The organism is Pseudomonas sp. S49, from assembly GCF_009866785.1.
GTDB lineage: Bacteria > Pseudomonadota > Gammaproteobacteria > Pseudomonadales > Pseudomonadaceae > Aquipseudomonas.
In genome coordinates, this window is the sequence record NZ_CP019432.1 from 1 (window position 1) to 56,691 (window position 56,691).

Annotated in this window: 53 protein-coding genes (1 of these 53 only partly in view); 32 read left to right on the forward strand and 21 right to left on the reverse strand. The window is 59.3% G+C overall.

Annotation, left to right across the window (positions count from 1 at the left end; genetic code table 11):
* The 5 genes from dnaA to dinD all read left to right on the forward strand — a co-directional run bounded on the left by dnaA (nt 1) and on the right by dinD (nt 7,227).
* Entirely contained in the window at nt 1-1,527 is a 1,527-nt protein-coding gene (gene dnaA, locus PspS49_RS00005; RefSeq protein WP_127925272.1) for a chromosomal replication initiator protein DnaA, read from the forward strand.
* 39 nt (nt 1,528-1,566) lie between these two features.
* Nucleotides 1,567-2,670, forward strand: a complete 1,104-nt coding sequence (gene dnaN / locus PspS49_RS00010) for a DNA polymerase III subunit beta (protein ID WP_007911887.1) — start codon at nt 1,567-1,569, stop codon at nt 2,668-2,670.
* Nucleotides 2,671-2,684: 14 nt separating this feature from the next.
* Entirely contained in the window at nt 2,685-3,788 is a 1,104-nt protein-coding gene (gene recF / locus PspS49_RS00015) for a DNA replication/repair protein RecF (protein WP_150749918.1), read from the forward strand.
* 5 nt (nt 3,789-3,793) lie between these two features.
* Nucleotides 3,794-6,211, forward strand: coding sequence for a DNA topoisomerase (ATP-hydrolyzing) subunit B (gene gyrB, locus PspS49_RS00020; RefSeq protein ID WP_007911885.1), 2,418 nt, complete (start codon nt 3,794-3,796; stop codon nt 6,209-6,211).
* Nucleotides 6,212-6,414: 203 nt separating this feature from the next.
* On the forward strand, nt 6,415-7,227 hold the full coding sequence (gene dinD / locus PspS49_RS00025) for a DNA damage-inducible protein D (RefSeq protein ID WP_238786311.1): 813 nt from the start codon (nt 6,415-6,417) through the stop codon (nt 7,225-7,227).
* A gap of 37 nt (nt 7,228-7,264) precedes the next feature.
* On the opposite strand, the gene PspS49_RS00030 is transcribed toward dinD, so the two are convergent.
* Nucleotides 7,265-7,984, reverse strand: coding sequence for a response regulator transcription factor (locus tag PspS49_RS00030; RefSeq protein WP_127925274.1), 720 nt, complete (start codon nt 7,982-7,984; stop codon nt 7,265-7,267).
* Between the two features lie 169 nt (nt 7,985-8,153).
* On the opposite strand from PspS49_RS00030, the gene PspS49_RS00035 reads away from it, so the two are divergent.
* Nucleotides 8,154-9,686 (forward strand): ATP-binding protein, encoded by a 1,533-nt coding sequence (locus tag PspS49_RS00035; RefSeq protein ID WP_127925275.1) that lies wholly within the window; start codon nt 8,154-8,156, stop codon nt 9,684-9,686.
* Between the two features lie 168 nt (nt 9,687-9,854).
* On the opposite strand, the gene PspS49_RS00040 is transcribed toward PspS49_RS00035, so the two are convergent.
* The 4 genes from PspS49_RS00040 to glyQ all read right to left on the reverse strand — a co-directional run bounded on the left by PspS49_RS00040 (nt 9,855) and on the right by glyQ (nt 14,266).
* Nucleotides 9,855-10,634: a lysophospholipid acyltransferase family protein gene (locus PspS49_RS00040; protein ID WP_127925276.1), complete on the reverse strand. Its 780-nt coding sequence runs from the start codon at nt 10,632-10,634 to the stop codon at nt 9,855-9,857.
* Between the two features lie 83 nt (nt 10,635-10,717).
* Nucleotides 10,718-11,257 (reverse strand): D-glycero-beta-D-manno-heptose 1,7-bisphosphate 7-phosphatase, encoded by a 540-nt coding sequence (gene gmhB / locus PspS49_RS00045; RefSeq protein ID WP_174245032.1) that lies wholly within the window; start codon nt 11,255-11,257, stop codon nt 10,718-10,720.
* Between the two features lie 4 nt (nt 11,258-11,261).
* Entirely contained in the window at nt 11,262-13,316 is a 2,055-nt protein-coding gene (gene glyS, locus PspS49_RS00050) for a glycine--tRNA ligase subunit beta (protein ID WP_122596850.1), read from the reverse strand.
* Nucleotides 13,313-14,266 carry a glycine--tRNA ligase subunit alpha gene (glyQ, locus tag PspS49_RS00055; protein WP_025112261.1) on the reverse strand — a complete coding sequence of 318 codons (954 nt, stop codon included), beginning with the start codon at nt 14,264-14,266 and terminating at the stop codon, nt 13,313-13,315. Before glyQ ends, glyS begins: the two co-directional genes overlap by 4 nt.
* 81 nt (nt 14,267-14,347) lie before the next feature.
* Here glyQ and PspS49_RS00060 point away from each other — a divergent pair, with 81 nt between their 5' ends.
* From PspS49_RS00060 to PspS49_RS00070, 3 genes are all read left to right on the forward strand, one after another.
* Nucleotides 14,348-14,905, forward strand: a complete 558-nt coding sequence (locus PspS49_RS00060) for a DNA-3-methyladenine glycosylase I (protein WP_129386960.1) — start codon at nt 14,348-14,350, stop codon at nt 14,903-14,905.
* A gap of 40 nt (nt 14,906-14,945) precedes the next feature.
* Nucleotides 14,946-15,833 (forward strand): lysophospholipid acyltransferase, encoded by an 888-nt coding sequence (locus tag PspS49_RS00065; RefSeq protein WP_008084359.1) that lies wholly within the window; start codon nt 14,946-14,948, stop codon nt 15,831-15,833.
* A gap of 106 nt (nt 15,834-15,939) precedes the next feature.
* Nucleotides 15,940-16,179, forward strand: coding sequence for a PilZ domain-containing protein (locus PspS49_RS00070; protein ID WP_034152199.1), 240 nt, complete (start codon nt 15,940-15,942; stop codon nt 16,177-16,179).
* 1 nt (nt 16,180) lies between these two features.
* On the opposite strand, the gene PspS49_RS00075 is transcribed toward PspS49_RS00070, so the two are convergent.
* The 5 genes from PspS49_RS00075 to def all read right to left on the reverse strand — a co-directional run bounded on the left by PspS49_RS00075 (nt 16,181) and on the right by def (nt 20,864).
* Entirely contained in the window at nt 16,181-16,495 is a 315-nt protein-coding gene (locus tag PspS49_RS00075; RefSeq protein WP_127925278.1) for a tetratricopeptide repeat protein, read from the reverse strand.
* Between the two features lie 139 nt (nt 16,496-16,634).
* Nucleotides 16,635-18,011 carry a Trk system potassium transporter TrkA gene (gene trkA, locus PspS49_RS00080; protein WP_034152201.1) on the reverse strand — a complete coding sequence of 459 codons (1,377 nt, stop codon included), beginning with the start codon at nt 18,009-18,011 and terminating at the stop codon, nt 16,635-16,637.
* A 22-nt stretch (nt 18,012-18,033) separates the two neighbouring features.
* Nucleotides 18,034-19,344 (reverse strand): 16S rRNA (cytosine(967)-C(5))-methyltransferase RsmB, encoded by a 1,311-nt coding sequence (rsmB, locus tag PspS49_RS00085; protein ID WP_150749923.1) that lies wholly within the window; start codon nt 19,342-19,344, stop codon nt 18,034-18,036.
* Nucleotides 19,341-20,300, reverse strand: coding sequence for a methionyl-tRNA formyltransferase (gene fmt / locus PspS49_RS00090; protein WP_160037634.1), 960 nt, complete (start codon nt 20,298-20,300; stop codon nt 19,341-19,343). Before fmt ends, rsmB begins: the two co-directional genes overlap by 4 nt.
* A 57-nt stretch (nt 20,301-20,357) precedes the next feature.
* Entirely contained in the window at nt 20,358-20,864 is a 507-nt protein-coding gene (gene def, locus PspS49_RS00095) for a peptide deformylase (protein ID WP_007911858.1), read from the reverse strand.
* Nucleotides 20,865-21,024: 160 nt separating this feature from the next.
* Here def and PspS49_RS00100 point away from each other — a divergent pair, with 160 nt between their 5' ends.
* The 8 genes from PspS49_RS00100 to PspS49_RS00135 all read left to right on the forward strand — a co-directional run bounded on the left by PspS49_RS00100 (nt 21,025) and on the right by PspS49_RS00135 (nt 29,186).
* Complete coding sequence (locus PspS49_RS00100) at nt 21,025-22,050, forward strand: LysM domain-containing protein (protein ID WP_160037636.1); 1,026 nt, start codon at nt 21,025-21,027, stop codon at nt 22,048-22,050.
* An 80-nt stretch (nt 22,051-22,130) separates the two neighbouring features.
* A complete protein-coding gene (gene dprA, locus PspS49_RS00105) occupies nt 22,131-23,231 on the forward strand; it encodes a DNA-processing protein DprA (RefSeq protein ID WP_160037638.1) in 1,101 nt (366 codons plus the stop codon).
* A 55-nt stretch (nt 23,232-23,286) separates the two neighbouring features.
* Nucleotides 23,287-23,844: an L-threonylcarbamoyladenylate synthase gene (locus PspS49_RS00110; protein ID WP_127925283.1), complete on the forward strand. Its 558-nt coding sequence runs from the start codon at nt 23,287-23,289 to the stop codon at nt 23,842-23,844.
* Nucleotides 23,845-24,112: 268 nt separating this feature from the next.
* Nucleotides 24,113-24,781 carry a hypothetical protein gene (locus PspS49_RS00115; protein ID WP_160037640.1) on the forward strand — a complete coding sequence of 223 codons (669 nt, stop codon included), beginning with the start codon at nt 24,113-24,115 and terminating at the stop codon, nt 24,779-24,781.
* Nucleotides 24,759-25,493 carry an iron-containing redox enzyme family protein gene (locus PspS49_RS00120; protein ID WP_160037642.1) on the forward strand — a complete coding sequence of 245 codons (735 nt, stop codon included), beginning with the start codon at nt 24,759-24,761 and terminating at the stop codon, nt 25,491-25,493. The genes PspS49_RS00115 and PspS49_RS00120 overlap by 23 nt, the downstream gene beginning before the upstream one ends.
* A gap of 42 nt (nt 25,494-25,535) precedes the next feature.
* Entirely contained in the window at nt 25,536-26,630 is a 1,095-nt protein-coding gene (locus PspS49_RS00125) for a DUF3419 family protein (RefSeq protein WP_150749928.1), read from the forward strand.
* Nucleotides 26,627-27,895, forward strand: coding sequence for an aminotransferase class I/II-fold pyridoxal phosphate-dependent enzyme (locus tag PspS49_RS00130; protein WP_160037644.1), 1,269 nt, complete (start codon nt 26,627-26,629; stop codon nt 27,893-27,895). The genes PspS49_RS00125 and PspS49_RS00130 overlap by 4 nt, the downstream gene beginning before the upstream one ends.
* Nucleotides 27,885-29,186, forward strand: a complete 1,302-nt coding sequence (locus PspS49_RS00135) for an AMP-binding protein (RefSeq protein ID WP_238786312.1) — start codon at nt 27,885-27,887, stop codon at nt 29,184-29,186. The genes PspS49_RS00130 and PspS49_RS00135 overlap by 11 nt, the downstream gene beginning before the upstream one ends.
* 55 nt (nt 29,187-29,241) lie before the next feature.
* On the opposite strand, the gene PspS49_RS00140 is transcribed toward PspS49_RS00135, so the two are convergent.
* On the reverse strand, nt 29,242-30,219 hold the full coding sequence (locus PspS49_RS00140) for an NADPH:quinone reductase (RefSeq protein ID WP_160037646.1): 978 nt from the start codon (nt 30,217-30,219) through the stop codon (nt 29,242-29,244).
* A gap of 149 nt (nt 30,220-30,368) precedes the next feature.
* On the opposite strand from PspS49_RS00140, the gene hemF reads away from it, so the two are divergent.
* Together hemF and aroE are read left to right on the forward strand one after the other, a co-directional pair.
* The gene (hemF, locus tag PspS49_RS00145; protein WP_127925289.1) at nt 30,369-31,283 is read left to right on the forward strand and encodes an oxygen-dependent coproporphyrinogen oxidase; all 915 of its coding nucleotides are present in this window, start codon (nt 30,369-30,371) and stop codon (nt 31,281-31,283) included.
* Between the two features lie 9 nt (nt 31,284-31,292).
* The gene (gene aroE, locus PspS49_RS00150; protein ID WP_160037648.1) at nt 31,293-32,114 is read left to right on the forward strand and encodes a shikimate dehydrogenase; all 822 of its coding nucleotides are present in this window, start codon (nt 31,293-31,295) and stop codon (nt 32,112-32,114) included.
* A 90-nt stretch (nt 32,115-32,204) separates the two neighbouring features.
* Here the strand turns inward: aroE and PspS49_RS00155 are convergent, their stop codons facing one another.
* The 3 genes from PspS49_RS00155 to betC all read right to left on the reverse strand — a co-directional run bounded on the left by PspS49_RS00155 (nt 32,205) and on the right by betC (nt 36,481).
* Complete coding sequence (locus tag PspS49_RS00155) at nt 32,205-33,773, reverse strand: SulP family inorganic anion transporter (protein ID WP_150749932.1); 1,569 nt, start codon at nt 33,771-33,773, stop codon at nt 32,205-32,207.
* A gap of 256 nt (nt 33,774-34,029) precedes the next feature.
* Nucleotides 34,030-34,950: a choline ABC transporter substrate-binding protein gene (gene choX, locus PspS49_RS00160; protein WP_160037650.1), complete on the reverse strand. Its 921-nt coding sequence runs from the start codon at nt 34,948-34,950 to the stop codon at nt 34,030-34,032.
* Between the two features lie 16 nt (nt 34,951-34,966).
* Entirely contained in the window at nt 34,967-36,481 is a 1,515-nt protein-coding gene (betC, locus tag PspS49_RS00165; protein WP_160037652.1) for a choline-sulfatase, read from the reverse strand.
* Between the two features lie 114 nt (nt 36,482-36,595).
* Between betC and PspS49_RS00170 the strand changes: the two genes are divergently transcribed.
* Nucleotides 36,596-37,546: a LysR family transcriptional regulator gene (locus PspS49_RS00170; protein WP_160037654.1), complete on the forward strand. Its 951-nt coding sequence runs from the start codon at nt 36,596-36,598 to the stop codon at nt 37,544-37,546.
* Nucleotides 37,547-37,550: 4 nt separating this feature from the next.
* Here PspS49_RS00170 and PspS49_RS00175 read toward each other — a convergent pair whose 3' ends face one another.
* A complete protein-coding gene (locus tag PspS49_RS00175; protein WP_127925294.1) occupies nt 37,551-38,213 on the reverse strand; it encodes an NAD(P)H-binding protein in 663 nt (220 codons plus the stop codon).
* Between the two features lie 83 nt (nt 38,214-38,296).
* Here PspS49_RS00175 and PspS49_RS00180 point away from each other — a divergent pair, with 83 nt between their 5' ends.
* Nucleotides 38,297-38,623 (forward strand): DOPA 4,5-dioxygenase family protein, encoded by a 327-nt coding sequence (locus PspS49_RS00180; RefSeq protein ID WP_160037656.1) that lies wholly within the window; start codon nt 38,297-38,299, stop codon nt 38,621-38,623.
* Between the two features lie 15 nt (nt 38,624-38,638).
* Here the strand turns inward: PspS49_RS00180 and PspS49_RS00185 are convergent, their stop codons facing one another.
* Nucleotides 38,639-39,040, reverse strand: coding sequence for a GFA family protein (locus PspS49_RS00185; protein ID WP_127925296.1), 402 nt, complete (start codon nt 39,038-39,040; stop codon nt 38,639-38,641).
* Between the two features lie 322 nt (nt 39,041-39,362).
* Between PspS49_RS00185 and PspS49_RS00190 the strand changes: the two genes are divergently transcribed.
* The 9 genes from PspS49_RS00190 to PspS49_RS00230 all read left to right on the forward strand — a co-directional run bounded on the left by PspS49_RS00190 (nt 39,363) and on the right by PspS49_RS00230 (nt 49,845).
* On the forward strand, nt 39,363-40,670 hold the full coding sequence (locus PspS49_RS00190; protein WP_095049556.1) for a CitMHS family transporter: 1,308 nt from the start codon (nt 39,363-39,365) through the stop codon (nt 40,668-40,670).
* An 85-nt stretch (nt 40,671-40,755) separates the two neighbouring features.
* Nucleotides 40,756-41,523 (forward strand): TerC family protein, encoded by a 768-nt coding sequence (locus PspS49_RS00195; RefSeq protein ID WP_095119663.1) that lies wholly within the window; start codon nt 40,756-40,758, stop codon nt 41,521-41,523.
* 304 nt (nt 41,524-41,827) lie between these two features.
* Entirely contained in the window at nt 41,828-43,486 is a 1,659-nt protein-coding gene (locus tag PspS49_RS00200; RefSeq protein ID WP_150749937.1) for a Na/Pi cotransporter family protein, read from the forward strand.
* 181 nt (nt 43,487-43,667) lie between these two features.
* A complete protein-coding gene (locus tag PspS49_RS00205) occupies nt 43,668-45,059 on the forward strand; it encodes an insulinase family protein (protein ID WP_150776548.1) in 1,392 nt (463 codons plus the stop codon).
* A gap of 191 nt (nt 45,060-45,250) precedes the next feature.
* Nucleotides 45,251-46,279 carry a DUF5924 family protein gene (locus tag PspS49_RS00210; RefSeq protein ID WP_127925300.1) on the forward strand — a complete coding sequence of 343 codons (1,029 nt, stop codon included), beginning with the start codon at nt 45,251-45,253 and terminating at the stop codon, nt 46,277-46,279.
* A gap of 54 nt (nt 46,280-46,333) precedes the next feature.
* Complete coding sequence (locus PspS49_RS00215; protein ID WP_127925301.1) at nt 46,334-47,482, forward strand: ABC transporter permease; 1,149 nt, start codon at nt 46,334-46,336, stop codon at nt 47,480-47,482.
* Nucleotides 47,479-48,282, forward strand: coding sequence for an ABC transporter ATP-binding protein (locus tag PspS49_RS00220; RefSeq protein WP_007911797.1), 804 nt, complete (start codon nt 47,479-47,481; stop codon nt 48,280-48,282). Before PspS49_RS00215 ends, PspS49_RS00220 begins: the two co-directional genes overlap by 4 nt.
* Before the next feature lies 1 nt (nt 48,283).
* The gene (locus tag PspS49_RS00225; protein WP_127925302.1) at nt 48,284-49,222 is read left to right on the forward strand and encodes an MlaD family protein; all 939 of its coding nucleotides are present in this window, start codon (nt 48,284-48,286) and stop codon (nt 49,220-49,222) included.
* On the forward strand, nt 49,219-49,845 hold the full coding sequence (locus tag PspS49_RS00230) for an ABC-type transport auxiliary lipoprotein family protein (RefSeq protein WP_150749939.1): 627 nt from the start codon (nt 49,219-49,221) through the stop codon (nt 49,843-49,845). Before PspS49_RS00225 ends, PspS49_RS00230 begins: the two co-directional genes overlap by 4 nt.
* Nucleotides 49,846-49,962: 117 nt before the next feature.
* On the opposite strand, the gene PspS49_RS00235 is transcribed toward PspS49_RS00230, so the two are convergent.
* The 5 genes from PspS49_RS00235 to PspS49_RS00255 form a co-directional block, all read right to left on the reverse strand.
* Nucleotides 49,963-51,192 (reverse strand): spore maturation protein, encoded by a 1,230-nt coding sequence (locus PspS49_RS00235; protein ID WP_007911793.1) that lies wholly within the window; start codon nt 51,190-51,192, stop codon nt 49,963-49,965.
* Nucleotides 51,193-51,390: 198 nt separating this feature from the next.
* Nucleotides 51,391-52,722 (reverse strand): glutamate/aspartate:proton symporter GltP, encoded by a 1,332-nt coding sequence (gene gltP, locus PspS49_RS00240; protein WP_007911792.1) that lies wholly within the window; start codon nt 52,720-52,722, stop codon nt 51,391-51,393.
* Between the two features lie 702 nt (nt 52,723-53,424).
* Nucleotides 53,425-53,889 (reverse strand): inhibitor of vertebrate lysozyme family protein, encoded by a 465-nt coding sequence (locus PspS49_RS00245; protein ID WP_150749941.1) that lies wholly within the window; start codon nt 53,887-53,889, stop codon nt 53,425-53,427.
* A gap of 2 nt (nt 53,890-53,891) precedes the next feature.
* The gene (locus tag PspS49_RS00250) at nt 53,892-54,056 is read right to left on the reverse strand and encodes a DUF1328 domain-containing protein (RefSeq protein WP_003177151.1); all 165 of its coding nucleotides are present in this window, start codon (nt 54,054-54,056) and stop codon (nt 53,892-53,894) included.
* A gap of 73 nt (nt 54,057-54,129) precedes the next feature.
* Nucleotides 54,130-54,414, reverse strand: coding sequence for a hypothetical protein (locus PspS49_RS00255; RefSeq protein WP_127925304.1), 285 nt, complete (start codon nt 54,412-54,414; stop codon nt 54,130-54,132).
* Between the two features lie 427 nt (nt 54,415-54,841).
* Here PspS49_RS00255 and algB point away from each other — a divergent pair, with 427 nt between their 5' ends.
* A complete protein-coding gene (algB, locus tag PspS49_RS00260) occupies nt 54,842-56,188 on the forward strand; it encodes a sigma-54-dependent response regulator transcription factor AlgB (RefSeq protein ID WP_025112294.1) in 1,347 nt (448 codons plus the stop codon).
* 10 nt (nt 56,189-56,198) lie between these two features.
* Nucleotides 56,199-56,691, forward strand: partial view of an ATP-binding protein gene (locus tag PspS49_RS00265; RefSeq protein WP_137218428.1) — the beginning only. Its footprint extends 1,298 nt past the window's final position; the window shows 493 of its 1,791 coding nt (coding positions 1-493); it begins with the start codon at nt 56,199-56,201; its stop codon lies off the right edge, out of view.

Here is a 56,691-nt window from a genome sequence, read left to right on the forward strand (position 1 = left end):
GTGTCAGTGGAACTTTGGCAGCAGTGCGTGGAGCTTTTGCGCGAGGAGCTGCCTGCCCAACAATTCAACACCTGGATCCGTCCACTACAGGTCGAAGCCGAAGGCGACGAGTTGCGCGTCTACGCACCGAACCGCTTTGTGCTGGACTGGGTCAACGAAAAGTACCTGGGCCGCGTCCTTGAACTGCTGGATGAGCATGGCAACGGCATGGCGCCGGCGCTTTCCTTATTAATAGGCAGCAAACGCAGTTCGGCACCGCGTGCGGCACCGAATGCACCGCTGGCTGCCGCGCAGGTTTCCCAGGCCCAGGCAAATGCCGCGTCTGTGAGCGCGCCGGCACCTACGCAAGCGCCAGCACCGGCGGCCAAGCGCTCGACACAAAAAAGCCCCGAAGTCAGTGACGAGCCGTCTCGCGACAGTTTCGACCCGATGTCCGGTGCGGCCTCGCAGCAGGCCCCGGTTCGCGCCGAACAGCGCACCGTGCAGGTCGAAGGTGCGCTCAAGCACACCAGTTACCTGAACCGCACCTTCACCTTCGAAAACTTCGTCGAAGGTAAATCCAACCAGCTCGCTCGCGCAGCAGCCTGGCAAGTGGCGGACAACCCCAAGCACGGCTACAACCCGCTGTTCCTTTATGGTGGCGTCGGCCTGGGTAAAACCCACTTGATGCACGCGGTGGGTAACCACCTATTAAAGAAGAACCCGAATGCCAAGGTCGTGTACCTGCATTCCGAGCGTTTCGTCGCCGACATGGTCAAGGCGCTGCAACTGAACGCGATCAACGAGTTCAAGCGTTTCTACCGTTCGGTGGACGCTTTGCTGATCGACGACATTCAGTTCTTCGCCCGTAAAGAACGTTCCCAGGAAGAGTTTTTCCACACCTTCAACGCCCTGCTTGAAGGTGGCCAGCAGGTAATTCTCACCAGTGACCGCTACCCGAAAGAAATCGAAGGCCTTGAAGAGCGCCTCAAATCCCGCTTCGGTTGGGGCCTGACGGTAGCCGTCGAGCCGCCGGAACTGGAAACCCGCGTCGCGATCTTGATGAAGAAGGCCGACCAGGCCAAAGTCGAGTTGCCGCATGACGCTGCGTTCTTCATCGCCCAGCGCATTCGCTCCAACGTCCGTGAGCTGGAAGGCGCGCTGAAACGCGTGATCGCCCACTCGCACTTCATGGGCCGCGACATCACCATCGAGCTGATTCGCGAATCCCTGAAAGACCTGTTGGCGTTGCAGGACAAACTGGTCTCTGTGGATAACATTCAGCGCACTGTCGCCGAGTACTACAAGATCAAGATTTCCGACTTGTTGTCCAAGCGCCGTTCGCGCTCGGTCGCTCGTCCGCGTCAGGTAGCCATGGCGTTGTCCAAGGAACTGACCAACCACAGCCTGCCGGAAATCGGCGATGTGTTTGGCGGCCGCGATCACACCACCGTGTTGCACGCTTGCCGCAAGATCAACGAACTTAAGGAATCCGACGCGGACATCCGCGAGGACTACAAGAACCTGCTGCGTACACTGACCACTTGATGAACACCAGCGCAGCTTAATAAGGCAAGGGACTAGACCATGCATTTCACCATTCAACGCGAAGCCCTGTTGAAACCCCTGCAACTGGTCGCAGGCGTCGTCGAGCGTCGACAGACCTTGCCGGTACTGTCCAACGTGCTGCTGGTTGTCGAAGGCCAGCAACTGTCGCTGACCGGTACCGACCTGGAAGTCGAGCTGGTCGGTCGTGTGCAACTTGAAGAGCCGGCAGAAACAGGTTCCATCACCGTGCCTGCGCGCAAGCTGATGGATATCTGCAAAAGCCTGCCCAACGATGCACTGATCGACATCAAGGTCGACGAGCAGAAGCTGGTGGTAAAAGCCGGCCGTAGCCGTTTCACCCTGTCGACCTTGCCGGCCAACGATTTCCCGACCGTTGAAGAAGGCCCGGGCTCGCTGACCTGCAGCCTCGAGCAAAGCAAACTGCGTCGTTTGATCGAACGCACCAGCTTCGCCATGGCTCAGCAGGACGTGCGTTATTACCTCAACGGTATGCTGCTGGAAGTGTCCGAAGGCATCATCCGCGCCGTGGCCACCGACGGTCACCGTCTGGCCATGTGCTCGATGAAAGCCGATATCGGCCAGCCTGATCGCCACCAGGTGATCGTGCCGCGCAAAGGTATTCTTGAACTGGCACGCCTGCTCACCGAGCCGGACGGTAACGTCAGCATCGTTCTGGGTCAGCACCACATCCGCGCGACCACCGGCGAATTCACCTTCACCTCGAAACTGGTCGACGGCAAGTTCCCGGATTACGAGCGCGTTCTGCCGAAGGGCGGCGACAAACTGGTACTGGGCGATCGCCAGGCGCTGCGTGAAGCGTTCAGCCGTACCGCGATTCTGTCCAACGAGAAGTACCGTGGTATCCGTCTGCAACTGGCCAGCGGTCAGTTGAAGATCCAGGCCAACAACCCGGAGCAGGAAGAAGCGGAAGAAGAAGTGGGTGTTGAATACAACGGCGGTTCGCTGGAAATCGGCTTCAACGTGAGCTACTTGCTCGACGTGCTGGGCGTGATGACCACCGAGCAGGTTCGCCTGATCCTGTCCGACTCCAACAGCAGTGCGCTGGTGCAGGAGTCCGACAACGACGATTCGGCTTACGTTGTCATGCCGATGCGTCTGTAATCAGCTGACTCTGGATGTCCTTAAGTCGTGTTTCGGTCACCGCGGTGCGCAATCTGCACCCGGTGACCTTCTCCCCCTCCCCCCGCATCAACATCCTTTACGGCGCCAACGGCAGCGGCAAAACCAGTGTTCTGGAAGCCATTCATCTGCTGGGGCTTGCCCGTTCGTTTCGTAGCACGCGGCTGTTGCCGGTCATCCAGTATGAGCAGCTCGCCTGTACCGTGTTCGGTCAGGTCGAATTGGCCGAGGGTGGCCACAGTGCGCTGGGGATATCGCGTGATCGTCAGGGCGAGTTTCAGATCCGTATCGACGGACAGAATGCCCGCAGCGCCGCGCAACTGGCGGAGATCCTGCCACTGCAGTTGATCAACCCCGACAGCTTCCGCCTGCTTGAAGGTGCGCCGAAGATTCGCCGGCAGTTTCTCGACTGGGGCGTGTTCCACGTCGAACCACGGTTCATGGCCACCTGGCAGCGCTTGCAGAAGGCCCTGCGCCAGAGAAACTCTTGGCTGCGGCATGGTACACTTGACGCCGTTTCGCAAGCGGTTTGGGACAGGGAACTGTGTCAGGCCAGCGCTGAAATCGATGAATACCGCCGCGCTTACATCAAAGCCTTGAAACCAGTCTTTGAACAAACCTTGAGCGAACTGGTTGAGCTCGAAGGTTTGACGCTCAGCTATTACCGAGGCTGGGACAAAGACCGGGAATTGAGCGCCGTACTGGCTGGATCCGTGCAACGGGACCAGCAAATGGGTCATACCCAGGCCGGACCGCAACGGGCTGATTTGCGTCTTAGATTGGGCGCACACAACGCCGCGGATATTTTGTCCCGGGGTCAGCAGAAGTTGGTGGTCTGTGCATTGCGGATTGCCCAGGGGCATCTGGTCAGCCAGGCCCGCCGCGGTCAGTGTATTTATCTGGTGGATGACTTGCCGTCTGAGCTGGACGAGAGCCACCGTCGCGCACTATGCCGCTTACTGGAAGACTTACGCTGCCAGGTGTTCATCACCTGTGTAGATCACAAATTATTGAGGGAAGGCTGGCAGACGGAAACGCCAGTCGCTCTGTTCCACGTGGAACAGGGCCGTATCACCCAGACCCACGACCATCGGGAGTGAAGGCATTGAGCGAAGAAAATACGTACGACTCAACGAGCATTAAAGTGCTGAAAGGCCTGGATGCCGTACGCAAACGTCCCGGTATGTACATTGGTGACACCGACGATGGCAGCGGTCTGCACCACATGGTGTTCGAGGTGGTCGACAACTCGATCGACGAAGCCCTCGCCGGCCACTGCGACGACATCAGCATCATCATCCACCCGGATGAGTCCATCACCGTTAAAGATAACGGCCGTGGCATCCCGGTAGACGTGCACAAAGAGGAAGGCGTTTCCGCCGCCGAGGTCATCATGACCGTCCTCCACGCTGGCGGTAAGTTCGACGACAACTCCTACAAAGTATCCGGCGGTCTGCACGGTGTGGGTGTGTCGGTAGTGAACGCACTGTCCGAAGAACTGGTTCTGACTGTTCGCCGCAGCGGCAAGATCTGGGAACAGACCTACGTCCACGGCGTACCTCAGGCACCGATGGCCATCGTTGGTGACAGCGAAACCACCGGCACCCAGATCCACTTCAAGGCTTCCAGCGAAACCTTCAAGAACATTCACTTCAGCTGGGACATCCTCGCCAAGCGCATTCGTGAACTGTCCTTCCTCAACTCCGGTGTTGGCATCGTCCTCAAGGATGAGCGCAGCGGCAAGGAAGAGCTGTTCAAGTACGAAGGCGGTTTGCGTGCGTTCGTTGAGTACCTGAACACCAACAAGACCGCGGTCAACCAGGTGTTCCACTTCAACATTCAGCGTGAAGACGGCATCGGCGTGGAAATCGCCCTGCAGTGGAACGACAGCTTCAACGAGAACCTGTTGTGCTTCACCAACAACATTCCGCAGCGCGACGGCGGTACTCACCTTGTGGGCTTCCGTTCGGCACTGACGCGTAACCTGAACAACTACATCGAGCAGGAAGGTCTGGCGAAGAAGCACAAAGTCGCCACCACCGGTGACGATGCCCGTGAAGGCCTGACCGCGATCATCTCGGTGAAAGTGCCGGATCCGAAGTTCAGCTCGCAGACCAAAGACAAGCTGGTCTCCTCCGAAGTGAAGACTGCGGTCGAGCAGGAGATGGGCAAGTACTTCTCCGACTTCCTTCTGGAAAACCCGAACGAAGCCAAGCTGGTCGTCGGCAAGATGATCGACGCGGCGCGTGCCCGTGAAGCGGCACGCAAGGCCCGTGAGATGACCCGCCGCAAAGGCGCGCTGGACATCGCCGGTTTGCCGGGCAAACTCGCTGACTGCCAGGAAAAAGACCCGGCACTCTCCGAACTGTACCTCGTGGAAGGTGACTCCGCGGGCGGCTCTGCCAAGCAGGGACGTAACCGCAAGACCCAGGCGATCCTGCCGTTGAAGGGCAAGATCCTCAACGTCGAGAAAGCACGTTTCGACAAGATGATCTCTTCCCAGGAAGTGGGCACCTTGATCACCGCACTGGGCTGCGGTATCGGTCGCGACGAGTACAACATCGACAAGCTGCGTTATCACAACATCATCATCATGACCGATGCTGACGTTGACGGTTCGCACATCCGTACCCTGCTGCTGACCTTCTTCTTCCGTCAGTTGCCGGAGCTGATCGAGCGTGGCTACATCTACATCGCCCAGCCGCCGCTGTACAAGGTCAAGAAAGGCAAGCAAGAGCAATACATCAAAGACGACGACGCCATGGAAGAGTACATGACGCAGTCGGCCCTGGAAGATGCGAGCCTGCACCTGAACGAAGAAGCCCCGGGCATTTCCGGTGAAGCGCTCGAGCGTCTGGTGAACGACTTCCGCATGGTGATGAAGACCCTCAAGCGTCTGTCGCGCCTGTACCCGCAGGAACTGACCGAGCACTTCATTTACCTGCCGGCCGTGAGCCTGGAAAAGCTCGGCGACCACGCAGCAATGCAGGAGTGGCTGGCCCAGTACGAAGCGCGTCTGCGTACCGTTGAAAAATCCGGTCTGGTCTACAAGGCCAGCCTGCGTGAAGATCGTGAACGTGGCGTGTGGCTGCCAGAGGTCGAACTGATCTCCCACGGCCTGTCGAACTACGTCACCTTCAACCGCGACTTCTTCGGCAGCAACGACTACAAAACCGTCGTCACCCTCGGCGCTCAACTGAGCACCCTGCTCGACGAAGGCGCGTACATCCAGCGTGGCGAGCGCAAGAAAGCAGTCACCGAGTTCAAGGAAGCACTGGACTGGCTGATGGCTGAAAGCACCAAGCGCCACACCATTCAGCGATACAAAGGTCTGGGCGAAATGAACCCGGATCAGCTGTGGGAAACCACCATGGACCCAAGCGTGCGCCGCATGCTGAAAGTCACCATCGAAGACGCCATTGGCGCAGACCAGATCTTCAACACCCTGATGGGTGATGCGGTCGAACCTCGCCGTGACTTCATCGAGAGCAATGCGTTGGCGGTTTCGAACCTGGATTTCTAACGAATTCTGTTCGGACTTGAAGTAAAAAATAAACCCCGGTGAGTTTTGGCTCATCGGGGTTTATACGTTTCAAGCATCCCTCCATGCATACAAGTCTGCGTCATGATTTGTATGTACATGTTTTCCGGATTGATAACTCCTCGCGTCAGTGCAACGCTCTGTCTGGCTACTTTCGACTTATTCATTCAGCAGAGGATTTACCGTTGAGCGAACAGCATCAGACGTTTGAAGGCCTCAAATACCGAACCGACAGTGGAGTGGAGTATTGGTCTGCCCGAGACCTTGCTCCGCTGCTGGAATACAGAACGTGGCGTAACTTCGAGAACGTTATCGCCAAGGCTATACAAGCTTGTGAACACGGTGATCATTCGGTATCCGACCATTTTGTTGAAGCCAGCAAAATGGTCTCCTTGGGGTCTGGTTCTCTGCGAGAACTGAAGGATATCCACCTCTCCCGCTATGCCTGCTATCTGGTTGTCCAGAACGGAGATCCATCCAAGCCCGTCATCGCCGCAGGGCAAACCTACTTTGCGATTCAGACCCGACGTCAGGAGCTGACAGACGATTCCGAATTTCAGAGTCTAAGGGACGATCAGAAGCGTTTGCTGCTGCGCAATGAGTTACGCGAGCACAACAAACTTCTGGTTGAAACGGCACAGCAGGCAGGCGTTGAGACAGAATTGGATTTCGCCGTTTCCAGAATCATGGATATCAAGGGCTCTACGGAGGACTTGATCAGAAAGCGATCCACCAGCGCAAAGGCCTCAAAAAAAGCCAAAAAATTCTTGATCACATGGGCTCGACTGAACTGGCCGCCAATTTATTTCGGGCGACTCAGGCTGAAGATAAATTACGTCGCGACAGTGTTCAGGGCAAGCAACAAGCTAACGACGTTCACCTGCAGGTTGGTCGAAAAGTCAGAGAGACCATTTCCGAACTTGGCGGCACCATGCCCGAGGATCTTCCAATGCCGGCTACCAGCATCAAGCAGTTGGAATCTGCGATCAAAAAATTGAAGGGTCGAGCCGGAGAAGAGTGAAACAGCCAGAAACATTAGTGCGAGTTCGACACCACACTCTCCAACCGATACCCATACCCATAAATCGTCAACAACTGCCACCCTCGATCCGCCGTCAGCCCGAGCTTGTTCCGCAGGCGATAAATATGCGTATCCAGCGGCCGCGACGACGCCATCTCCTCATGCGGCCAAAACCGTTCATACAGATAATCCCGCGACAACGGTCGACCCAGATTGCTGAACAGACACCGCGCCAGCCGGTACTCGCGCTCGGTCATGACAATCGGCTTGCCCTCGCGGGTAACGGTCAATTCAGCGTCATCAAACGTCAGATCATTAAAGCTCAGCACTTCCGTCGCCGCCGCACGTTGCTGGCTGTGCCGCCGCAATACCGCAGCCACCCGCGCCTTCAGTTCATTTGGCCGAAAGGGCTTGCTCACATAATCATCCGCCCCTGCATTCAACGCCTGAACGATATCGCTCTCGCCATCACGGCTGGTGAGCATGATCGCTGCCGGTGGCGCTTCCATGTGTTCGCGGGTCCAGCGCAGCAGGGCCAGGCCGGTGAGGTCGGGCAGTTGCCAGTCGAGGATCAGCAGGTCGAAGGTTTCCCGGCGCAGTTGGCGCAGCAGGTCTTCACCGCGTTCGAAGCTGTGCAGTGACCACGGCTGTTCGCCGGCATCGGCCATTTGCTGCAGGGTTTGCTCGACCCGGCGCAGTTCGGCGGGTTCGTCGTCCAGAATCGCAACGCGCATTCGCGGTCATTCCTTGTTGCTTGGGCAGTTGGCGGACAACCATAGTCGCTCGGCCCTCGCAGTGAAAGTAAGCAGCCCGCCGTTGGTCGACGTCCGCTATGATTCTTCGGGTCTACGTCTCAGACCTGTGGCCCATGAAACCATTCACCCTGCCCTGGCGTTTTTCCAAATGAACACTAATCGCCGGCGTGAAAGCCGTGAGCCCAGCCAGGTGCAGCGCCTGTTCCGACAGCTGGTGCGCGAGTGGTTGTGGATAAGTCTAGTGCTGTTGCCGCTGACTGCGCTGTTGTCGTATCGCGCGCAGATCAACCTGCACGGTGCGGCTCCCGTCATGGGAGCCATGCTTTCGGTGGGCCTGGTCGCGTGCGTACTTGGTTTGCTGTTGTGGCGTCCGCGCTGGGCATTGTGGATAACGCTGGTTGGTATGGCCGGCGTGCTGCTGACCAGCGCCGGGCTGGCGGAGATGCGTCGCTGGTGGTCGCCGACGCCGGCGGTGTTGGGCATGTTGTTCGGCTATCTGATCTGGAATTGGCGGCGCCTGAGTGTGGTGCTGACTTATTTCGGCTGGGAGCTGACGCGGCTGGATGGAGAGCCGAAGGTTTTCCCCGAACGCCGTCGTACGCAATTCACCGGCGCCGATCGTTTGCAAGGGCAGATCATGGCCCTCGAGCAAGCCATGAGCCGCACCCGCGATACTCGACGCTTCATCGCAGACGGTTTGGAATACTTGCCGGTCGCCACACTGATCAGCGATCCCAAGGGGCAGATCCTGCTGGGCAATCGCAAGGCCCGCGCGTTGTTCGATACTGCATTAGTGGGCGACGACGTCCGCGATCAACTCGCCCGCCTCGGCTATCCGGAATTATCCACAGAGCCACGTCCAGCGTTATCCGCCCTGCCGCTGCTGGAATTCCGTGACCACAAGGAACGCAGCCTGCGCTTGGAACGTGCCGCCCTGCTGCCGGTGGACGGTGACACGCCGATCGGCTGGCTGCTGAGCCTCACCGACCTCAGCGCCGAACGCGCGGCGGAAGAACAACGCAGCGTGTTGCTGCGCTTTCTGTCCCACGACCTGCGCGCGCCGCACTCGGCGATCCTCGCTTTGCTGGATGTGCATCGCCATCAGGCCGGGGCTGATGCGCCGTTGTTCGAACAGATCGAACGTCAGGTGCGCCGCGCGCTGGATCTGACCGACGGTTTTGTTCTGCTGGCGCGAGCCGAGTCTGAGACTTACCAATTTCAACCGACGTTGTTCGCGATGCTGGTGCTCGACGTGCTGGATCAAGCGTTGCCCATTGCCCAGCAGAAACGCATCGAGCTGCTGCATGACATGGATGAGGAATCGCAGGAACGTCTGATCAATGCCGATCAAGGCTTGCTGACCCGCGCGCTGTTCAACCTGCTGGAAAACGCGATCAAGTACAGCCCGGCCGACACCACGATCACCCTGCGGGTCCGTTGCCGTGAGGAATGGTTGCACTGTGAATTGATTGATCAAGGCAAAGGCATCGCCGCCGATGAATTGCCGGATCTGTTCAGTCAGTACCGCCGTTTTTCCTCCGCCCAAGGCATCGATGGCGTGGGGCTGGGCCTGTCGATGGTCAAAGCGGTGGTTGATCACCATGGCGGTAAAATCGAATGCCGCAGCGTGGTCGATCAAGGCACCACGTTCCTACTGGAGTTACCGCTGATTCACGAATGATCAGCCACAAAAAAACCGGCTATATCAGCCGGTTTTTTTACATCCGAAAAAAACTTATGCACCTTTTACGGTGTTTTATGAGCTTGAGAAATATATAAGTAAATCAATCACTTATTATCAATGTTCAAGCGGTTTCAACAAAACCGTACACAGGTTATCCACAAAATCTCAGACAGCCACCTGATCATTCGCAGCCGGCGCCTGCGGGGCCGGTGGCAGCGAGCCCATTTCGCGCTGAGTCTTCTCGTTCCAGGCTTGCACGCGGTCGTTCAGCTCGGCGATGGCGCGCGGGCCTGTACCTTCGGCATACATCGGCTCGCCGATGACTACGGTGATCACCCCGGACTTCTTGCCCCAACCGATTTTCGGCCAGAACTTGCCGGCATTGTGTGCAATCGGCAGCACAGGAAGTGCCGCATTAACCGCCAACGCGCTGCCACTGCGAGAAAACTTACCGACAGTGCCAAACGGCACCCGAGTGCCTTCCGGAAAGATCAGCACCCAAACGTTGTCCTTCAGCAGTTCATCACCCTTGGCCGCGACTTGTTTCAGCGCCGCTTTCGGGTTGTCCCGATCAATCGCGATCGGTCGCAGCATGGCCATGGCCCAGCCGAAAAACGGCACGTAGAGCAGTTCGCGCTTGAGCACCTGGCTCAACGGCGAGAAATAAGCAGAGAGAAAGAATGTCTCCCAAGTGCTCTGGTGGTTCGACTGAATCACGCAGGGCCGGTCAGGCACGTTTTCCGCGCCTTTGATTTCGTAACGGATACCGAGAAACACCTTGGTCAACCACAAGGCGCAACGGCACCAGTACACGTTGATAAAACGATAACGCGCCTTGAATGGCAAAAACGGCGCGATAAAAAAACTCAAGCTGCACCACAGCAGGGAAGTGGTGCCCAGCAGCAGGTAAAAGAGAAAAATCCTGATGGCCCGCAGTATCGACATAGTGACGTTTACCGTTACGGGGCAATGCCCGAGTGTTCAAGCGCACTCCCGATCAATCCCTGGTCAGGAACTTCAGAAGTACTCTAGTTGTGGATAAGTTCTGCGGCAATCGCCGCCAGATCGTCAAAAATCAGAGTGCCAACCGGCAGGGTTTTGCCCTGAGTCTTTGCGCCTTTTCCGGTCTTTACCAAAACTGGCTGTGAATCGACGGCTTTGGCGGCCTCCAGGTCACCAAGGCTGTCGCCGACGAACCAGACATTGGTCAGTTCGACGTCGTAATGCGCGGCGATGGTTTTCAACATCCCCGGTTTCGGCTTGCGGCAATCGCAGCCTTCGTCCGGGCCATGCGGGCAATACACGATCAGCCCGACTTCACCGCCCTGCTCCGCCACGAGTTCGCGCAACCGCGCGTGCATGGCATCGAGGGTGGCCAGGTCGTAATAGCCGCGAGCAATGCCCGACTGGTTGGTGGCGACCGCCACCGTCCAGCCGGCCTTGCTCAACTGCGCAATCGCTTCGATCGAGCCGGGCAACGGAATCCACTCCGCCACTGACTTGATGTAAGCGTCGGAGTCGTAATTGATCACTCCGTCCCGATCGAGAATCAGCAGTTTCAACAGCAATCCCTCAACCCAGCAGCGAAATGTCGGCAACACCGAGGAACAGACCACGCAGACGCGCCAGCAGCGCGTAACGGTTGGCCCGTACATTGGCGTCGTCGGCATTGACCATCACCGCGTCGAAGAACGCATCGACCGGCTCACGCAATGCCGCCAGGCGTGCCAGCGATTCGTTGTACTGACGCGCTGCAGCCATTGGCTGTACAGCCTGATCCGCTTGCTGGATCGCCGAGTACAGAGAAAACTCGTTGGCGTTGTCGAAGTACTTGGCTTGCACCTCGGTCGGTACCGCGCCTTCGAGTTTGCTCAACAGGTTCGATACACGCTTGTTCACCGCCGCCAGCGCTGCCGCTTCCGGCAGTTTGCGGAAGGCCTGCACCGCTTGCACACGCTGATCGAAGTCCAGCGCCGAACCCGGCTTCAGGGCACGTACCGACAGGTAAGTGGCGACTTCAACGCCTTCGTCTTCGTAACGTGCACGCAGACGGTCGAAGATGAATTCCAGCACGGACTCGTTGAGGCCGGCAGCCTTGACCTTGGCACCGAACGCGGCCACGGCGAAAGCCACGGCGTCGTTCAGATCCAGATCGAGTTTCTTCTCGATGAGGATACGCAGCACGCCGAGTGCCGCACGGCGCAGGGCATACGGGTCTTTGCTGCCGGTTGGCAGCATGCCGATACCGAAGATACCGACCAGGGTGTCGAGCTTGTCAGCGATCGCGACGGCTGCACCGGTCAGCGTGGCCGGCAGTTCTGCACCGGCACCGCGTGGCATGTACTGCTCGTTGAGCGCCAGCGCGACGTCTTCCGGCTCGCCGTCATTGAGTGCGTAGTAGTAACCGGCGACACCTTGCATCTCCGGGAACTCGCCGACCATCTCGGTGGCCAGGTCGCACTTCGACAGCAGGCCAGCGCGGGCAGCCCACGAAGCGTTGCCGCCGATGCGAGCGGCGATGTACGCAGCCAGTTTCGATACGCGCTCGGCCTTGTCGTAGACGCTGCCGAGTTTTTCCTGGAACACCACGTTCTTCAGGCGATCATTGAAGGCTTCGAGTTTCTGCTTCTTGTCCTGCTTGAAGAAGAACTCGGCGTCGGTCAGGCGTGGTCGAACCACTTTCTCGTTACCGGCGATGATCTGCTGCGGGTCTTTGCTTTCGATGTTGGCCACAGTGATGAAACGTGGCAGCAACTTGCCGTCGGCATCCAGCAGGCAGAAGTACTTCTGGTTGTCCTGCATGGTGGTGATCAGCGCTTCTTGCGGCACGTCGAGGAAGCGTTCCTCGAACGAACACACCAGCGGCACCGGCCATTCAACCAGTGCGGTCACTTCGTCGAGCAGCGCCGGCGGAACGATTGCCGTGCCTTCCTGACGGGTGGCCAGCTCTTCGGTGCGCTTGCTGATGATCTCGCGACGCTCATTGGCGTCCGCCAGCACATAAGCGGCACGCAGGTCAGCGAGGTAGCTCGACGGCGAACCGATGCGCACGCTTTGCGGGTGATGGAAGCGGTGACCACGGGAGTCACGGCCAGCCTTCTGCGCGAGGATGGTGCAGTCGATGACCTGGTCACCGAGCAGCATCACCAGCCATTGGGTCGGACGCACGAACTCTTCCTTGCGCGCACCCCAACGCATGCGTTTCGGGATCGGCAGGTCGTTCAGCGAATCTTCGACGATGGTCGGCAGCAGGCTCGCGGTCGGCTTGCCGGCGATGCTCTGGCTGTAACGCAGTTTCGGACCGCTCTGGTCGATTTCGCTCAGATCGACGCCGCACTTCTTGGCAAAGCCCAGTGCTGCCTGAGTCGGGTTGCCGTCAGCGTCGAATGCCGCCTGACGTGGCGGGCCATCGAGGTTGATGCTGCGATCCGGTTGCTGGGTAGCCAGCGCGGTGATCAGCACAGCCAGACGACGCGGTGCGGCGTAGACGGTTTTAGTCTCGTAGCTCAGGCCGGCGGCTTGCAGGCCCTTGTCGATACCGGCGAGGAACGCTTCAGCCAAGGTGTTCAGGGCTTTCGGTGGCAGTTCTTCGGTGCCCAGTTCAACCAGAAAATCTTGCGCACTCATTGTGCTGCCTCCAGCTTGGCCAGTACTTCGTCACGCAGGTCCGGGGTCGCCATCGGGAAGCCCAGCTTGGCGCGTGCCAGCAGGTAGGCTTGCGCAACGGAACGCGCCAGGGTGCGTACGCGCAGAATGTATTGCTGACGCGCGGTCACCGAGATCGCCCGGCGCGCATCCAGCAGGTTGAAGGTATGCGAAGCCTTCAACACCATTTCGTAGCTCGGCAACGGCAGCGGCTGGTCGAGCTCGATCAGGCGCTTGGCTTCGCTCTCATAGAAGTCGAACAGTTCGAACAGTTTGTCGACGTTGGCGTGTTCGAAGTTGTAAGTGGACTGCTCCACTTCGTTCTGGTGGAACACGTCGCCGTAGGTGACTTTGCCCATCGGGCCGTCAGCCCAGACCAGGTCGTAGACCGAATCCACGCCTTGCAGGTACATGGCCAGACGCTCGAGACCGTAAGTGATCTCGCCGGTCACCGGGTAGCACTCGATGCCGCCCGCCTGCTGGAAGTAAGTGAACTGGGTCACTTCCATACCGTTCAGCCAGACTTCCCAGCCCAGACCCCAGGCGCCGAGAGTCGGCGATTCCCAGTTGTCTTCGACGAAGCGAATGTCGTGGACCAGCGGGTCCAGGCCAACATGCTTGAGCGAGCCCAGATACAGTTCCTGGAAATTGTCCGGGTTCGGTTTCAGGACGACCTGGAACTGATAGTAGTGCTGCAGACGGTTCGGGTTTTCGCCGTAACGGCCGTCAGTCGGACGGCGGCTTGGCTGTACGTAGGCGGCGTTCCAGGTTTCCGGGCCGATGGCGCGGAGGAAGGTCGCGGTGTGGAAAGTGCCGGCGCCTACTTCCATATCGTAGGGCTGAAGTACCACACAACCTTGCTCGGCCCAGTATTGCTGGAGCGCGAGGATCAAGTCTTGGAAGGTACGCACGGCTGGCGTAGGCTGGCTCACGAAATTCACCTGTTTCTTGGGCTGCGATTTAAAGAGCGGGAGTATACCCGATTCATTGCTGCGCACGCCCCCTGGAGCCTTATGCCACGCTGCTTTTGGTGTACCGAAGATCCGCTGTACATGGCTTATCACGACCAGGAGTGGGGCACGCCGCTACGCGATGCGCAGGGTTTGTTCGAGTTGCTTTTGCTCGAAGGGTTCCAGGCCGGGCTGTCCTGGATCACTGTGCTGCGCAAACGCGAGCGTTATCGCGAGGTGTTGTTTGGCTTCGATGTGCAGCGGGTTGCGCAGATGAGCGACGCCGAAATCGACGAATTGATGCTCGACCCGGGGATCATCCGCAACCGCCTGAAACTCAACGCCGCCCGGCGTAATGCCCAGGCCTGGCTGGCGCTGGAGGACCCGGTGGGGTTCCTCTGGTCGTTCGTTGGCGATCAACCGATCATCAATCATTTCAAGGATCGCAGCGAAGTCCCGGCGATCACCCCCGAAGCGCTGGCGATGAGCAAAGGCCTGAAAAAGGCCGGGTTCACGTTCGTCGGCCCGACCATTTGCTACGCGCTGATGCAGGCCTCGGGCATGGTCATGGATCACACTCAGGATTGTGACCGCTACGCGCAGCTCGCCAACGGCGGTTAGAATGGCCGCCTCGCGCACCGCACAAGATCAGGAGTGACCTGTGGAAAAGTTTAAAGGCGCCTTGCTGGTAGGCGCTCTGCGGCTGTTTGCCCTGCTGCCATGGCGGGCCGTGCAGGCCGTGGGTTCGGCGATCGGCTGGATCATGTGGAAAACCCCCAACCGCTCCCGCGACGTGGTGCGGATCAACCTTGCGAAATGTTTTCCACAGATGGATCCGGCCGAACGTGAGCGTCTGGTCGGGCAGAGTCTGAAGGATATTGGCAAGTCGTTGACCGAAAGCGCCTGCGCGTGGATCTGGCCGGCGCAGCGCTCGATCGATCTGGTGCGCGAAGTCGAAGGCCTCGATGTGCTGAAAGACGCCTTGGCCTCGGGCAAAGGCGTGGTCGGCATCACCAGCCACCTCGGTAACTGGGAAGTGCTCAACCACTTCTATTGCAGCCAGTGCAAACCGATTATTTTCTACCGTCCGCCGAAGCTCAAGGCTGTGGATGAATTATTGCGTAAACAGCGCGTGCAACTGGGCAACAAGGTCGCTGCTTCCACCAAGGAAGGCATCCTCAGCGTCATCAAGGAAGTGCGCAAAGGTGGTGCAGTGGGCATTCCCGCTGACCCGGAACCGGCCGAATCCGCCGGGATCTTCGTACCGTTCTTCGCCACGCAAGCGCTGACCAGCAAATTCGTGCCGAACATGCTCGCCGGTGGCAAAGCCGTTGGCGTGTTCCTGCATGCGCTGCGCCTGCCTGACGGTTCTGGCTACAAAGTGATCCTCGAAGCCGCGCCCGAAGCCATGTACAGCACCGATACCGCCGAATCCTGCGCCGCCATGAGCAAAGTGGTCGAGCGCTACGTAGCCGCTTATCCAAGCCAGTACATGTGGAGCATGAAGCGCTTCAAGAAACGTCCGCCGGGCGAAGAGCGCTGGTACTGACGAAAGTGGCACACTCTGTGGATAACCTGTAGGAGCTGCCGAAGGCTGCGATCTTTTGATCTTGCTTGAGGTTATCCACAACCCGTTCATTCAAGGGCGCGTAAAGATGTCCGAACACCGCAAATCCTTCCGCATCAAGATTACCCACGACAGCTTTGGCGAATGCCTCGGGCAGACGCGCAACCTGTCGCCTACCGGGGTGTTTGTGCAGCATCCGGTTTTGGCTTCTTTGCCCAAAGGCGCGGTGGTTTACGGCCAGGTGCAGGATTTACCCACAGGCGCGCCACGGGTGCGGATGGAGGTGGTGACGGTAGATGCCGACGGTATCGGTCTTCGCTACCTTTGACTTATTGCGCCTGACGATCGAGCTTCTTCAGAAACACCGTCATTTCCTTTTCGGCCTGCTTGTCGCCGTGGGCGCGGGCCGCTTCCAGACCTTGTTCCCACGCCTGACGTGCGGCGGCGCTATCGCCCAGCGCCAACTGCGCCTTGCCCAACAGCTTCCAGGCTGCCGAATACTTCGGATCAAAACCGACACAGCGCTGGAAATGCTCGGCAGCCTTGGCGTTTTCGCCCAGATCCAGATAACCCTTGCCCAGGCCGAAGCGCAGCAATGAGTTATCCACACCCTTGGCGAGCATTTTTTCCAGGGATTCGAGCATTTTTGCACCCTCGTTAATGTGATCGTTCCCACGCTCCGCGTGGGAATGTAGCCCGGGACGCTCTGCGTCCCAATAGCGGGACGCAGAGCGTCCATTGAGGCATTCCCACGCGGAGCGTGGGAACGATCAATAATCCGGATCAGAAGAAGCTCAACCCCACATGAAACAGCTTCTCCACATCGCGAATATGTTTTTTATCCACAAGGAACAGAATCACATGGTCGCCCGCCTCGATCACCGTGTCATCGTGGGCAATGATCACTTGTTCATTGCGGATCACCGCACCAATCGTGGTGCCCGGCGGCAGGCCGATCTTCTCGATCGGTTTGCCGATTACCTTGCTCGACTTCGCATCACCGTGAGCAATCGCCTCGATCGCTTCGGCGGCACCGCGACGCAATGAATGCACGCTGACGATATCGCCACGGCGCACGTGGGCCAGCAGCGTGCCGATGGTCGCCAGTTGCGGGCTGATGGCGATGTCGATATCGCCGCCCTGAATCAGATCGACGTAGGCCGGGTTGTTGATGATCGTCATGACCTTCTTCGCCCCCAGCCGTTTGGCCAGCAACGACGACATGATGTTGGCTTCGTCATCGTTGGTCAGCGCGAGGAAAATGTCGGCATCGGCGATGTTCTCCTCCAGCAGCAAATCACGGTCAGAAGCGCTACCCTGCAAGACTACGGTGCTGTCGAGGGTGTCGGAGAGATAACGGCAGCGCGCCGGACTCATCTCGATGATCTTCACCTGATAACGGCTTTCGATGGCCTCGGCCAAACGCTCGCCAATTTGCCCGCCGCCAGCAATGACGATGCGTTTGTAGGTTTCGTCGAGGCGGCGCATTTCGCTCATCACTGCACGAATATTCTCACGGGCAGCGATGAAGAAGACTTCGTCATCGGCCTCGATCACCGTATCGCCTTGCGGCAGGATCGGCCGATCGCGGCGGAAAATCGCGGCGACGCGGGTTTCGACATTCGGCATGTGCTCGCGCAACTGACGCAATTGCTGACCCACCAGCGGCCCGCCGTAATAGGCACGCACCGCCACCAGTTGCGCCGCGCCTTCAGCGAAGTCGATCACCTGCAAGGCGCCCGGATGCTGGATCAGGCGCTTGATGTAGTTGGTCACCACTTGCTCGGGGCTGATCAGCACGTCGACCGGAATCGCTTCGTTCTGGAACAGCTGTTCCTCGCGATTCAGATAAGACGCTTCGCGCACCCGGGCGATCTTGGTCGGGGTGTGAAACAACGTGTGGGCAACCTGACAGGCGACCATGTTGGTCTCGTCGCTGTTGGTCACCGCCACCAGCATGTCGGCGTCGTCGGCGCCGGCCTGACGCAGCACCGACGGCAGCGAGCCACGGCCTTGAATGGTGCGGATGTCGAGACGGTCGCCGAGGTCGCGCAGGCGCTCGCCGTCGGTGTCGACCACCGTAATGTCGTTGGCCTCGCTGGCCAAATGCTCGGCCAGCGAACCGCCGACCTGTCCCGCACCGAGGATGATGATTTTCATCCAGTCACTCCGTTGAATCCGTTTAGCCGCGCGCGGCAGCGATCTTGATCAGCTTGGCGTAGTAGAACCCGTCATGCCCGCCCTGCTGGGCCAGCAATTGGCGACCATGGGGCTGCTTGATCCCGGCGCTGGTGGCCAGATCCAGTTCGCGGGCACCCGGCGTACGCTCGAGGAACGCGGCGATGACTTCGGTGTTCTCGGTCGGCAGCGTCGAGCAGGTGGCGTACAGCAGGATGCCGCCGACTTCGAGGGTTTTCCACATCGCATCGAGCAGCTCGCCTTGCAGTTGCGCGAGGGCGACGATGTCGTCCGGCTGACGGGTCAGCTTGATGTCCGGATGACGGCGGATCACCCCAGTGGCCGAGCACGGGGCATCGAGCAGGATGCGCTGGAACGGTTTGCCATCCCACCACTTCTCGATATCGCGACCGTCAGCGGCGATCAGTTCAGCGTTCAAGCCGAGGCGCTCAAGGTTTTCCTTAACGCGCACCAGCCGTTTGGCTTCCAGATCCACCGCTACCACGCCGGCCAGCGCCGGTTCGGCTTCGAGGATGTGGCAGGTCTTGCCACCGGGCGCGCAGCAGGCGTCGAGCACACGTTGACCCGGCGCCAGATCGAGCAGGTCGGCAGCCAGTTGAGCGGCCTCGTCCTGCACACTGATCCAGCCTTCGGCGAAACCCGGCAGGCTGCGTACGTCGGCAGCGGCTTCGAGAATGATGCCGTCGCGACTGTAAACACACGGCCTAGCGGCAATTCCGGCTTCAGTCAGCAAGCCGAGGTAAGCGTCACGGCTGTGATGACGGCGGTTGACCCGCAGGATCATTGGCGGATGCGCGTTGTTCGCCTCGCAGATGGCTTCCCACTGTTCCGGCCAGAAAGCTTTCAGGGATTTCTGCAGCCAGCGCGGGTGAGCGGTGCGCACCACCGGATCACGTTCCAGTTCGGCGAAAATCGTTTCGCTCTCGCGCTGAGCATTACGCAGCACGGCGTTGAGCAGGCCTTTGGCCCATGGCTTTTTCAGCTTGTCGGCGCAACCGACGGTTTCGCCGATGGCGGCGTGGGCCGGCACGCGGGTGTAGAGCAATTGGTAGAGACCGACCAGCAGCAGCGCTTCAACATCGGCGTCGGCAGCTTTGAACGGTTTCTGCAGCAGTTTCTCGGCCAATGCCGAAAGACGTGGCTGCCAGCGCGCGGTGCCGAAGGCCAGATCCTGAGTGAAACCGCGATCGCGATCCTCGACCTTGTCCAGTTGAGTCGGCAGTGAGCTGTTCAGCGAGGCCTTGCCGCTGAGCACGGCGGCAAGTGCCTTGGCGGCGGCCAGACGCGGATTCATTGCGCGTCCACCACTGCGCCGAGCACGGTGCCAACCGCGAACTTCTCACGACGGCTGTTGAACAGGTCGCTGAAGTTCAGCGCTTTGCCGCCGGGCAGTTGCAGGCGGGTCAGGCACAGGGCTTGTTCGCCGCAGGCGACGACCAAACCGTCCTTGCTGGCGCTGAGGATTTCACCCGGGGCGCCTTTGCCGTCGGCGAGCGTCGCCGCCAGCATTTTCAGCGCTTCACCGTTAAGGGTGCTGTGGGTGATCGGCCATGGATTGAAGGCGCGTACCAGTCGCTCCAACTCAACCGCCGGATGGCTCCAGTCGATGCGTGCTTCGTCTTTGTTCAGCTTGTGCGCGTAGGTGGCGAGTTCGTCGTTCTGCACTTCGCCTTCCAGCGTGCCTGCGGCCAGACCGGCAATCGCTTGCACCACGGCCGGCGGGCCCATTTCGGCGAGGCGGTCATGCAGGCTGCCGCCAGTGTCTTCAGCGCTGATCGGCGTGACGACCTTAAGCAGCATCGGCCCGGTGTCGAGGCCGGCCTCCATGCGCATCACCGTGACACCGCTCTCGGCATCACCGTGTTCCACAGCGCGTTGAATCGGCGCCGCACCGCGCCAGCGTGGCAGCAAGGACGCGTGACTGTTGATGCAGCCCAGACGCGGAATATCCAGCACCACTTGCGGCAGGATCAGGCCGTAGGCGACCACCACCATCAAGTCTGGTTTCAGCGCAGCCAGTTCAGCCTGGGCGTCGGCGTTACGCAAAGTCGGTGGCTGCAACACCTGGATATTATTTTCCAGGGCCAGCTGTTTGACCGGGCTCGGCATCAGTTTTTGCCCGCGACCGGCCGGACGATCCGGTTGGGTGTAGACCGCAACGATCTCGTAAGGGCTGTTCAGCAGGGCCTTGAGGTGTTCGGCGGCGAATTCCGGGGTGCCGGCAAAAACGATGCGCAGTGGCTCAGTCATGAAGGGAGTCTCATAAAAAGAAAAAGGCTTGCCGCAGCAAGCCTTTGAAGAGGGGCATCAAGCGTTCTGGCGGTGCTGCTTTTCCAGTTTCTTCTTGATCCGGTCGCGTTTGAGCGTGGAAAGGTAATCGACGAACAATTTGCCGTTGAGGTGGTCGCATTCGTGCTGGATGCACACGGCGAGCAGGCCTTCGGCGATCAGCTCATAAGGCTTGCCGTCGCGGTCCAGCGCCTTGATCCTGACCTTTTGCGGGCGATCGACGTTTTCGTAGAAACCCGGTACCGAGAGGCAGCCTTCCTGGTATTGGTCCATTTCTTCGGTCAGCGATTCGAACTCGGGGTTGATGAACACCCGCGGCTCGGTGCGGTCTTCGGAAAGGTCCATCACGACGATACGTTTGTGCACGTTGACCTGGGTCGCGGCAAGGCCGATGCCCGGCGCTTCATACATTGTTTCAAACATGTCATCGACCAACTGACGCACTTCGTCGTCCACTACAGCCACAGGCTTGGCGATAGTGCGCAGACGCGGGTCCGGGAATTCGAGGATGTTTAAAATGGCCATAGGCTTTGATTGCTGCACACGTTGAGTAAAGTCGGGCGATGGCCTGGCAGGTCCGAAGATGCAGGCTACCGTTGTGAAGCGTAGCTTGTGCATTTTGCACAAGCGAGCCACGGGGGCTCTGACGGTTCACGCGAATGCACATGATAAAGGGATTCACCGCATGAGGAAAACACTACTCGCCCTGCTGCTGTTGGCTTCGGCCGGCGTGGCGCAAGGGCAAGTGCAACTCAGGGATGGTTTTCCACAGCAATACACGGTGGTTTCGGGGGACACGCTCTGGGACATTTCCGGCAAATACCTGCGCGAGCCCTGGCAGTGGCCACAACTGTGGCGGGCCAATCCGCAAATCGAAAACCCCAACCTGATCTATCCCGGCGACACGCTGACCCTCAGTTATGTCGATGGCCAGCCACGTCTGACCCTCAATCGCGGCGAGTCGCGCGGCACCATCAAACTGTCGCCAAGAATCCGCACCAGTCCGGTGGCCGAAGCGATTCCAAGTATTCCACTCAAGTCCATCAACAGCTTTCTGCTGAGTAACCGCATCGTCGACAAGGTCGAAGATTTCGACAAGGCGCCGTACATTGTCGCCGGCGATGCCGAACGCGTGCTCAGCGGCACCGGTGACCGTATCTTCGCACGTGGCCATTTCGACCCCAATCAGCCGGTTTACGGGATCTTCCGTCAGGGCAAGGTCTACACCGATCCTGAGACCAAAGAGTTTCTCGGGATCAACGCCGATGACATTGGCGGCGGTGAAATCGTCGCCACCGAAGGCGACGTCGCCACCCTCGCCCTGCAACGCACCACCCAGGAAGTGCGCCTCGGCGATCGTTTGTTCAGTGGCGAAGAACGCTCGATCAATTCGACCTTCATGCCCAGCGCGCCCACCAGCAGCATCAACGGCGTGATCATCGACGTGCCGCGCGGCGTCACCCAGATCGGCGTGATGGACGTGGTCACGTTGAACAAGGGCAAGCGCGACGGTCTGGCCGAAGGCAATGTGCTGGCGGTGATGAAGACCGGGGAAACCGTGCGCGACCGTGTCACCGGTCAACCGCTAAAGATCCCCGACGAACGCGCCGGGTTGCTGATGGTGTTTCGCACCTACGACAAACTCAGCTACGGCCTCGTTCTCAACGCATCGCGCTCGCTGGCGGTGCTCGACAAGGTACGAAATCCGTAAGCAAGCTTCACAAGTTACCAACAGAGTTATCCACAGCTTGTTCCGAATGGTTCGGGGCTTATAACGATCAAGGATGATCCATGATGATGTCTGCCTCCACGCCGGTTTCCCCGGCGGAACTGGAAGCGCGCCTGCGCCTGCACCGCTTGCCGGATGTCGGCCCGAAGCGCTTTGCCAAATTGCTTGAAGCCTTCGGCTCGGCCTCCAAAGCCATCAGCGCTCCGGCCAGTGCGTGGCGTTCGTTGGGTTTGCCGGCGACGTGCGCCGAAGCGCGGCGCTGTCCAGACGTTCGCGACGGTGCCAGCCATGCAATGCGCTGGCTAGAGCGGCCAGAGCATCATTTGCTGATGTGGGATCAAGCCGATTACCCGGCGCTGCTGGCGCAGATTCCTGATCCGCCGCCCATGTTGTTCGTTGCCGGTGATCCGCTGATTCTTGAGAAACCGCAACTGGCGATGGTGGGTAGCCGTCGCGCGTCGCGTCCGGGAATGGACACCGCCGCAGCGTTTTCTCGCAGCCTCGCCGGGGCCGGTTTTGTCATCACCAGCGGGTTGGCGTTGGGTATCGATGCCGCTGCGCATCAGGCCGCTCTGGATGTTGGCGGGCTGACCGTGGGCGTACTCGGCACGGGGCTGGAAAACTTTTATCCACAGCGCAATCGACGCTTGGCTGATGCGATGATTGCGTCCGGTAGCGCGGTGCTTTCGGAGTTTCCCCTGGACGCCGGGCCGACCGTGAGCAACTTCCCGCGCCGCAATCGCATCATCAGCGGTTTGTCTCTCGGCGTGCTGGTGGTCGAGGCCAGCGTTGCCAGCGGATCATTGATAACGGCAAGGCTGGCGGCGGAGCAGGGGCGCGAGGTTTATGCAATTCCCGGCTCCATCCATCACCCCGGCGCGCGGGGTTGTCATCAGTTGATTCGTGATGGCGCGGTATTGGTGGAAACCATCGAACACATCCTCGAAGCGCTGCGCGGGTGGCAGCATTTGCCGTTATCCACAGACGCTCCGAAAGTCGATCATCCGTTGCTCGCCTTGCTCCATGCCGCGCCGCATACCAGCGAGGGATTGGCTGATAGCAGCGGCTGGGCTTTACCCAAAGTCCTGGCCGCTCTGACCGAACTGGAAATGGATGGCCGTGCGGTGTGCGAAAACGGTCGCTGGTTGGCCAGGACGCGCTAGGTTTTACAAGGAAGATCGGTAAACTGCGCGAAACCTGTTTGCGGAGAGTTTTTTCATGGTCAACAGTTGGCGTGTGCAACAAGCCGCACGAGAGATTCGCGCCGGGGCGGTGATTGCCTATCCAACCGAAGCCGTCTGGGGGCTGGGTTGCGACCCGTGGAACGAAGAGGCAGTGGATCGGTTGCTGGCGATCAAGAATCGTTCGGTGGTCAAAGGGCTGATCCTGGTCGCCGACAACATTCGCCAGTTCGATTTCCTGTTCGAAGACTTCCCGCAAGAATGGATCGACCGCATGGCCAGCACCTGGCCAGGGCCGAACACCTGGCTGGTGCCGCATCAGGGCTTGTTGCCGGAATGGGTCACCGGCGTGCACGACACCGTGGCACTGCGGGTCAGCGATCACCCGCAAGTGCGCGATCTGTGCTCGATGGTCGGGCCATTGATTTCGACCTCTGCCAACCCGCAGGGTCGCCCGGCAGCGCGCACGCGTTTACGGGTTGAGCAATATTTCCGTGGCCAGGTCGATCTGGTGCTGGGTGGCAGTCTCGGCGGGCGGAAAAACCCTAGCGTCATTCGCGATCTGGCGACGGGTAAGGTCATTCGTCCCGACTGACCTGTTTTTCTGCCTTCTGCTCTTGAACTCCTCGACTGTTTAGGCGAGGAGTTTTTTCTGTCTGCGATTTATCCTTGGTCAATCTCCATAACTTAAACAATCTGTTGTTTATGTTGTACTGCTGCGTGTCAGATAAATCGATAAGTTAGAAGTTTCAGTAACTTTTCCCACGTCATTATCAGAAGTCGCGCAGTGGCGATATTTCTAAAAGCATCCATTATTTCAATGCGCTCAGAAACTTCGATAAGTTAACGTCTGCGGAGAAGGAATGGATACTACGAACTTGCAACTCAAGGATTATCTGCAGGGGCTTCAAGAGACATTAACCAGGCAGCATGCCGATTATCGTATTGTTATTCTCGATGCGGGGTCAGATGCCAGCGAGTTTGAACGATTCATCGGCCGGCAGTTTCGTCTGCGACTAAAGCATTACATGCTAACGTCCAGAGCCCGGGCACTTGAAACAAGGCTGGCGATTTCATCGCGCAGTACGCATTTTCTGTTGTATCAGCGCGATCAACTGACGGCGGTTTTGCGAGTGACCCCTTCGCCGTTCGAATGGGCTTCGCTGGCGCACCAGTATGTTTCTCCGACCGTGGCGCTGGCGCGCCATGTCGAGTTCAGTCGCTTGATCACGCATTCCCAACAGCACCGGCCGGTGCCGACCAATGCGTTGCTTGCAGCCGCCACCGAATGGGCGATCGATCGTGGCTATCAAGGTGTGACGGCCTTGTGTCGATTGCCACAACGGCGACTGTTCCAGCGCTTTGGCCTGACCCCGATCACTTCCAACTCACTGCATATCGAACACCGCGCACGCGGCGATTACTGGCTGCTGTCGGCGCAGTGGCGGCAAATCCTCACAGCGCTGCAACAACCTTTCCCCATGAACGGCACCTACCCGGAGAATCGCGATGAATGCGTCCGTCAGTTTTGAACAACAGCTGATTCTGCTCGATCAGCGCATCGAAAAAGCGTGGGCCGATATTCTGGATAACTCCCGGCTGGTCAAGGCTATCCGCGAGGGCAGTGTTTCCAGAGCGTTATATGCGATCTACATGATCGAAACCTTTCATTACACCGCACACAATGCCCGGAATCAGGGGTTGGTCGGTGTGCGACATGCCGATAATCCTGTTTATGCGAAGTTCTGTTTTGAACATGCAGCACAAGAAGTCGGTCATGAAAAAATGGCCCTGCACGATGTCATGAGTCTGGGATTGAAGAATGAAGTATTTGATATGCCACAGGCACTTCCAGCGACGGAAGTATTGATCGCTTATTTGTACTGGATTTCTTTTACCGGTAATCCGTTACAACGGCTGGGATACAGTTACTGGGCGGAAAACGCTTATCACTTTATTACTCCGCTGATCGACAAGCTGAGTGAAACGCTGGCGCTGAAACCCGCTCAACTGACGTTCTTCATTGCTCATTCGGACATCGATGTCGAGCACTTCAATGAGATCAAACTCATCCTGCAGCGAACCTGCAAGCGTCAGGCTGACTGGGATGCCATTGCCACCGTGATGGAAACCAGTCTGCGCCTGACCGGCAACATGCTCGAAGCCGTTTATGAGCAGTATGAAGCCTGGCAAAACGGCCTCGCGCCCCGTTACGAATTCCTCCATGCCCTGGATAAATCATGACGCCTTCACGTTTATTTTCACGTTGGTCAGGCGGAGGTCAGGATGGCTGATTATTTCGAACGGCTGAACTACGCGTTGGGGGATGAAGACACGGCGCTCGAGTACGCCATTCTGCCCGAGCATGCCAGGCACGTGTTGGGCGTTGCCGGCTGCGGCGGTCGGCTTCTACCGTTGCTGGCCCGCCACCCGGCCCGCATGACTTGCGCTGATATCAGTGGGCCGCAGCTGGCCTTTACCCGCTTGCGTTTAGCTTTGCTTGAGCAGACCGATCGCCAGTCGTTCATGGATTTCATGGGCTACCGGCCGGAAACGTCGGTGACTCGGCGAAAATCCATATTTCGCCTTCTGGATCTGCCTCCGCTTGATCGCCGCTGGCTGGCGGACTTGCTTCATTCCCGTCATTGGCAGGCACCGATTTACCAAGGGGCCTTCGAGCAGACTCTGCAGCGGTTGGCGAAGGTCAATGGATTGTTCACCGGCAAGGCGGGGCGAGCGATTTTCCAGTTTCGTGATCTGGGAGAGCAATCGGCTTATTACCAAAGCCGGTTTCCCCTCAAGCGCTGGAAGGCTGTGATCGCCTTGTTGGGCAACGCAGCGGTGCTCAATTCGCTGTTGTACAAAGGGGCGTTTCCCCGCAACAACCTGGGTATCAGTTCCCGCGAGGTGTATCTGGATATCTTCCATACCTTGTTTACCACCCAGGTCGTGCGCGAAAGCTTTTTCCTGCAGATGCTGTTTTTCGGTGAGCTGCGCTATCCGCAGGGCTTTCCACTGGAGTGCGATCCGCAGGTTTTTCAACAGGCACACAAGGCGCTGCAGCAATGCCAGCTGACCGTGGTGCAGGGCGATATTTTCGACTGTGCTTCCAGGTGCAGGGATGTCGACTTTGTCTCGTTTTCCGACGTGCCTTCATTCCTGCCGGCGGAGGTTGGCATCGATGTTCTGCAGCGGCTCCGACCCGCTCTGGGCGAGGACGCACTGACGGTTATTCGTGGCCATTTGCATGTGATCAGGCCCGATTGCGAAGGCTTCTGCGACGTTACCGCGCAGTTTCAGGACGCGATCGCACGAGAAAAAACTCAACTCTGGCGAGTACAGGTCTACCGCCAGACATCATCTGTGCAGGTATCTCGATGAATACACCTCATCCGACCGTCAATTGGGTCAAGAACCGTGTCCGTCAGGCACGTGACGATCAGCAGCAATTGTTCGACGCCGGGCTCAATGGCCTGAACCTGGTGCAGCGCGATGGCAAGGTCATAGAGTTGAGCAGTGGCGAGCAGTTGACCGAATTTCTCTCGTGCTCCTATCTGGGACTCGAGAGCGATCCCCGTCTGGTTCAAGGCGCAGTACAAGCCGTCGAGTCTTTCGGTGTGCAGTTTGCTGCCGCCCGCACCCGAGCGCTGCTACCGCCGATGCGCGAACTCGATGAGCAGTTGAACCACATATTCCAGGGGCATACGGTGACATTCAACTCGGTGGGCAGCGCACATCTGGGGTGTCTGCCGCTGTTGGGCTCCGGTGAATTGCCGTCGTATCCCTTGCGCCGTGGCCCAGGCTGGATCGTTGACCGCGCGGCCCATGCTTCGATGCAAGTACTGCAAGGCATTCTGTGGCAGTTCGGTCCCGTCCAGCGCTGCGATTGCAGTGATCTTCAGCAAGTCGAGGACGCTTGTTCTGCAGCCGTCGCTGCCGGCAACACACCCATTATGCTGACTGACAGCATCGGTTCGATGCGCGGGCTTTATCCCGTTAACAGGCTGCTGCAACTGGCTGAGCGCTTTGAGGGTTATCTGTATGCGGATGACGCTCACGGCACTTCGATCCATGGCCAGGCCGGGGGCGGTTATGCACTTGATGTCGCTGCTGAGCCGTTGCGTGATCGTTTGATCCTGCTGTCGTCATTGTCCAAAGCCTTCGGTGCTACCGGCGGTGCAATTACGGTGCTGACGTCGGCCGATGCCGAGCTGATTCGGCGCCATGCGTCGACGTATACGTTCGGGGGGCCACTGTCCATGGGCGGTGTCGGTGCGGCAGTCGCCTCGGCAAGCATTCACCTTTCTGCACAGTTGGGGGCGTTGCAGGCGGCGTTATGGAGAAATGTCGAAGCTATAGATGGTCTGCTCGGGCCGGTACTGGGCAACCATCAGATTGCTTCACCCATACGTTTCGTCCGGGTCGGTGCCGAACGAGACGCCATCAGCCTGGCGTTGCACCTGCGTCGGCACGCTATCGCGGTCACCACGGCCTTGTTTCCGGTGGTGGCCAAAGGTGAAGCAATCCTGCGACTGGCCATCAGCGCCAATCACAGCGAGGTTCAGTTGGAGCATCTGGCCAGTGCTGTCAACGAAGGATTCGCTGAGTTGGGCATTCGTCAGGGAGAGCCGCATCATGTGCAGTGACCTGATGCAACGGAGCAGTGCAAAGACGGTTCAGGCTGCAGCCGCCGAGGCCTTCGTGCGTAAATTGGCCTATGCGCGGTCGCTGCCGTGGTTCTGCACGCTATGTCCGCAGATTCAACACATACAGACCGCCGAGGATCTGCATCGGCTGCCAATCCTCGCCGTGGAGGACGATCAGGGCGGGTTGCTGTTTACCCACCTCAGCGAAGCGTCACATTGCGCACCGGGCGGTGGGCTGACCCTGACTTCAGGTGGCAGCACCGGCAATCGCAAGCACATCACCCATTCCTGGGCATTCAACGAAAGCATCGTACCCTTGGGTGCGCGAATGTTTGCTGCGACCGGTGAACTGCCCCGTGTCGTCATCAATTGCCTGACGCCTGGTGAAATGCAGGGAGCCTTTCAATACGCGGCGGCCATCGTCCAGCACATTGGCGCACGCCTGCTGCCTGCAGGCGCGTTGATGGGCATGCAGCGCATAGCCGGGTTGATTCACTCACAAGCAGCCGATGCACTGATCTGCACGCCCTCTTTCGCCGAGGCGCTGTTCAATCATGCCGATGTCGATGGGGTGCAACTGCGCAGTTTGAGATGGCTCTACTACATTGGCGAACCTTGCCGTCAGCCGCTACGCGAGCAACTGGCCCGAGACTGGCCGGCCCTGAGCATTCGATCATTGGGTTATAGCTCGACAGAGACCGGCCCGATCGGTTTCCAGTGCGCGCACCTCGAGCATGGTTTCTACCATTTGCATGCAGACGCCATGTTGCTTGAGGTGGTCGATCCCTTCAGCCTGCAAGCAGTGGTGGACGGTGAAACCGGCGAGTTTCTGCTGACCCCTCTGCTGCCCGATCAGGTGCCTCTGCTACGGTATCGCATTGGCGATCGTGGGCGAGTTTTGGACAGGCAATCCGGTTGTGCCTGTGGCAGCGCTTTGCCAATACTGGAACTGCAGGGTCGAATCGAAGCTTCGATCAAGCTGGGCGGTGCGATCATCACTCAGCGACAGGTCCTGAGTGTGCTCGCAGAAACGTTGCCCGAACTGCACGCTTCGGATGTGCAGGTGCAGATTGATCGACAGGCCGACGGTGCGCACCTGCGGCTGCTTATCGCTAAGGATCGATTACCCGCCGCTGCTGAACGTGTCATCGAACAGGCTTTGCACAACGAGGCGCAAGCGAGCGCATTGCTCAGATTGCCCGGTGTGTTGGGCATGCAGGTACAGCGTCTGCCCCGTGGTGATTTCGCAACCACCCTGGCAGGCAAGACGCCGTTCTTTGTCGAGAGGTGACGTCCCGGGCCAGCCTCGTGAGGCTCGCCCGGGTGCTTTGTTTGATGGCTGCGTTTCAGGGTTGCAGAACGGTGGAGCCGGTAGTGCGCCGCGCCGACAGCTCGGTTTGCGCCTTCGCCGCGTCAGCCAGTGGATACCGCTGGCTGACGTCCACTTTCAATTTGCCGCTGATGATCATCTCGAACAATTCATCGGCCATCCGCTGCAGATTCTCGGCATTGTTGGCATAAGTCGCCAGCGTCGGCCGGGTCACGTATAGCGAGCCTTTGGCGGCCAGAATGCCCAGATTGACCCCGTCCACCGCACCGGAAGCATTGCCGAAGCTCACGACCAGACCGCGCGGCGATACGCTGTCGAGCGAGGTCAGCCAAGTGTCCTTGCCCACGCCGTCGTAGACCACCGGGACTTTTTTACCGCCGGTCAACTCCAGCACGCGTTGTGCAACGTTTTCGTGGCTGTAATCAATGGTTGCCCAAGCGCCATTGACCTTGGCCAGTTCGGCTTTTTCCTTGGAACTGACGGTGCCGATCAGCTTCACGCCCAACGCCTTGGCCCACTGACAGGCCAGCGACCCGACGCCACCGGCCGCCGCGTGAAACAGAATGGTTTCGCCACCCTTGAGTTCGTAGGTCTGGCGCAACAGGTATTGCACGGTCAGACCCTTGAGCATGACCCCCGCTGCCGTTTCGAAACTGATTTCGTCCGGCAGGTGCACCAGATTGTCCTGGGGCAGTACATGCAATTCGCTGTAAGCCCCCAATGGGCCGCTGCCGTACGCCACGCGATCACCGACCTTGAAGCGGGTGACGTCGCTGCCCACTGCATCGACGATGCCTGCACCCTCAGCTCCCAGGCCGGATGGCAAGGCGGGTGGCGCATACAGCCCGCTACGGAAATAGGTGTCGATGAAGTTCAGGCCGATCGCCTTGTTGGCCACGCGCACCTGATTCGGGCCGGGCGCGGCGGGTTCGTAGTCAACATACTCGAGCACTTCGGGACCGCCGTGGGCGCGGAACTGGATACGCTTTGCCATCTGCCTGCTCTCCTTGGGTCTTTCGTGAGCCCCCTATCCAACTCTCATGCTTGATCTTCGTCAACTGCGGCGCGCCGTTGTGCGGTGGTATGCTACGCGCCCATTTGCGTCGCCCGTCCGCGGGGCGCCGCCCGATTCAAGGTGAAGCCATGACGACCCGCACCGACGCCGTAAAGGCCTATCTGCTCGACCTGCAAGACCGTATCTGCGCCGCCCTCGAAAGCGAAGACGGCGGCACGCGCTTCGTCGAAGACGCCTGGACCCGGCCCGCTGGCGGCGGCGGTCGCACCCGCGTGATCGAGAACGGCACGCTGATCGAAAAGGGCGGCGTCAACTTTTCCCACGTCTTTGGCAGCGGTCTGCCGCCGTCAGCCAGCGCCCACCGTCCTGAACTGGCCGGTCGCGGTTTTGAAGCCCTCGGCGTGTCGCTGGTGATTCACCCACACAACCCGCATGTGCCGACTTCCCATGCCAATGTGCGCTTTTTCATCGCCGAGAAAGAAGGTGAAGAGCCGGTCTGGTGGTTTGGTGGCGGCTTCGACCTGACCCCGTATTACGGCAACGAAGAGGACTGCATTCATTGGCACCGCGTTGCCGAGCAGGCTTGCGCGCCGTTCGGCCCGGACGTCTACCCGCGTTACAAGGCCTGGTGCGACACCTACTTCCATATCAAGCATCGTCACGAGCCGCGCGGCATTGGCGGTTTGTTCTTCGACGACCTGAACGAGTGGGACTTCGATACCAGCTTCGCCTTCATGCGCGCCATCGGCGATGCCTACATTGATGCGTATCTGCCAATCGTGCAGCGCCGCAAAAATGATGCGTTCACCGCTCAACAGCGTGAGTTCCAGGAATTCCGCCGTGGCCGCTACGTCGAGTTCAACCTGGTTTATGACCGTGGCACGCTGTTCGGCCTGCAATCGGGCGGGCGTACCGAGTCGATCCTGATGTCGCTGCCGCCGCAAGTGCGCTGGGGTTACGACTGGAAGGCCGAGCCTGGCAGCGAAGAAGCGCGCCTGACCGAGTACTTCCTGCAAGATCGCGACTGGCTGGCCCAGGACTGAGGATTTCTGATGGATCGTTACGTCGTTTTCGGTAACCCGATCGGTCACAGCAAATCGCCGATGATTCACAAGCTGTTTGCCGAACAGACCGGCCAGCACCTCGACTACAGCACCCTGCTGGCGCCGCTTGATGATTTCGCTGGCTGCGCCACGGCGTTTTTCCAGGAAGGTCGCGGCGCCAACGTTACTGTGCCGTTCAAGGAAGACGCTTACCGTTTGGCCAACAGCTTGACGGCGCGGGCGCAACGGGCCGGCGCGGTGAACACCTTGAGCAAACTGGCCGATGACTCGCTGCTCGGTGACAACACCGACGGCGCCGGGCTGGTGCGTGATCTGACGGTGAATGCCGGCTTCAGCCTGACCGGCAAACGCATCCTGTTGCTGGGGGCTGGCGGTGCAGTGCGTGGGGCGCTCGAACCGTTGCTGGCCGAAAAACCCGCATCGGTGATCATCGCCAATCGCACGGTGGACAAGGCTGAGTTGCTGGCGGAGTTGTTCTGCGACCTGGGGCCGGTGTCGGCCAGTGGTTTCGACTGGCTGCGCGAGCCGGTGGACGTGATCATCAATGCCACGTCGGCGAGCCTGACCGGTGATGTACCGCCGATTGCGCCGAGCCTGATCGAGCCGGGTAAAACCCTGTGCTACGACATGATGTACGGCAAGGAACCGACGGCGTTCTGCCGCTGGGCCAGTGAACAGGGCGCGGCGGTGGCGATGGATGGCTTGGGAATGCTCGCCGAGCAGGCCGCCGAGGCGTTCTTTTTGTGGCGCGGTGTGCGCCCAGACACGGCGCCCGTGCTCACAGAGCTGCGTCGACAACTGGCCCTTTAAAAGCTTCGCGAGCAAGCTCGCTCCCACAGTGGAAGGCGATCAAATGTGGGAGCGAGCTTGCTCGCGAATGGCCGCACCGCCGGTCTTTGATCAATCCTCAAACCGGATCGGGCATTTCTCCGGCCCCTCAAGCTTCCTCAACTCCTCCACCACCTGCGGCCGCGCCCGGCGCAAGGTCAGGCTGCGATCCTGGCTCAGCAAGCGCCGCGCCTCCTGATGCAGCATCTCCACCCCTGAATAGTCGATGAAGTTGATCTGCTGCGCCTCGATCACCACCCGCGCGCCGTGCATGCGTTGCAATCTCACCTGCAGATAATGGCTGGCGCCGAAAAAGATCGAGCCGCCGACGCGTAAAACATCGTCCTCACCGTCACGCCAATGTTGCACGCGTGGTTGCGAGGTGCGTTTGAGGTAGAAGAATAGTGACGCCAGCACGCCGGCATAAATCGCCGTCTGCAGTTCCAGCAGCAGCGTTGCGAGGCAGGTCAGGGCCATGACCACGAACTCGGCGCGACTGACCCGCAGCAATGCGCGGATGCCGCGATGATCGACCAGACCCCAGGCGATCAACAGAATGCTGCCGGCCATTGCCGGGATGGGAATGTGTGAAATCAGCCCGGCGCCGAAAATCGCAAACAACGCCACCCAGATCGCCGAAAAGATCCCGGCCAGTGGCGAGCACGCGCCTGCCTCGTAACTCAAACCGGAGCGGGTAAACGATCCCGCCGACAGCGAGCCGGAAAAGAACGCCCCGACAATATTGGATAAACCCTGCGCGCGGACTTCCTGATTGGCATCGAGAAACTGTTGCGACCGCGCCGAAATCGAGCGCGCAATCGACAGGCTGGTGACCAACCCGAGCATGCCCACCGCCACGGCACTTGGCAGCAGGCGCAGAATCAGATCCAGGTCCAGCGGCAACGCACTGAACGGCGGCAAACGCCCGACGAATGCGCTGACCAGATGCACATGGCCGAACATCGCCGGCCACAGCCATACCAGCAGACTGGCCAATGCGAGGGTTATCAACAGCGTCGGCCAGCGCGGTAGCAATTGTTTCAACACCACACCGACGACCACCGTTGCCACACCGAGCACCAGCGAAGGTTTATCCACAGCCCGGAAGTGTTGCAGCAGATCCACCAGACTCGCCAGCGCCGTCGCCTTGGCCGGCAGGTCCAGCCCCAGCAGATTCGGCAATTGCCCAATGGCAATCACCACCGCCGCGCCGAGGGTGAACCCCAGCACCACCGAGTGCGAGACGAAATTCACCAAAGCGCCGAAGCGCAGCAAACCGAGCAGCCACTGGAAAATCCCGGCGAGGAAGGTCAGCAGCAGGATCAGCGTGATGTAGTCCTGCGATGCCGGTACGGCCAAAGGGCTGACACTGGCGTACAGCACGATCGAAATGGCCGCTGTAGGGCCGCAGATCAGATGCCACGATGAGCCCCACAGGCAGGCGATCAATACCGGGATAATTGCGGCATAGAGGCCGTATTCAGGTGGGAGCCCGGCGATCAGCGCGTAGGCAATCGACTGGGGTAACGCGAGAATCGCACCGCTGAGGCCGACGATCAGGTCCCGTCCGACGCTGGCGCGGGTTTGCCGCGGCAGCCAGGTGAGAAAGGGCAAGAGAGAGTGGCGGCTGGGGAAGGCCATGGGTCCTCGCGGTTGGGGTTTTGTTCAAGGTTATCAGGGTGCCAGGGGAAAGGCCCCTCACCCTAGCCCTCTCCCGGAGGGAGAGGGGACTGACCGTGGTGTTTGTCAGAGATTCATCAACCTGCGATTTCACCGTTGAACGCAAGTTTTGAATCCTACAAATATCGGCTCCCTTCCCCCTCGCCCCCTCTGGGGGAGAGGGCTGGGGTGAGGGGGCAAAAATCTCAAGCCAAACCCAATTCCAGCCACCCCACAATCAAAGCTTCGCTTTCACCGCCGCCAACGCATCCTTCCCGTCAGCCGTCTTCACCCCCTCCAGCCACTTATCCAGCACCGCCGGATTCGCCTTGATCCAAGCCTTCGCCGCCTCGGCATTAGTGACCTTCTTGTTCACCACCTCAGCCATAATGCTGTTCTCCATCTCCTGAGTGAACGACAGATTGCTCAGCAACTTACCCACATTCGGACACGCCTCGGCATACCCTTTACGCGTCAACGTAAACACGCTGCCGGTGTCGCCAAAGTACTTCTCGCCACCCTTCAGGTAATGCATCTTCAACTGCACGTTCATCGGGTGCGGAGTCCAGCCGAGGAAGGTGACGAATTTCTGCTTCTTCACCGCTCGCGATACTTCCGCCAGCATCGCCTGTTCACTGGATTCGATGAGCTTCCACTGACCCATGTCGAAGTCATTCTTCTTGATGATTTCCTGCAACGAGATATTCGCCGGCGCGCCCGAACCGATGCCGTAAATTTTGCGATCGAACTTGTCCGCGTATTTGTTCAGGTCGGCAAAGTTATGCACACCCGCGTCCCACACGTAGTCCGGCACAGCGAGGGTGAACTCGGTGCCGTCGAGGTTCTTCGCCAGTTGCGTGACGTCACCGGTAGCGACGAACTTGTCATAGAAGCCCTGCTGCGCCGGCATCCAGTTGCCGAGAAACACATCCACCTGGCCGTCTTTCAAACCGCCAAAGGTGATCGGCACCGCGAGGGTGTCGACCTTGGCCTTGTAGCCCATGCCGTCCAGCAGAAACCCGGTGATGGCGTTGGTCGCGGCGATGTCGCTCCAGCCCGGGTCGGCCATTTTCACCGTGGCGCAACTCTGCTCGGCGAACGCCGAAGCGCTGCTCAACGCGATCAGGCCGACCGTCACTACTGTGGATAACTTACGCATGGACTTCCCCTTAACATTATTGGTTTTGGCAGGGTTGTGGATAACGTGCTTTGCGTTCCAGATCATCGAGGTCGATGTGGTTGCGCATGTACTGCTGACTGGCATCCACCAGCGGCTGGTGATCCCAGCTCTTCAGCTTGCCGATGGTTAACGCGTCGGCAACAAAACGCCGACGGCGCTGGCTGGCAAGGACTTCCCGGTGAATCGCCGGAATGTCCCACTTGGCCCGGGCTTCGGCGAGAAAATCGTCGAACAGCTGGCGATGTTGCGGCGATTGACTGAGTTCTTCCAGTTCGCGCGGATCGTTGCTCACATCGAAGAGTAGGCAGGGGTCGCTTTCACTGTAGATAAATTTGTAGGCACCGCGACGGATCATCATCAGTGGGCTGACGGTGCCTTCGGCCATGTATTCGCCGAACACTTCGTCATGACCGCCCTGCCCTTGCAGATGCGCGACCAGTGAGCGGCCATCCAGCGGCAAGCCGGGCTCCAGCGTGCCGCCGGCCAGTTCAACGAAGGTTGGTAACAGGTCAGCGGTCGATACCGCAGCGCTGACACGCCCGGCAGCGAATTGGCCCGGAGCACTTATCAACAGGGGGACTCGGGCCGCCATTTCATACCAGTGCATTTTGTACCAGAGGCCTTTGTCGCCAAGCATGTCGCCGTGGTCACCGGAAAACACGATGACGGTGTCATCGATCAGACCCGTTTCTGCCAGCGTTTGCAGAAGTTTGCCGACGTTGGCGTCGATATAGCTGCAGGCACCGAAGTACGCCCGGCGCGCATCGCGAATCTTATCCACAGGCAGTGGTTTATCCCACAGGTCGTAAACCTTGAGCAGGCGCTGCGAGTGTGGATCGAGTTCGTGTTGATCCGGGGTTGTAGGCAACGGGATATCTGCATCGTCGTACAAATCCCAGAACGCCTTGGGAATTGTGTACGGATCGTGTGGGTGAGTCATCGATACAGTCAGGCAGAACGGCTGATCGCCGTCCTCGCGAATATGATCGAACAGATATTGTTGCGCCTTGAACACCACCTCTTCGTCGAAATCGAGTTGGTTGGTGCGCACACACGGACCGGCCTGCAGCACCGACGACATATTGTGATACCAGCTCGGCCGTACATCCGGCTCATCCCAGTTCACCGCCCAGCCATAGTCGGCCGGGTAGATATCGCTGGTGAGGCGCTCTTCGTAGCCGTGCAACTGATCAGGGCCACAGAAATGCATCTTGCCCGACAGCGCCGTGCGGTAGCCGAGGCGGCGCAAGTAATGGGCATAGGTCGGCACATCGGCAGGGAAATCGGCGGCGTTGTCATAGGCGCCGATCTTGCTCGGCAATTGGCCGCTGACCAGGGTGAAACGCGAGGGCGCGCACAACGGGCTGTTGCAGTAAGCGGCATCGAACACCACGCCATGTTCGGCGAGGCGGGAAAGATTCGGCAGTTTGATCGGCGAAGGGCCGTAGAACGGCAACATTGGCGCGGCCATCTGATCGGCCATGATGAAAAGAATATTCTTGCGCTTCATGTGATCGCGGCATTCCATAGTGAATATTTATGCGACATTGCTGCGATCGAGCATGGAGTCCATGCTGTAGTCGGTAAAGCCCGCGCCGGACAATGACTAGGATAAGCACAGCTTATGTATGACGCCTTGGGAAATCTGTCGCTCGACCTGTTGCGCGCCTTCGAAGCGGCAGCCCGCCACCGCAGCTTTACCGCAGCGGCGGTAGAGCTTGGCACCACGCAACCAGCGATCAGTCAGCAGATCAAACGGCTGGAGGAACAACTCGGCACGCGGCTGTTTGATCGCATTTACCGAGGGATTGAGCTGACCGAAGTGGGTGCGATCCTGTTCGAGCAAGTTACCCTTGGTTTGCAGAATATCGACGCCGGATTGAGCGCGATCAGCGCACAGCAGCAACATGAGGTGCTGCAGGTCGCTACCGATTTTGCCTTCGCCGCTTATTGGTTGATGCCCCGTCTGCACCGTTTTCACGAAGCCAATCCGCAGGTCGACGTCAGCCTGGTGACCAGTGAACGCAACCACAACATGCTGCGCACCGATATTGACGTGGCCATCCTGTTTGGCGACGGGCGTTTCAAACAGGGCGAGAGTCACTGGTTGTTCAGCGAAGAAGTGTTCCCGGTGTGCAGTCCGCAATTGCTCAAGGACCGCGCCCTGCCCCTGCCTGCTCTGGCGTTACTGGAGTTTCCGTTGTTGCACCTGCGTGGGGAAAACAGCAGCAACTGGTTTGACTGGAGTGGTCTGTTTCGCCAGCTCGGCATCACCACGCCGCCCGCCCCGGGGCAATTGCGCTTCGACAATTACACGCTGTTGATTCAAGCGGCGATTGGCGGCCAAGGCGTGGCGATTGGTTGGCGGCACCTTGTGGATAACTTGCTGAGTCAGGGTTTGCTGTGCCGACCCATTGCCGAAACCACCCTGTCGCGCCTCGGTTATTACGTAGTGCTCCCGCAACGCAAACGCCGGGGTGCGTTGATTCAGCAGTTTGTTGATTGGCTGATGGCGGAACAGGCGAGCAGCGCAAAATCCCTCAATGGACTCGCGTTGCCTTCCATCGCCGTATAGCGGCCTATTCGCTGGCCGCCACGAAATTCACATGCTGCCCCACATGCAAATTCAGCCGCAGTTCATCAGCAATCCCCACCGCCACGCGATTCAGCCGTTCCAGCGGTTCGGCCAGACCCGGTTCCAGATTGCCGCCGACCTGACTGAAATGCTCAATCGTCAGCCCGGCCACGCCATGGGGCGCATTGACCAGCGTCCAGTGCAGCGGACTGCTTTGCACGGCTTCACGTATTTCCTCGGCGGCGTGACGTTGCAGGCGATCATCGACATCCGGCTCATCCAGCACGGCAAAATCGCCCACCAGAAACAGCCGCGACACATTGGCCGCTTGCAGCCCATCGACCAGCGCATCGACGGCCAGCACCTGTTCGACCGGGCCGAGCACGACAGCCCGTTCCACCTGATCGCTACTGAACGGCAACCCCGGCGCATCCAGTAAACAGATGACCGCCGAACTACCGGCCACGCTCTGATTGATCCGCTCCGAGTCGAACAAATCGCCGGTTTTGGTGCGCAAACCCGGACGCGGTGCGAGTGCGGTCAAATCGTCGAGGATGGCAATGACTTCGTGCTGACGCCGCAGCAACTCAGCCATCAACGCGCTGCCCAGGCTACTCATGGCACCATAGAGCACCACTTTTACCGCCGGGGTTTCGGCATTTTTCATGGCTGATCCCTTTTCTTATCCCTTGTATGGCGTGTGACATACGGGCAACGCCGAGGGTTCGAACCGATTTCCGAGGGTTTGTGATGCAAGCAATCAAGGGCTACCACGCCCACGTCTATTTCGACGCCAATACCATTGAGCAGGCGCGGGCCTTGTGTGAGCAGGCTGCGAAGCTGTTTCCGTTGAAGATGGGCCGCGTCCACGAACGTCCGGTCGGGCCGCATCCGGACTGGAGTTGCCAATTGGCCTTCGGCCCTGAGTTGATCGGCGAGGTGCTGCCGTGGCTGGCGCTCAATCGCCAAGGTCTGGTGGTGTTTATGCACCCGGACACTGGGGATGATTTGCTCGACCACACCGAACACGCGATCTGGATGGGTGCGATCCGGCCGCTGAATCTGTCGGTTTTTTAATCAGGCTCTATAAGCCTACAGCGTTTCTTCAGCTTCGCCCGGAAGCTGCTCGTCCAGATGCAGCCAGGGCAATTGGCTGTCCGTCCAGATATGTCGCTCGGCCGGTGCCAGTTGCGGCTGATCCAGCGTGGCGATGGTCACGTCGATGCTCTCGGGGCTGAGCGACGTCACCAACGCCAGTTGCGCACCGCAGTTCGGGCAGAAGAAGCGCGCGCAACTGGCCGACGAGTCGTACCGCGATGGCGCCCCGGCCAGCCACTGGAAATTTGCCGCCGGCACGGTAATCCAGGTCGTGACGATTCCACCGCTGACTCGGCGACAAATCGAACAATGGCAATGGGCGATATCCTGCAACGCCCCGCTGAACTGATAACGAATGTGTCCGCAATGGCAGCCGCCGCTGTGCAATTCGCTCATTTCGAAGCTCCCCTTCCCGTGTTCATTGACTCTGGTTCGCATCCGACGGCCGGTTGACCGTTCATTCAAAGCTTTCTGCAGCGAAAGGTAGCTGAAAGCTTCCGCGATTAGCATCGCCTCCACTTCCGGCAACAGACCGGTTGGCCAACGCGTGTGATACCTCGCACGAACGGCCCAATTAACAACAACAATGGTGATTCTGATGTCCTCTGTAGCCCGCCTTTTCGCTGTCACTCCGCCCGTACGTCTCGTGCTTCCCGTTCTGCGCTGATCCCGTCCGATCTGCTCACTCAACTAGCCGCGCTACGCCTGGAGTATTCCCATGCTGACTTTCCTTGGCTTCGCCATGGTCATCACGTTCATGTTCCTGATCATGACCAAGCGCCTGTCCGCGCTGATCGCTCTGATCATCATCCCGATCGTCTTCGCCCTGTTCGGCGGTTTTGCACCGAAGATCGGCCCGATGATGCTCGAAGGCATCACCAAGCTCGCGCCGACTGGCGTGATGCTGATGTTCGCGATTCTATATTTCGCCCTGATGATTGACTCCGGCCTGTTTGACCCGGCCGTGCGTAAGATTCTCAAACTGGTCAAGGGTGACCCGCTGAAGGTTTCGGTCGGCACCGCCGTACTGGCGCTCGTCGTTTCCCTCGATGGTGACGGCGCGACCACTTATATGATCTGCGTGGCCGCCATGCTGCCGCTGTACAGCCGCATCGGCATGAGCCCGCGGATCATGGCCGGCCTGATCATCCTCGCCGGTGGCGTGATGAACATGACCCCATGGGGCGGCCCGACTGCCCGTGCCGCCAGTGCGCTGCATGTCGACCCGTCGGATATCTTCGTGCCGATGATTCCGGCGATGGCGGCGGGTGTTTTGGCGATCCTGGTGATCGCCTACTTCTACGGTAAACGTGAGCGTGCGCGTCTGGGTGAGCTGCATCTGGTTGGCGATGACATCGATCACAGCGAAATCAGCGTGTCGCAATTCCCGGATGCCCGCCGTCCGAAACTGATCTGGTTCAACGGCGCCCTGACCTTCGGCCTGATGTGCACCCTGATCGCCGGCCTGCTGCCATTGCCGGTGTTGTTCATGGTCGCGTTCAGTATTGCCATGATCGTCAACTACCCTTGCCTGCAGATGCAGAAGGATCGCGTCGCGGCTCACGCCGGTAGCGTGCTGGCAGTGGTCGGGCTGATCTTTGCGGCGGGTATCTTCACCGGTATCCTGTCCGGCACCGGCATGGTCGATGCGATGTCGAAGAGCCTGTTGGCAGTGATTCCGGACTTTCTCGGCCCGTACCTGGCCGTGATCACGGCGCTGGTGAGCATGCCGTTCACCTTCTTCATGTCCAACGATGCGTTCTACTATGGCGTGTTGCCGGTGTTGGCCGAAGCCGCCAGCCACTATGGGATCACCGCAGTGGAAATGGCCCGTGCCTCGATCGTCGGTCAGCCCGTCCACTTGCTGAGCCCGTTGGTGCCATCGACGTATCTGTTGGTAGCCCTGGCCGGCATTGATTTCGGTGACCACCAGCGTTTCACCCTGAAATGGGCGATCCTGGTTTGTATCTGCATCCTGATTGCTGCACTGCTGTTGGGGACTTTCCCGGTGTTCAGCACTCTATAAGCCCAAGACTCACCGTTTCGGGTCCTGGCTTCGCGGTTTGAAGCCCGGACCTTTTTCGGTTTAACAATCGCTCAAAGGAATACACATGGAATGGCTGACCAACCCCGAAATCTGGGTTGCCTTCTTCACCCTGACCGCCCTGGAAATCGTCCTCGGCATCGATAACATCATCATGATTTCGATCCTGGTCAGCCGCATGCCGAAACACATGCAGCAGCGCACCCGGATCTTCGGTCTTGGCCTGGCCATGATCACCCGCATCCTGTTGCTGCTGTCGATCACCTGGGTCATGCGCCTCACCGCCGACCTGTTCGAAGTGTTCGGTCAGGGCATTTCCGGCCGTGACCTGATTCTGTTCTTCGGTGGTCTGTTCCTGCTGTGGAAGAGCTCGCAAGAGATGTACCACGCGCTGGAAGGCGAAGACGAAAGCGACGACACGCCTGGCGGCAAGGGCGGCAACTTCCTCTACACCATCATCCAGATCGCGATCATCGACATCGTCTTCTCGCTGGATTCGGTGATCACTGCCGTGGGTATGGTGTCCCACGTGCCGGTGATGGTCGCGGCGATTGTCGTGGCCGTGCTGGTGATGATGCTGGCGTCGGGCAAGATCAGCGAGTTCATCGACAAGCACCCGTCGTTGAAGATGCTGGCGCTGTCGTTCCTGCTGGTGGTCGGTACCGTGCTGATTGCCGAGTCGTTCGACGTGCATGTGCCGAAAGGCTACGTCTACTTCGCCATGGCGTTCTCGCTGGCGGTTGAGGCGATCAACATCAAGCTGCGCGGCGCAATGGCCAAGAAGCGACAGCAGCAAGATCCGGTGAAACTGCGCAAGGACATCCCGGGCCAATAACCCGGTAGTCTTCAGGCAACACCCCTTGTAGGAGTGAGCCTGCTCGCGATAGCGGTCTGTCAGTCAACATCAATGTTGAGGCTGATGGCCCTATCGCGAGCAGGCTCACTCCTACATTTTTTTGTGTTGGATTCGGGATACGCGTGAATCCATTTTCATGACACTTTTGTTTCAATCCACACTTTAGCTGTGCAATGCTGGCGCCCAGACCGTTAGCCAACTACAGCTTAAGTATCAAAAACGTAGAAACCGCGCGGTACCGTCCACTTGCCCCTCTGGGGCGCTGCTACTACAGGGGGTTTGTATGCTCACCCTGCTCAATCTGCTTTCCGCCGTCGCCCTGCTGATCTGGGGCACGCACATCGTTCGAACCGGCATCCTGCGGGTGTACGGCACCAACCTGCGCCATGTGATTGGCCAGAACATGTCCAAGCGCTGGCTCGCCTTTGTCGCCGGCATCGTCGTCACCGCCATGGTGCAGAGCAGCAACGCCACCGCCATGCTCGTCACCTCCTTCGTCGGCCAGGGCCTGATGGCGCTGACCCCGGCGCTGGCGACCATGCTCGGCGCCGACGTCGGTACCGCGCTGATGGCGCGGGTGCTGACGTTTGATCTGTCATGGCTGTCGCCGCTGCTGATCTTTCTCGGGGTGATTTTCTTTCTGTCGCGCAAACAGACGCGGCTCGGACAGATGGGCCGGGTGTCCATCGGTCTGGGGCTGATCATTCTCGCGCTGCAATTGATCGTCGAGGCCGCCGCGCCGATCACCCATGCCCAAGGTGTGAAGGTGATTTTCGCCTCGTTGACTGGCGACATCCTGCTCGACGCCTTGGTCGGCGCGCTGTTCGCGATGATTTCCTATTCCAGCCTCGCGGCCGTGCTGCTCACCGCGACGCTGGCCGGTGCTGCGGTCATCAGTCTGCCGGTGGCGATCGGTCTGGTGATCGGCGCCAACATCGGCAGCGGCGTGCTGGCGTTCATGAGTACCAGCATGCAGAACGCCGCCGGCCGGCAAGTGGCGTTGGGCAGTCTGTTGTACAAACTCATTGGCCTGCTGCTGATCATCCCGGTGCTCGATCCGCTGGTGCACTGGATCGACAGCCTCGATTTCAGTCCGCAGGAAATGGTCATCGGTTTTCACCTGCTCTACAACACCGTGCGCTGCCTGATTCTGCTGCCAAGCGTCGGGCCGATGGCGCGCCTGTGTGCGTGGTTGCTGCCGGAGCGGCCGGAGGTCAACGGCACCGCCAAACCGCGTCACCTCGACGCCACCGCACTGGTCACGCCGAGTCTGGCGCTGGCCAACGCCGCGCGGGAAACCCTGCGCATGGGTGATCTGCTGGAGAACATGCTCGACGCCACCCTTGATGTACTGCGCGGCAAGCAGACCGCTGTCACCCAGGAAATACGTCGGCTGACCGATGACATCGAATCCTTGTACAGCGCGATCAAGCTCTACCTGGCGCAGATGCCCCGCGAAGACCTCGGCGAGCAGGACAGTCGACGCTGGGCCGAGATCATCGAACTGTCGATCAACCTGAAACTGGCCAGCGACCTGATCGAACGCATGCTGCGCAAGATCCAGCAGCAGAAGACTTCGCAGCGGCGCTCGTTTTCTGAAGAAGGTCTGGAAGATCTCGCCGGATTGCAGCAGCAATTGATTGCTAACCTGCGTCTGGGCCTCTCGGTATTCCTCAGCGGTGACCGCGAAAGTGCCCGCCAGCTACTGCGCGAGAAACGCCGCTTTCGCGCACAGGAGCGCCGTCTGGCGCATGCGCATGTCAGCCGTTTGCAACGCAAGATCGTCCAGAGTCTGGAAACCAGTTCGTTGCACCTGGAGTTGATTGCCGACATGAAGCGCTTGAATTCACTGTTTTGCGGCAGTGCGTATGTGGTGCTGGAAACGGCCGACACCGGAGCGCTGGCGGCGGATGATATTGCCGACATTACGCATTCGCCTTGAACGACTGGGGCTGGGTTTAGTCAGTTACATTGATTCAGCCTTAAGACCTTCGCGAGCAGGCTCGCTCCCACAGGGGAATGCGTTTCGAATGTGGGAGCGACGGTGCGACGATTCGACCTGCTCGCGAATGGCGGCCTGAATAGCGACACGGATCTCCAAATCAGCCGTATGGAAGCCTGTTATGCGTTGCCTGTTGTTCGCCTGTCTGTTGCTCGGTTCCCTGCCCGCCTTTGCCCTGGATCGTTTTCAGGTCGAAGGCTATGCGCTGCCCAACGGTTTGCAGTTGCTGCTCAAGCCCGGCACCGAGCGCGGGCATGTGGCGATCCGGCTGGTGGTCGGCGTCGGCCTCGATGATTTCGATTGCGATGACAAGGAGCTGCCGCACCTGCTTGAGCACTTGTTGTTCAGCGGCATCGACGCCACCGGCGAAGGCGGTTTAGAGGAGCGCATGCAGGCACTGGGCGGTGACTGGAATGCCTTCACCAGCAACGCCGACACCACGTTTGTCATTGAGGCCCCGGCGAAAAACCAGCGCAAAGTGCTCGACCTGCTGCTCGCTCTGCTGACGCAAACGCGCATCGACGACAACGCGATCAACGCCGCCAAACGGGTGGTCGAGCGCGAGGACGGTGGCCATTACACCCGGCTACAACGTTTTCTCGATCGTCAGGATCTCGGCCACACCGCGGCCAATCAACTCGCCGTCGAACTGGGCCTGAAATGCCCGCAGCGTGCCGAAGTCGGTCACCTGACTCAGGAGCAGTTGGAAAAGGTGCGCAAGGCCTGGTACGCGCCGAACAACATGACCCTGATCGTCGTCGGCGAACTCGACAAACTGCTGCCGGCTTACCTGGAACGCACCTGGGGGGCACTCGAAGCGGTTGAGCCGAGCGAACACCGTGCACTGCCAGACATCAGCACCAGCGCCGCCCATGAGCGCACCCTCACCCGTGGTTTTATCGGCGACAGCGCCAAGCTGCACTGGCTGGTGCCGGAGCCGGTGATCGATGATCAGTACGACCAGACCTTCGACATTCTCAAGGATTATCTGGACTGGGCGCTGTACCGGCAGATCCGCCTCAATCACGGTTTGTCCTATGGACCTTGGGCCGAGCGCGAAGTGTTTGGCGGTGTCGGCTTCATGAGCCTGAATGCCGATCTGGATCGCGACGATGTCGACGAAGCCATCCAGGTGCTGGAAGACCTCAAGGCCGATCTGCTGAAAAACGGCCTCGACCCGGACACCTTTGCGCGGATCAAACAGGCTTCCATCGCCCATCAAGCCTGGGCGGTGCAAGGCAACAGCGCGATGGCGGATTACTACTGGAGTGCGCTGAGTGATTACGAGGATGGCCGTTTCGCCAACCCGGCGCGCGAGCTGCAAGGGGTGACACTGGAAGCGGCGAACAAGGCTATGCGTGAGTTGCTGCTGCAACCGGGGTATCTGCGGATCGAGAAGCCATTGATCAGTGATGATCAGGTGTTGTGGTTGAGTGCGGGTGGCTTGGGTCTGGTGTTGTTGATCCTGATCGGTTGGCGTTTGCATCACCGCCGAAAATCCGCCGAACACTAACCCCTGTGGGAGCGAGCCTGCTCGCGAAAGCGGTGGGTCATACAACAAATGTGGTGACTGACCCACCGCATTCGCGAGCAGGCTCGCTCCCACAGGGTGAGTGGTGAATTTACTGACCGGCAGCCTCGCCACAGCGCCCGGCGGGCGCTACTCTGTCGAGGTTTTTTCCTATCCAGTCGTGAACCGCCCAAATGCCAAAAATACAGCTCCTGATCCAGCGCCTTCTCGAACTGATGAAGCGCTATCCCGGGGTCATTGCGCTTGGCGGTTTCATCTCCGGAGTCGGCAGTTTCATCATGGTCGATCGTCAGCAAGGGCTGGCGAGCTGGATCACCGTGATCATGCTGCTCAGCTGGATCTGGCTGATGCTGGAAAACACCCTGACCGGCCTCTTCACCCGCATCTTCAAACGCGAGATTCCCCAGCCGCTGCTGCGTTACGCAACGCAGATGATCCATCAGGAAAGCCTGTTTTTCGTCCTGCCATTCTTCTTCATCACCACGACATGGAACAGCGGCCAGTTGTTCTTCACCGGTCTGCTCAGCGTTGCCGCACTGATCTCCATCGTCGATCCGCTCTACTACAAATGGCTGGCGCCCCGGCGCTGGGCGTTTCTCGCGCTGCACACGCTGACCCTGTTCGCCGCCCTGCTCACTGCGTTGCCGGTGATCATGCACCTGACCACCGCGCAGAGCTTCAAATGGGCACTGGGCATTGCCGTGCTGTTGTCGTTCCCGAGTCTGGCGTCGATCTTCCCGATCCGTACACTGCGCAACGCGCTGGCGATCCTGTGCATCACCGTCGGTATCGGCGGCGTCGGTTGGGCGCTGCGTTCGTGGGTGCCGCCGGCGACGCTGTGGATGACCGATGTGGCGATCAGCACGCAAATGCAGGATCGCACCCCCGGTGCCAGCCTCGACACGGTCAGCGCCGAACAGATTCGTGGTGATGGCCTCTACGCCTACACCGCGATCAATGCGCCGCGCGGGCTCGATGAGCGGATTTATCACGTCTGGCAATTCAACGGCAAAGAGGTCGACCGCATTGCCCTCGACATCCATGGCGGGCGCAAGGAAGGCTACCGGGCGTGGACGCACAAGCAGAACTTCCCCGGCAATCCGGCGGGCAAGTGGCAGGTGCGGGTGCTGACCGAGGATGGCCAGGTGATCGGCGTGCTGCGTTTCGAAGTGACGGACAGCACAGCGATCAAAGAAAAGTAACCGCGTTCGTGCTATTACGTTAGTTCGCCTAATAGCCGAACAAGCACGGAGCTTATGACCAGCAGCTCGATCAGCGGCAATGCCCAACTGGACACGTCGATCAGCCCTGCCCGCCTGCGGGTCACGGGGGACTGGACGCTTGTCCATTACGCCGAGCTCAAGCACCTGAGCGAAAAGCTCCACGGCCAGTACGACGCCAACACGCCGATTGATCTGAATAGCCTCGGCGCCCTCGACACGGCTGGCGCTTCGTTGCTGGTCGAACTGCTCGGCTCCGAGCGTCTCGGCAAATCCGCCGAACACCCCGATTGCACGCTCTCCTCCGCCGACCGCGCGCTGCTGCAAACCGTGTATCAATCGATGACTGATTTCTGCGTGCCGATCAAGGAGGCGGAAGTCAGCGTCAGCGTGCAACTGCTGACCCGGATCGGTCGCGCCGTGGAAACGGTCTGGCAAGACACCCTGCAAGTGCTGGGTTTCATCGGCCTGATCCTGGAAACCATCGCCCGTGGCCTGTTCCGGCCCAAACGCTGGCGCATCACGCCGATGATCGCGCACATCGAACAGACCGGCCTCGACGCCGCGCCGATCGTGGCGTTGCTGACCTTTCTGGTGGGTGCGGTGGTGGCGTTTCTCGGGGCTACGGTGCTGGCCAGTTTTGGCGCGACGATTTTTACCGTGGACCTGGTGGGCTTCTCGTTTTTGCGTGAATTCGGCGTGCTGCTCACGGCGATCCTGATGGCCGGGCGCACCGCCAGTGCCTTCACCGCGCAGATCGGCTCGATGAAGGCCAATGAAGAAATCGACGCGATCCGCACCCTCGGCCTCGACCCGATGGAGCTGCTGGTGGTGCCGCGTGTGCTGGCGATGCTGGTGGCGCTGCCGATGCTGACGTTTCTTGCGATGCTCTGCGGGATTATTGGCGGCGGTGTGGTCTGCGCGGTGTCGCTGGATATTTCGCCGGCGATGTTCCTGACACTGTTGCAATCGGACATCGGCATCCAGCATTTTCTGGTGGGGTTGGTGAAAGCGCCGATCTTCGCTTTCCTGATCGCCGCGATTGGCTGCCTGGAAGGCTTCAAGGTCAGCGGCAGTGCCGAGTCGGTCGGCGCACACACCACGTCTGCCGTGGTGCAATCGATTTTCGTGGTGATCGTGCTCGACGCGGTGGCCGCGCTGTTCTTCATGGAGATGGGCTGGTGAGTCGTCTACCCCGCGCGCCCTCGGAGGCGGTGATCGAAGTCCGTGGCCTGTGCAATCGTTTCGGCAGCCAGAGCGTGCACGAGAATCTCGATCTGGATTTGTACAAAGGCGAGATTCTCGCCGTGGTTGGCGGCTCCGGCAGCGGCAAATCGGTGTTGCTGCGCAGCATCGTCGGTTTGCGCCGGCCCAGCGAAGGCATGGTCAAAGTGTTTGGCAAGAACCTGCCGAGCCTGTCCGAGCATGAGCGTTCGCTGGTCGAGCGACGCTTCGGCGTGCTGTTTCAGAAAGGCGCGCTGTTCTCCTCGCTGACGGTCACCGAGAACGTCGCCCTGCCCCTTATCGAACATGCGGGCCTCAGCCGCAACGATGCCGAGCACCTGGCGGCAGTGAAACTGGCGTTGGCCGGATTACCGCTGTCGGCGGCGGACAAATACCCGGCGTCGCTGTCCGGCGGCATGATCAAGCGTGCTGCGCTGGCGCGGGCCTTGGCGCTGGATCCGGATATTCTGTTTCTCGACGAGCCGACTGCCGGCCTTGATCCGATAGGCGCTGCGCAGTTCGATCAACTGATTCTGACCCTGCGCGATGCACTCGGCCTCAGCGTGTTTCTGGTGACTCACGACCTCGACACGCTCTACACCATTACCGACCGCGTGGCGGTGCTGGCGCAGAAAAAGGTCTTGGTCGCGGGGCCGATCGATGTCGTTTCGGAAACCGATGACGCATGGATTCACGAATACTTCCACGGCCCGCGCGGCCGCTCGGCGCTGGACGCCGCCAAATTGCTCAACGAGGTCTGACATGGAAACCCGAGCCCATCATGTGTTGATCGGCCTGTTCTCAGTGATTGTCGTGGCAGGCGCCCTGCTCTTCGGCCTGTGGCTGGCCAAGTCGAGCGTCGACACTGAGTTCAAGGATTACGAAATTGTCTTCAGCGAGGCGGTCAGCGGTTTGTCCAAGGGCAGCCCGGTGCAATACAGCGGGATCAAGGTCGGCGACGTGATCAACCTGCGCCTTGATCCTAAAGATCCACGGCGCGTGCTGGCGCGGATTCGTTTGGCCGGTGACACGCCAGTCAAAGAAGACACACAGGCCAAACTGGCACTGGCCGGGATCACTGGCACATCGCTCATCCAGCTCAGCGGTGGCACGCCCGAGAGTCCGCAGCTCCGTGGTCACGACGGCAATCTGCCAACCATCGTCGCCTCACCCTCGCCTATCTCGCGACTGCTTAATGACTCTAACGATTTGATGACCGGGATCACCGCGCTGCTGCAGAACGCCAACCAGATGTTCTCCGCCGAAAACGTTGACCGCGTCAGCAAGACGCTCGCCCATCTGGAGCAAACCACCGGGACGATCAACGATCAGCGCGGCGATATCAAGCAGGCCATGCAGCAACTGGCGACCGTCGGCAAACAGGCCGGCAGCATGCTCGAACAGACGTCGCTGCTGATGCGCAACGCCAACGGTTTGATCAACGACCAGGGCAAACAGGCACTGGGCAGCGCCGAGCAGGCGATGAAGTCGCTGGAACAAAGCACGACCACCATCAGCACTTTGCTGAGCAAAAACGAAAACTCCCTCGACAACGGCATGCAGGGCCTCAATGGCCTGGCCCCGGCGATCCGCGAACTGCGTGAGACGCTGACCTCGTTGCGCGCTATTTCCCAACGCCTTGAGGCCAATCCCAGCGGTTACCTGCTGGGCCGTGACAAGAACAAGGAATTCACGCCATGAAGCTGACTCGACTCGCCCTCTTCGCTGCCGGTTTTTCCTTGATCAGCGCCTGTTCGATTCTGCCCAAGTCCGAGCCGGCGGATGTCTATCGCCTGCCAACCGCACAGACGCCCGCCTCGGCCAGTTCGGCGTCGGCTCAATCGTGGTCGCTGCGGCTGAACAAGTTGCAGGCCAGTGAGGCTTTGAACCGGCCGACAATTGCGGTGATTCCTCAGGGCGATGTGATCAGCAGCTACAAGGGCTCGCGCTGGAGTGATCCGGCGCCGGTGCTGGTGCGTAATCGCTTGCTCGACGGGTTTGCGCGTGATGGTCGGGTGACGTTGCTGAGTACCGATGACAGCAACTTTGCCGCGGATCTGGAATTGGGTGGGAGTTTGCAGGCGTTTCAGACCGAATACCAAGGCTCACAGGCCAGCGTTGTGGTGCGCGTCGATGCGTTGCTGGTGCGCGGTTATGACCAGCGCATCCTGGCCAGTCGCCGCTTTGAAGAGCGCCAGCCGTTGAGCGATGTGCAGGTGCCAGCGGTGGTCGCCGGGTTTGGTCAGGCCAGTGATCGCCTGACCACCAAGGTCGTCGCGTGGGCCGTCGACCAAGGCCAAAAGCTCGCCCCTCAAAGACCTTAAGCCCCAACACCAATCCCTGTGGGAGCGAGCCTGCTCGCGAAGGCGTCGTGTCAGACACATCAACGTGAATGACAAACCGCTTTCGCGAGCAGGCTCGCTCCCACATTGGATATTTGTTCAGCCGAAGAACCAGTAGCAGACGAAAATAGCCCCGACCACACCGGCAAACTCTGCCAACAGTGCACAGCCCACCGCATGCCGCGCCCGCTGAATGCCCACCGCGCCGAAATACACCGCCAGCACATAGAACGTCGTCTCGGTACTGCCCTGAATCGTCGCCGCGACCAGCGCCGGGAAGCTGTCGACGCCTGAAGTCTTCATCGTTTCGATGAGCATCGCCCGCGCCGCGCTGCCGGAGAACGGTTTGACCATCGCTGTCGGCAGCGCATCGACAAACCGCGTGTCCCAGCCGGCCCACTCGACCAGATGACGAATGCCGTCCAGCCCGAAGTCCAGCGCCCCGGAAGCACGCAGTACGCCCACCGCACAGAGCATCGCCACCAGATACGGCAGCAGGTTCTTCGCGACATCGAAGCCTTCTTTGGCGCCTTCAACGAACGCCTCGTAAACCTTCACTTTCTTTAACGCGCCGATCAGCAAGAACAGCATGATCAGCCCGAACAGCGTGAGATTGCCGAGGATCGACGACAATCCCGCCAAAGCGGTTGCTGACAGGGTGCCCAGCAGCGCCATGAAGCCACCGAGAATCAGCGCGCCGGGAATCAGATAGGCCAACACCACCGGATCCCAGATCCGCAGACGCTGCATGAACGCCACCGAGAGGAAGCCGACAATCGTCGAGCAACTGGTCGCCAGCAGGATCGGCAGGAACACCAGCGTCGGATCCGGCGCGCCTTGCTGTGCGCGGTACATGAAGATCGTCACCGGCAGCAGGGTCAGGGAGGAGGCGTTGAGCACCAGGAAGAGGATTTGCGCGTTACTGGCGATGGTGGCACTGGGATTGAGCTCCTGCAGCGCCTTCATGGCTTTCAGGCCGATGGGCGTGGCCGCGTTGTCGAGGCCCAGACCGTTGGCGGCGAAGTTCAACGTGATCAGGCCGAGGGCAGGGTGTCCGGCCGGGACTTCCGGCATCAGCCGCAGAAACAGAGGGCCGAGCACCTTGGCCAGCCATTCGACGATCCCGGCCTTTTCGGCAATGCGCAGGAAGCCCAGCCACAAGGTGAGGGTGCCGAACAGCAGCACCATGACCTCGACCGAGAGCTTGGCCATGGCGAAAATGCTTTCCACCATCGCCGCAAAGATCCCGGCGTTGCCGCCGATCAGCCACTGCGCCAGCGCCGACACGGCTGCCACGATGAAGAAGCCAAGCCACAGGCCATTAAGCATCAGTCAAATCCCCCGAAGAATGCGGCGAATGATAGCGGGGTCGCCAGAAACGACAAACCCCGGATTTCTCCGGGGTTCGTATGGCTGACTCGGTCCACTGTAGGAGTGAGCCTGCTCGCGATGGCGGTGTATCAGACAACAGAGATGTTGAACGTACAGCCCTCATCGCGAGCAGGCTCACTCCTACAGGGATTTGTGTCAGTTCTTGGAAATTTCGCCAGCTGGCAGTTTTTCCTTGCTGCGCCAGTGCGGCAGGGAGTTCCAGTAGCGCTCGCCTTTGGCATCGTCGTACATGCCTTCCCAACGTGCGATTACCAGCACAGCCAGCGCGTTACCGATCACGTTCAGAGCGGTACGGGCCATGTCCATAACGCGGTCGACACCCGCGATGAACGCCAGGCCTTCCAGCGGGATACCGACGCTGCCCAGGGTCGCCAGCAGCACCACGAAGGACACGCCCGGTACACCGGCGATGCCTTTGGAGGTAACCATCAGGGTCAGGACCAGCAGCAGCTGCTGGCTGATCGACAGGTCGATGCCGTACAGCTGAGCGATGAAGATCGCGGCGATGGACTGGTACAGGGTCGAACCGTCGAGGTTGAACGAGTAACCGGTCGGCACGACGAAGCTGCAGATGGCTTTCGGTGCGCCGTAGGCTTCCATCTTCTCGATCACGCGTGGCAGCACGGTTTCCGACGAGGCGGTGGAGTAGGCCAGTACCAGCTCATCCTTGAAGATGCGCATCAGCTTGAACACCGAGAAACCGAACATCTTGGCGATCAGGCCCAGCACCACAAAGGCGAAGAAGGCGATGGCGAAGTAAACCAGGATGACCAGTTTGGCCAGCGGCACCAGCGAGGCGAAGCCGAAGTTGGCCACGGTCACCGCGATCAGGGCGAACACGCCGATCGGCGCGTAGTTCATGATCATGTGGGTGACTTTGAACATGCTTTCCGAGACGCCCTGGAACATCTTCACCAGCGGTTCGCGCAGGTCCGACTGCAGGCTCGACAGACCGAGACCGAACAGCACGGAGAAGAAGATGATCGGCAGCATTTCGCCGCGGGCCATGGCCGCGAAGATGTTCGACGGGATCAGGTTGAGGATGGTCTCGATGAACGCGTGTTCATGCTGTACTTCGGCGGCGGTCGCCTGGTACTTGGAGATATCCACTGTGCCCAGGGTGCTCATGTCGATGCCGGCACCCGGATGGAACACGTTTGCCAATACCAGGCCAACGAGGATGGCGATGGTGGTGACGATTTCGAAATAGATAATCGTCTTCAGGCCGATACGCCCGAGCTTCTTGGCGTCACCCACGCCGGCAATGCCGACGATCAGGGAGGAGATGACGATCGGGATCACGATCATCTTGATCAGACGGATAAAGATATCGCCTGCTGGTTGCAGGACGTTGCTGATCCACCAGGCTTTCTCGGCACTGAAGTGGTTGAGCAACGCACCAATTGCAATACCCAATACCAGACCGATGAGGATCTGCCAGGCGAGGCTAAGTTTTGCCTTCTTCATTATCTTTACCCTTACTTGCGTTTGACTCAGGCACATGCAGGAACTGGAACGCTCTTTAGCGGAAAAGTCTGTGCATCTGCCTCCGTATAAGGTGCCCCGAAGCGCGTGATTACGGCTCTTCGGCAGGCGAAAAAAGGCGCAACTATTCCGATGCAAGGTTGCGCCGTCTAATGCCGTAAACGCCTACCCTATGCCGAATCGGCATGAGCTTTTTTAAATGAAACTGGCGTCCCAACCGGTTCGATTGTGACATTTCGGCCGGCATAAGTGCCGTGAACCGGCCATCACAGAGCAGGTTGATTATTTTTTGAACGAGAAAAATCGACAAAAATCTTGGGAAAAAGCCTACGTGGCAAGACTAGAAGTCCTACTGTTCAAGCGGTTTTTTTGTCGATATACGGTCGCCAGGAAACACCGCGTAATGTTTTCGCGCGCAGTGTCAGCGATAAAAACAACGAGCTGGACGCTCTGGATCAATGTTTTGTCTGATTGAAAGCTCAGCGCAAGTCCGTCGAACCGCTGTGGGTCGGCGAACCTGCGGCGCAGCTTTTACCCTGACCCGGCCCTTGCGCAGGCACTCCCTGTACCCGTAGGTCACTCCGACCCTGCAACAGTCAGAACGTCCCGGCCCCCTGGTCATGCGCCAGCCTTCCTCAGGTCGGCACAATGGAAAGCAGCAGGGCTGCTGCCTTCATGTTCAGATCAGTACCACTTCGGATCTTTCTTCAGGGTTTCCATCAAAAGAGCCTGCATGCCCTGGTCGGGTTTGCCGAGGAAGCGGTAGGTGGCATGTCGCGTTGGCGACTTGTCCGCGGGCAGTCCCTCGGGCACATCAACGAGCATGGCGTAAGCATCTTTCTTGTCGAAACTGAACGCGACGATCAAGCGGTGGTTCAGGCACTTGTCTGCGGATTCGCAGAGCGGGCCGACCAGATACTGGTCGCCATCTTCAGTCACGGCATTCATCTGTTGGTCAGGCGTGCCGGACAGGTTCATCACCCATTCCGGCAGGCGCTCTTCCTTCTTCACCACGCCTTCCCAGGTTTCCCGGTATTGCGGGTCGGAACTCAACAGTTCGTTGACCCGCGTCTGGCCATCATTGGCCGCCATCGCCATGGCACTACCGCCCAGAAGCAGGGCGGCTGCCAGTGTCTTCAAAGCACTCATCGTTAACCTCGGCCGCGACGGCCAAAGAAGAAGGAAGCGATGAACATCACCAGGAACACGACAAAGAGAATCTTGGCGATACCCGTGGCGGTGCCCGCGATACCACCGAAGCCCAGTACTGCAGCGATGATGGCAATGATCAAGAATGTAATTGCCCAGCTCAACATGGTGATTCTCCTTACTTCTCTATTTAGGGGTGGTGCGTGTCCCGGCGCTGCGCGCCCGAATTCATTCAATCAGTCAGAAAACCCAACGCTCTTCACGTGGCAGTTGATCGAGCGGCTGCGCCTGATCGACATCCATCATGCGCATCGAGGCGCTTTCGGCCTGGCTGCTGCTGACGGCGCTGAAGTGCGTTTGTGTGCTGTGCTGGATCGAGATCAGCGGCTCAACCTGCTGGCTGTTTTCCCAGCGCAGGTATTGCTGGCAGGCGATCAGGGTGATCAACAGCGCAAGTACGCCAAACAGACCTTGCTGGATATGCAGTGGCGAGATACGCACTTGGGCGGCACGTTGGCGAGTCATCCTGGGTTCCTCACTCTTATTCGGTTGGGGCAGTTCGTATCTGCCCGGGCTGAATGAGGTATTGCAGCCTGCATGCCAGTTTTTTCAATGAAAAATATTCAATAAAATCAATATGTTACAAGCTTGTCGAAAAGCGTTAGCGACGCATCCTGCACGATGGGCCATCTGGGATCGTGCGCAATGCACGATTTTTTCGTAGGAGATTTCATTCTTATGGAATTGAGAGCAGGGCGCAGATGTCAGAAAAGTACGCAGGGAATGCCCTGCAAATCGGAATTTGTTTAAAAAACCAACAAAATCAACGTATTGGCCGTAAAGGCAGGAGAGGGCTACCCTCCTATGGCTGGCATCGTTCAGAATCAACCATGCAACTTGCCCGATTTTTCCGGGACTAACCCAAGACCAATCACTATGGAGCGTAGGAAAAATGGAATCTGCCACTGAGCATCAAGGCCGCATTCTGCTGGTGGACGACGAATCCGCCATCCTGCGTACCTTCCGTTATTGCCTCGAAGACGAGGGCTATACGGTTGCCACCGCCAACAGCGCGGCTCAGGCCGACGCCCTACTGCAACGGCAGGTCTTCGACCTGTGCTTCCTTGATCTGCGTCTGGGCGAAGACAACGGTCTCGACGTGCTGGCGCAGATGCGTATTCAGGCGCCTTGGATGCGTGTGGTGATTGTGACCGCGCATTCGGCCGTCGATACTGCCGTCGATGCGATCCAGGCCGGCGCTGCTGATTATCTGGTCAAGCCATGCAGCCCGGATCAACTGCGTCTGGCCACCGCCAAGCAATTGGAAGTGCGCCAACTGTCGGCGCGCCTCGAGGCGCTGGAAGGAGAGATCCGCAAGCCGAAAGACGGTCTCGATTCCCACAGCCCGGCGATGAAAGTGGTACTGGAAACGGCCCGCCAGGTCGCCAGCACTGACGCCAACATTCTTATTCTTGGCGAGTCCGGCACCGGTAAAGGTGAGCTGGCCCGAGCGATTCATGGCTGGAGCAAACGCGAGAAGAAATCCTGCGTAACCATCAACTGCCCGTCGTTGACCGCCGAACTGATGGAAAGCGAGCTGTTCGGTCACAGCCGTGGCGCCTTTACCGGGGCCAGCGAAAGCACTTTGGGTCGGGTAAATCAAGCGGACGGCGGTACGCTGTTTCTCGACGAGATCGGCGACTTTCCCCTGACATTGCAACCAAAGTTGCTGCGTTTCATTCAAGACAAGGAATATGAGCGGGTAGGCGATCCGGTCACCCGTCGCGCTGACGTGCGCATTCTGGCGGCAACCAACCTCAACCTTGAAGACATGGTTCGTGACGGTCGTTTCCGTGAAGATCTGCTCTATCGCCTGAACGTCATCACCCTGCACCTGCCACCACTGCGTGAACGTGCCGAGGACATCCTGACTCTGGCCGACCGTTTCCTCGCGCGCTTCGTCAAAGAGTACGCGCGTCCGGCACGAGGCTTCAGCGACGAGGCTCGTGAAGCACTGCTCGGCTACCGCTGGCCGGGCAACATTCGCGAGTTGCGCAACGTGGTCGAGCGGGCGAGCATCATCTGCCCGCAGGAACGCGTGGAAATCAGCCACCTCGGCATGGCCGAACAACCGGCCAACAATGCGCCAAGAGTCGGTGCGGCATTGAGCCTCGACGAATTGGAGAAAGCCCACATCGGCGCGGTTCTCGCCACCGCCGGTACGCTGGATCAGGCGGCGAAAACCCTCGGCATCGATGCTTCGACCCTGTACCGCAAGCGCAAGCAGTACAACCTGTGAGCGATCGACGATGAAACTGGCGATGAAGTTGCGGACACGCTTGTTCCTGAGCATTTCCGCGCTGATCACTGTGGCCTTGCTCGGGCTGCTGCTCGGGCTGGTCAGCGTGATGCAGATGGCCGGTACTCAAGAGGCCTTGGTGCGCAGCAACTTCGTCACTCTGGATCTGGGGCTCAAGTTGCGGCAGACGCTGGGTGATCAACTGATCATCATGCTCGCGGAAAAGCCTGATCCCGTGGCGTTCGAAGCGTCGAAGCAGCATTACTTCGAGTTGCTGGACCAAGGCATCGCCCAAGAACAAAAGGGCGATGGCCGGTTATACGGCTTCAGTCGGGCAAAAGCGGATTATCTGAGCTTCCTGGAAGCTTTCGATTTGTCCCGAGACCCGGCCAGCTCGATGAGCAGCAGCGCCGACTTTCGAGAGCGTTTCAACACGCTGCGTAACGGGCTGATCACCGAACACAAGCATGCGCTGGACAACATCAACGCGGTACAGCGTGAGG

What these genes read in the sequence shown, in the direction of transcription:
- dnaN (WP_007911887.1), top strand. Translation starts at nt 1,567, where the DNA reads ATGCATTTCACCATTCAACGCGAAGCCCTGTTGAAACCCCTGCAACTG.
- recF (WP_150749918.1), top strand. Translation starts at nt 2,685, where the DNA reads ATGTCCTTAAGTCGTGTTTCGGTCACCGCGGTGCGCAATCTGCACCCG.
- PspS49_RS00030 (WP_127925274.1), bottom strand. Translation starts at nt 7,984, where the DNA reads ATGCGCGTTGCGATTCTGGACGACGAACCCGCCGAACTGCGCCGGGTC.
- PspS49_RS00035 (WP_127925275.1), top strand. Translation starts at nt 8,154, where the DNA reads ATGAACACTAATCGCCGGCGTGAAAGCCGTGAGCCCAGCCAGGTGCAG.
- PspS49_RS00040 (WP_127925276.1), bottom strand. Translation starts at nt 10,634, where the DNA reads ATGTCGATACTGCGGGCCATCAGGATTTTTCTCTTTTACCTGCTGCTG.
- glyS (WP_122596850.1), bottom strand. Translation starts at nt 13,316, where the DNA reads ATGAGTGCGCAAGATTTTCTGGTTGAACTGGGCACCGAAGAACTGCCA.
- PspS49_RS00060 (WP_129386960.1), top strand. Translation starts at nt 14,348, where the DNA reads ATGCCACGCTGCTTTTGGTGTACCGAAGATCCGCTGTACATGGCTTAT.
- PspS49_RS00070 (WP_034152199.1), top strand. Translation starts at nt 15,940, where the DNA reads ATGTCCGAACACCGCAAATCCTTCCGCATCAAGATTACCCACGACAGC.
- PspS49_RS00075 (WP_127925278.1), bottom strand. Translation starts at nt 16,495, where the DNA reads ATGCTCGAATCCCTGGAAAAAATGCTCGCCAAGGGTGTGGATAACTCA.
- trkA (WP_034152201.1), bottom strand. Translation starts at nt 18,011, where the DNA reads ATGAAAATCATCATCCTCGGTGCGGGACAGGTCGGCGGTTCGCTGGCC.
- rsmB (WP_150749923.1), bottom strand. Translation starts at nt 19,344, where the DNA reads ATGAATCCGCGTCTGGCCGCCGCCAAGGCACTTGCCGCCGTGCTCAGC.
- fmt (WP_160037634.1), bottom strand. Translation starts at nt 20,300, where the DNA reads ATGACTGAGCCACTGCGCATCGTTTTTGCCGGCACCCCGGAATTCGCC.
- def (WP_007911858.1), bottom strand. Translation starts at nt 20,864, where the DNA reads ATGGCCATTTTAAACATCCTCGAATTCCCGGACCCGCGTCTGCGCACT.
- PspS49_RS00100 (WP_160037636.1), top strand. Translation starts at nt 21,025, where the DNA reads ATGAGGAAAACACTACTCGCCCTGCTGCTGTTGGCTTCGGCCGGCGTG.
- dprA (WP_160037638.1), top strand. Translation starts at nt 22,131, where the DNA reads ATGATGATGTCTGCCTCCACGCCGGTTTCCCCGGCGGAACTGGAAGCG.
- PspS49_RS00110 (WP_127925283.1), top strand. Translation starts at nt 23,287, where the DNA reads ATGGTCAACAGTTGGCGTGTGCAACAAGCCGCACGAGAGATTCGCGCC.
- PspS49_RS00115 (WP_160037640.1), top strand. Translation starts at nt 24,113, where the DNA reads ATGGATACTACGAACTTGCAACTCAAGGATTATCTGCAGGGGCTTCAA.
- PspS49_RS00120 (WP_160037642.1), top strand. Translation starts at nt 24,759, where the DNA reads ATGAATGCGTCCGTCAGTTTTGAACAACAGCTGATTCTGCTCGATCAG.
- PspS49_RS00125 (WP_150749928.1), top strand. Translation starts at nt 25,536, where the DNA reads ATGGCTGATTATTTCGAACGGCTGAACTACGCGTTGGGGGATGAAGAC.
- PspS49_RS00130 (WP_160037644.1), top strand. Translation starts at nt 26,627, where the DNA reads ATGAATACACCTCATCCGACCGTCAATTGGGTCAAGAACCGTGTCCGT.
- PspS49_RS00135 (WP_238786312.1), top strand. Translation starts at nt 27,885, where the DNA reads ATGTGCAGTGACCTGATGCAACGGAGCAGTGCAAAGACGGTTCAGGCT.
- PspS49_RS00140 (WP_160037646.1), bottom strand. Translation starts at nt 30,219, where the DNA reads ATGGCAAAGCGTATCCAGTTCCGCGCCCACGGCGGTCCCGAAGTGCTC.
- hemF (WP_127925289.1), top strand. Translation starts at nt 30,369, where the DNA reads ATGACGACCCGCACCGACGCCGTAAAGGCCTATCTGCTCGACCTGCAA.
- aroE (WP_160037648.1), top strand. Translation starts at nt 31,293, where the DNA reads ATGGATCGTTACGTCGTTTTCGGTAACCCGATCGGTCACAGCAAATCG.
- PspS49_RS00155 (WP_150749932.1), bottom strand. Translation starts at nt 33,773, where the DNA reads ATGGCCTTCCCCAGCCGCCACTCTCTCTTGCCCTTTCTCACCTGGCTG.
- choX (WP_160037650.1), bottom strand. Translation starts at nt 34,950, where the DNA reads ATGCGTAAGTTATCCACAGTAGTGACGGTCGGCCTGATCGCGTTGAGC.
- betC (WP_160037652.1), bottom strand. Translation starts at nt 36,481, where the DNA reads ATGAAGCGCAAGAATATTCTTTTCATCATGGCCGATCAGATGGCCGCG.
- PspS49_RS00170 (WP_160037654.1), top strand. Translation starts at nt 36,596, where the DNA reads ATGTATGACGCCTTGGGAAATCTGTCGCTCGACCTGTTGCGCGCCTTC.
- PspS49_RS00175 (WP_127925294.1), bottom strand. Translation starts at nt 38,213, where the DNA reads ATGAAAAATGCCGAAACCCCGGCGGTAAAAGTGGTGCTCTATGGTGCC.
- PspS49_RS00180 (WP_160037656.1), top strand. Translation starts at nt 38,297, where the DNA reads ATGCAAGCAATCAAGGGCTACCACGCCCACGTCTATTTCGACGCCAAT.
- PspS49_RS00185 (WP_127925296.1), bottom strand. Translation starts at nt 39,040, where the DNA reads ATGAGCGAATTGCACAGCGGCGGCTGCCATTGCGGACACATTCGTTAT.
- PspS49_RS00190 (WP_095049556.1), top strand. Translation starts at nt 39,363, where the DNA reads ATGCTGACTTTCCTTGGCTTCGCCATGGTCATCACGTTCATGTTCCTG.
- PspS49_RS00195 (WP_095119663.1), top strand. Translation starts at nt 40,756, where the DNA reads ATGGAATGGCTGACCAACCCCGAAATCTGGGTTGCCTTCTTCACCCTG.
- PspS49_RS00200 (WP_150749937.1), top strand. Translation starts at nt 41,828, where the DNA reads ATGCTCACCCTGCTCAATCTGCTTTCCGCCGTCGCCCTGCTGATCTGG.
- PspS49_RS00205 (WP_150776548.1), top strand. Translation starts at nt 43,668, where the DNA reads ATGCGTTGCCTGTTGTTCGCCTGTCTGTTGCTCGGTTCCCTGCCCGCC.
- PspS49_RS00210 (WP_127925300.1), top strand. Translation starts at nt 45,251, where the DNA reads ATGCCAAAAATACAGCTCCTGATCCAGCGCCTTCTCGAACTGATGAAG.
- PspS49_RS00215 (WP_127925301.1), top strand. Translation starts at nt 46,334, where the DNA reads ATGACCAGCAGCTCGATCAGCGGCAATGCCCAACTGGACACGTCGATC.
- PspS49_RS00225 (WP_127925302.1), top strand. Translation starts at nt 48,284, where the DNA reads ATGGAAACCCGAGCCCATCATGTGTTGATCGGCCTGTTCTCAGTGATT.
- PspS49_RS00230 (WP_150749939.1), top strand. Translation starts at nt 49,219, where the DNA reads ATGAAGCTGACTCGACTCGCCCTCTTCGCTGCCGGTTTTTCCTTGATC.
- PspS49_RS00235 (WP_007911793.1), bottom strand. Translation starts at nt 51,192, where the DNA reads ATGCTTAATGGCCTGTGGCTTGGCTTCTTCATCGTGGCAGCCGTGTCG.
- gltP (WP_007911792.1), bottom strand. Translation starts at nt 52,722, where the DNA reads ATGAAGAAGGCAAAACTTAGCCTCGCCTGGCAGATCCTCATCGGTCTG.
- PspS49_RS00245 (WP_150749941.1), bottom strand. Translation starts at nt 53,889, where the DNA reads ATGAGTGCTTTGAAGACACTGGCAGCCGCCCTGCTTCTGGGCGGTAGT.
- PspS49_RS00250 (WP_003177151.1), bottom strand. Translation starts at nt 54,056, where the DNA reads ATGTTGAGCTGGGCAATTACATTCTTGATCATTGCCATCATCGCTGCA.
- PspS49_RS00255 (WP_127925304.1), bottom strand. Translation starts at nt 54,414, where the DNA reads ATGACTCGCCAACGTGCCGCCCAAGTGCGTATCTCGCCACTGCATATC.
- algB (WP_025112294.1), top strand. Translation starts at nt 54,842, where the DNA reads ATGGAATCTGCCACTGAGCATCAAGGCCGCATTCTGCTGGTGGACGAC.